The organism is Collinsella sp. LCP19S3_B11 (assembly GCF_052121915.1).
Classification (GTDB): Bacteria; Actinomycetota; Coriobacteriia; order Coriobacteriales; family Coriobacteriaceae; genus Collinsella.
Genome location: NZ_JBQKDI010000006.1, coordinates 1 through 55,492 on the forward strand (window position 1 = coordinate 1; position 55,492 = coordinate 55,492).

Below are 55,492 nucleotides of genomic sequence, written 5' to 3' on the forward strand. Positions count from 1 at the left end.
TCAACTGGGAAAATGCCGCCCCCGGGTCCCGGATAGGACCTCGGGGGCGTTCGGTTGACTGCGGGAGCGTGCCATCAGCTCAATGTGTTCGGCTGAGATCGGAAATCAACCAACAACTATGACCGCGGTGAAGCATTTCCTTCGACTTGTTGAGCGGTCTACATGCGCATTAGCGGAAAATGGGTTGTGCAACGTTCGTCTTTTCGGTGATTGTTTAAGTGCAAGTTGGTATCATGTGCAAGTCAAAGGACTGCGTCGACCTGCTCTTATGTCGGAATAAATTGTAACCGGGGGTATAATGAGGCCAATCGCTTACATACATACCGACCTGCCGCAGAAGTTCGGTATTCCGCGCAACAGCTTTTTGGCGCCCCACCTGCAGGGACGCATCGTCTTTGAGCCGGAATTTGCCTCCAACGCAGCAGTTGAGGGTCTGGACTCCTTCTCTCACCTATGGCTGCTGTGGCGCTTCGAAAACGGAACGCCCGGCGGCACGGCTAAGGATATAGCTGCCGATGCCAAGACGCAGGACAGGTCCGGCACCAACGTCAAGTGGTCGAAGACTGTGCGCCCGCCGCGTCTGGGCGGAGCCGAACGCGTGGGCGTGTTTGCCACGCGGAGTCCGTTTCGCCCCAATCCCATCGGTCTTACCTGCGTCAAGCTCAGCCGCGTTGAGCGCACCGACGACGGCCCCATCATCCATGTACTGGGGGCCGACCTGCGTGACGGCACGCCCATCTACGACATTAAGCCCTACATCCCGTTTGCGGACTGCCACCCGGATGCGACCGGCGGCTGGATTGAGGGTGCTCCGTGGCAAGAGCTCGATGTTAAGTTCCCGCAAGCGCTTCAAGACATGGTCCCGCCCGCAAAGCTCCCCGGTCTGGTCGAGGTTCTTCGCCAAGATCCGCGCCGCGCGGGCAGCAAGCACGAGCCAAACCGCGTTTACCACTTGGCTTACGCCGGACTCGACATATCGTTTACGATTGACGGGGCCAGGTTGACGGTAACCGCCATCAACGACGCGCGAGACTAGTCAGCCATTCGTCCGCATCCGTCAAATTAAGCGCCAAACCCCATGCCAAAATCGCCTACGCTGGTGGACAATAACGCCTACCGAATCATTCCGCTCTGCACGGGGGCTCAGCATGAAATACGACTTCACTTCAATCATCGACCGCCACGGCATGGACTCCATCGCCGTTGACTCTTGGGGTGAGATCCCCGGTATGGCTCCGAACGCACCCGACGAGGGCTTCGACCGCATTCCCATGTGGGTGGCGGACATGAACTTCGCCACGGTGCCTACAGTCCAGGAGCACATCATTCAGCGCGCCCAGCACCCCATGTTTGGTTACTTCAATCCGCGTTCCGAGTACTTCGACCGCATCATCGAATGGCAGAGCCGCCGTAATGGCGTCGAGGGCCTGGCGCCTGAGCATATCGGCTACGAAAACGGCGTGCTGGGCGGTGTCGTGTCGACACTGCGCGCGTATGTCCAGCCGGGCGATGCGGTGTTGGTCCACAGCCCCACCTACATCGGCTTCACCAAGTCCATCGAGGCCGCGGGCTATCGCATTGTCCACAGCCCGCTTCAGCTCGACGACCAGAGCGTGTGGCGCATGGACTTTGAGGACATGGAGCGCAAACTCGCCCAAAACCACATCCATGCCGCAGTGTTCTGCTCGCCGCACAATCCCTGCGGCCGCGTATGGGAGCGCGACGAGATCGAGCGCGCCATGGACATTTATCGCAAGCACGATTGCGTGGTGATCTCGGACGAGATTTGGTCCGATATCATTCTGCCGGGACACAAGCACATCCCGACGCAGTCGGTGAGCGAGGATGCCCGCATGCGCACGGTTGCCCTCTATGCGCCGAGCAAGACGTTTAACCTGGCGGGTCTGGTCGGCAGCTACCACATTGTCTACAACGAGACGCTGCGCGACCGCATGTGCGCTGTGTCTAACAAGACCCATTACAACGAGATGAATGTCCTTTCGATGCATGCGCTTATCGGTGCCTACCAACCGCAGGGCTACGAGTGGGTGGACGAACTCAACCAGGTGCTTGCCGACAATATCGAGTACTTCTGCGATTACGTGGACGAGCATTTTGAGGGCGTGTCCTATTCGCGTCCGCAGGGCACGTACATGGTGTTTCTGGACTGCACCGAGTGGTGCCGCGAGCATGGCCGTGATATTCAGTGGTTGCTCGACGAGGGGGCACGCGTGGGCGTGGGGTATCAGGATGGACGTCCGTTCCATGGCCCCTGCCACATTCGCGTGAATCTGGCGCTGCCGCTTTCGCGCGTAAGGGAAGCGTGCGACCGCCTAGACCGCTACGTTTTTGGGGTATAGGGGTCGCACGATTCGGGTACTGCGGCTTGCGCCCGCGTCGTCAACGTGCGTGGGCGCATAGGGCGCAGAGGGTTGCGAGCGCGTTTTCCACGTTTGCTACTTTTCTTGAATTTGCTTGCCGCAAAGGTGTTCAACCGTAATTTCATACAGCTGGACGCCCCTGATACTTTGCTTGATCTCCTCTTCGACCTCTTCGGCAGAAGGATAGTACTTGAGGGCAAACTGTCGGACTTTGTCTTCGACAAACGCCGGGTCATCGTTCACGAGGCGGCAACGGCCAAAAACCACAGTGCTCTGAACATAGGGTGCCCAGTCGTCGTCTTTGTACCAATCGTTGCCATAGACGGTAAAGCAGACTTTGTCGCTGCGTTTGAGTGCATCGACCTTATGCCCCGCCTTGGCTCCATGAAAGTAAATTTTGTCGTGCTCGGGGTCAAAGTAGTAGTTAACGGGAATGGCGTAAGGATAGCCGTCGTCTCCGTTGACGGCAAAAATGCCGCGTTTGCAATTAACAAGCAGCTCTCGTGCCTCTTGATCGGTGATAGCACGCTTCTTTCTACGAAGAGGTCTAAACATCGTGGGTTTCCTTTCTTTCCGCGTGCTGCGTGCACGGCGGTGGGTGGCATGTCTATATCAAGATACTAGTTCAGGCTGCGAGGCCGACGGGAACATCCTATTTGTCGCAGATTGAAACGCACTTTTTGTTGTGGAAGGATTGTCCCTCACAACTCGTCGTCTAGGGGCATTCTCGATGGCTGGTTCCGTTTGCGGGGGAGGCGTGGGACAATACCGACCAAAAGCGATTGCTTGTCCTGAAAAAGGGGGTCTCGATGAAAAAGCTGAGGACGCTGGCCGATGTGTTGCGTCAAGCCGGTTTCGTGCGCATCACGGGCCTTTTTCTCGTCTTTTATCTTCTGTGTTCAATGGCTGTTTGGCTCTCTGAGCCAACAACTCTTACGTTTGGCGACGGCCTTTGGTTTAGCTTTGAGACCGTATCGACGATCGGCTTTGGCGACATTCCGGCCGAAACGCCGGTCGCCCGTGTCATCACGGTCGTCCTGAGCGTTATCAGCATTTTTTACATTGCCATGCTCACGGGCGTGGCGGTGAGCTACTGCAATATGCTCATCAAGATGCATCAAAAGGACACTATGGCGCGCTTTATGGATGATCTTGAGCATTTGGAAGAGCTCGATCGTGACGAGCTCGCCGATCTGTCGCGCCGCGTGCGCGAATATCGCCGGCGCCAGCGCTAAAACGGGCGCCGCGCGTCACCATGAGGGGGACTGAATTTGAATATCACCGTGTATCTGGGTGCCAGTATCGGCAATGACCCGGCGTTTCTGCCTGCGGTGCAGGAGCTGGGCAACTGGATTGGCGCCAACGGGCACGCGCTCGTGTACGGCGGATCCAAATCGGGCCTGATGGGCGCGCTCGCCGATAGCGTGCTTAATGCCGGCGGGCACGTGACGGGTGTGGAGCCGAGCTTTTTTATCGAGGCCGAGTTTCAACATGACGGTATCGACGACCTCATCGTGACGAGCGATATGGCGGAGCGTAAGGCAAAGATGATCGAGCTCGGCGATGCGTTCATTGCCTTTCCCGGTGGGACGGGCACGCTCGAGGAGATTGCCGAGGTTATGTCCGCGGTGTCGTTGGGGCACCTGAGTGCTCCGTGCATCCTGTATAACCTGGACGGTTACTACAACGACCTCAAGGCGCTGCTCGGACACATGATTGATAAGGGTTTATCAAGCCCACGGCGCCAGCAAGGCATTTACTTTGCCGAGGATCTGTACGAAATCGCATCAATTATCAACGGATAAGCCCCGAGCCTGTCCCGCTGTGGCCCCCGGTGGCTCCGTTTGCAGCGCAGACGGTTGGCTCGTCTGGGCCACACTCGCTCTACAATAAAACGTATCTATGTCGACTTTGACCGCGGGAGGACCCGATGGATAAGCTCGCTAAACCCACAAACCGCGTGCTGTTTTTAGTTAGCGTTGCCGTGACCGGTGCGTTCGCAGGTGCCGCGGTCTGGCTGTTCTTTTTTGTGATGGAGCATGGCATCGACTATCTATGGACCGAGATTCCGCATGCACTGGGCGTCGCTTCGCCCGAGCTCGCCAGCGGCCCGTTTGGCTTTCTGCCGTACCCGTTTTTTGTCTGCCTGCTGGGCGGCCTGTTAATCGGTCTGTACGAAAAGATGACAGACACCAAGACCGATAACCTCAATCAGGTGATGGCTAAGGTCAAGCAAGATGGGCGCTACCCGTACGACAATCTGGGCAAGCTTTCGCTTGCGGCATTGCTGCCGCTGCTGTTTGGCGGAAGTATTGGACCGGAGGCCGGCCTGACCGGCGTTATCGCGGGCCTGTGCAGCTGGGTCGGCGACCGCATGCGTCGCTTTGGCGCCGAGTTTAGGGAGCTCACGCTGCTAGGTGCCCAGGCTGCCCTGACGGCGCTCTTTACCGCGCCTGTCTTTGGCTTTGTGGCGCCGCTCGCCGGTAGCGCCGACGGCCAGGGCGAAGATGCCGACGATGAGTCCGCGTCCGACGAGATCACCATCAAGCTGCCCAAGGCGCAAAAGACCGTGGTCTATGGCATTGCGATTGCCGGCGGTCTGGGCACTTACCTGTTGCTTGGCCAGCTCGTGGGCGGCGGCATGGGCATGCCCAGGTTCGAGTCCGCCGAGGTGGGCAACCTGGAGCTTACCTGGCTCATTCCGCTGGCGTTGCTCGGCACCGTTTGCGGTTGGCTGTACTTTGTCTCCGAGCATGCAAGCGAGGCGCTGTCCCATGCAATAGGGGAGCGTCCTGTCGTCAAGGCCATGTTAGCCGGTCTGGTGCTCGCCATCTGTGGCACGCTCCTGCCCTACACCATGTTTGCCGGCGAGACGCAAGCCGACGTGCTCATGGAAACCTATCTGACCATTCCCGCCGGCATGCTTATCGCGACCGGTCTTGTCAAGGCTATGCTGACCCCCGCCCTCATCAATATGGGCTGGCGTGGCGGTCACTTCTTCCCGGTTATCTTCTCGGGCGTAAGCCTGGGCTATGGCCTTGCCATTCTCACCGGCGCCGATCCGGTCTTTTGCGTCGCCGTCTGCACGGCATCGACGATGGGCGCCGTCATGCGCCAACCCGTTATGGTCGTGGGCCTGCTGCTCATGTGCTTCCCGCTCAAGGGCATCGTCTGCATGATCATCGCCGCAGCCATCGCCGCCGGCATTCCACTGCCCAAGCCGCTGCGCAAGTAGCATATTGCGCTTTGCGTTTGTTCAGAACTCGTTTTGAAGAAGCCGCGCGAGGCCATTTGTTTACGGCCTCGCGCGGCTAATGTTTAGAGCTTCCTCAGCACAATGGCGATGGTGTTGAGGTATTCGAGCGCGCCGGCTTCAACGGCAGCGCGGTCGCCTGCTGCGTACTCGTTGTCGCAGGCGAGCCAGTCTTTCCATGCTTCGTCCGTGCAGAGCATAGGCTGCATCGAGACAATCTCGACGCCAGGGGTCGGCTCGATCATGGCGCGCCACCAGGCTATGTCGTGCATATAGTCGAGCTGCTCGGGTGTCCAGGATTTGAGCAGGCAAACGGGCAGGTTGTCGTGGCAGTCGCGAACCATGCCGGGGATGCTTAAGTAGAGCATCCCGCCTTGCTTTACGTAGGGGAGTAGGCGCTCACCCAGATAGTGTGGGTCACGGCCGTAGTAGTTGTACGAGTCGATACTTACGACCGCATCAAAATAGTCGTGCTCAAACGGCAGCCCCTGCGAGGCGTCTGCCTTAACAGGGTGAATCGTGTCGCGCGAGATACCGAGCGAATCGAAGAACGCACGATTTTCGACGGGGTCGCTCCACAGATCGACAGCGTAGGTGTCAAACCCGTATTCGCGGGCGAGTAGGGCGCTGGTGATACCGGTGCCCGATCCAAGGTCGCAGACGCGGACACCGCAGGGGATATGCACATCGCGAAGCAGCTCTTCGCAGAGCTTGAGGGGATTGGGGCCCATAATCTTAGAGCGTACGAGTGTCGCGCCGAAGCTAGTTGCTTTTGGGAAGGATTGAGATTCCTGGGTTTGCATTGTTCTTTCCTATCAGGTGCAAAAATGGCAGATGACGGAGGCGGAACGGCGCAACAAACCACGGCCGTTGGACGGCCGTTTTCGTGGTTCTATGCGATTGACCGTTCCCTAAAGAACAATGACCAAAAAGACATCCCCTTGGATGATCGAGACTGAGCCGAGGCCCGTGACGTTTATATTGTAAAACGTCACGGGCGTGCCGGGATATGCCGTTTGTCACGGATTTGCGAGCGTCTAGATCTCGCTTGGCATCGGCGCTATTTCCAAATCGCGAGCGCGGCGGTGCCCAGGACGATGAAGGCGAGACCGATGGCGCTGCGCCGTGAGAGTTTTTCGTTGAATGCCAGGCGCGCAAATAGTACCGATACGACAATCGATAGTTTGTCGATCTGCACCACGACGCTCACCTGGCCTGTGGCGATGGCGTAGTAGCACAGCAGCCACGATGCGCCAGTCGCAATGCCCGATGCCGCGAGAAATACGAGTTCGTAGCAGTCTACGTGCACGGCTTGGCCCATCTTGCCTTTAGCTGCCACGATTGCCCATGCCATAACCAGTACCACACAGGTACGGATTGCCGTGGCCAGGTTGGACTCGACGCCTTCGATGCCAACCTTGGCAAGGATGGACGTGAGCGCCGCGAACACGGCGGCGCCGAGGGCGTAAGCGAGCCAGGTCCGGTCTTGCTGCCGCTCGGGTCCGGCAGACTGCTTCTTCTCGATCATTAAAAACGTGCCGAGTGTGATGACAGCGGTTCCCACGAGCTTAACCGCAAGGTTGCCCGTCTCGCCAAAAAGCACGATGGCGATCAGTGCAGCGAGTACGGTGCTCATCTTGTCGACCGGTACGACCTTATTGACGTCTCCGATGCCCAACGCCTTAAAGCAACAGATCCACGAAGCACCGGTAGCGAGTCCCGAGAGGACGAGAAAGAGCCAAGATCTGGGCTCGATGCTGCCGATGGCTCCAATGGATTCAGAAATGCCCGCCATTGCCCAGGCGAAAACGAGCACCACGCAGGTGCGAATGGCCGTCGCGACATCGGAGTCGGTCTGCTTGATGCCGCATTTGGCCAGGACTGATGTGACGCCGGCAAAGAAAGCCGACACAAATGCTGCTGCGACCCACGACACGGGTGAAATGCCTCCCCAAAGAACGACCGCGCCAGATTTACGGCACTCGTCCGATGATACCGTCCCGCCATGAAGCTTTGATATCGCTGTGGTGAGACAGGGGCTATAGTTCGAGAGGGCATTTGGTTAAGGCTCGAATCGAAGGTGAATGGTTTTCCGCGAAGTGAACGAGTAAATCTGGACCCCTGGAACATGCACACTTTTTTCGAACAAAATTGCAGGATTCTTAGACAAAAACCGCAGGAATTGAGTCCTTAAACATGTCGATGCTACAGGGCACTGTTTTTACTCGTTCACTTCTCGGAAAAGTATTCACCTTCGATATGCTGACGGTGTCTTTTTGGTTGCCAAGAACTAGACGGCCTGCTGTGAAGGGCGGTGGTGACGCTATGCTGCCTCGTTTCATTGAAAAAATAAGCGGGGTACCGCCTAAGCTTTTTTAGCCGTCGATTACAGATCGCGTACTCGATAAACCTTGGTGCTGACAGCGCAGCTGATTACACATAGTGCGAGCGCCAGTACTGCAGTTCCTGCGCACAGACAGCCAAGAACGGCGGGATCGGGATTCGCCCCGGCAATCGACATGAGCCAGTTGCTGATGGGGTTGGAGGAGCTCAACGTGGCCATGGCAAGGCATCCGAGCAGGGCAAACAGGCCAACGGATAGGCGCAGCGCCTCCATGTGTCCAAATCGAAAGAACAGCGGCTGCGCCAAAAACACCATCATGAGGGAGATGAGCATCGATGCTGCCGAGGCGATTGCGATTTCAAAGACCGTCTGTCCCGTCGAAGGAATGCCCGCGCTGTTGAAGAGCGGGATGGCGACGATACTCAAAAGCGTGGCGGCGCACGTCATGACGGCCGAGAAGACAACGATGCTCAGGTAGCGTGCGCAGATGATGTCTTTGCGCGAGAGGGGCAGCGTTGCCCGATAACGCTCCCATCCGTTTTGATTGTCGAAGCCTGCCAGCGAGCTCATGACCATGATAGGCGACATGGCGCTGAGCGCGCAGCCGCCGGCACTCATGCCGGAGTCGCCACCTGACGTGTTGGCGAGGGTCAGCACAACGAATATGAACAGGCCGACGCCCGCTATGCTTGGGACAAGCGTGCGAACGATGGCGAGCTCGGACATAAAGGCGCGTTTCATTTCGAAGCCCCTTTCAGCGTGAGGCGTAGATAATCGTCAATGGTTGCCCGATCGCAGGGAATCTCGGGAAAGGCCTCGAGCGTTTCGCGACGGTTGGGCACGAGCACGTCCACGCTATAAGCGTGGTGGGCGGCACGGGCGCCTTCGACGCAAGCCATAAGCTCGGCGGCCTGCGCTTGGGTACAGTGGGCGATGCCGGCGCGGTCGGTAATGTCCTCGCGCGGCAGGTCAAACACAATCGAGCCGTTATCGATGCAAATGATGCGGTCGGCAGCGCGATCGAGGTCGGACGTAATGTGACTCGAGAGCAGCACGCTGCGCTGGCCGTCGGCGACAAAGGCAAGCAGCTCATCGAGCAGCTCCTCGCGTGCCATGGGATCAAGACCCGCGGTGGCTTCGTCCAAAACGAGCAGCTTGGCCTTGTGACTGAGCGCACAGGCAAGCTGCAGCTTCATGCCCATGCCGCGGGAGAGGTCCTTGACCTTCGCCTTGGGATCCAAGCCAAATCGGTCGATGAGGCTGGCGAAGGTGTCGTGGCTCCAGGTGGGGTACGCCGGGCTTACGAGTGCCTCAACTTCGGTCACCTTGAGTGTGGAAGGGAAGGGGCATGTGTCCAGCACGAGGCCGACACGAGTGCGCAGACAACGCTGCGCTTCACCGGGCGCGTCGGCGCCGCAGTGCTGCCCAAACAGGTGCACCTCGCCGGCATCGAGCTTTATAAGCCCGAGCGCGGCGCGAATGGTCGTTGTCTTGCCGGCGCCGTTTGCGCCCACAAAGCCAACAATCTGGCCGGGCTCCACGGCGAGCGTGACATCGCGTAGTGAAAAGCGGTCGCTTACAGCGCGTGAGATGCCTTTGAGTTCAAGCAAGTTTTGCATGGTATAGCCTTTCTTGCAGATGGCTACTGCATGGTTTCGGGGGCTACCAGGTCGAGCATTTCGTGCAGTTTGCCGCGCGTGACGCCCAAGGCTTCGGCTTGGCTTGCCGCTTTCGCAAGCAGCTCTTCGATATGGCAGAGCTGGTTTTCGCGTAAGAGCTCCTGGTTGCCCTCGGCGACAAAACAGCCCTTGCCCTGCACGGTGCAGATAAACCCGAGTTGCTCTAGGTCGGCGTAGGCGCGCTTGGTGGTGATGACGCTCACACCCAGGTCGCTCGCGAGTGCACGGATGCTGGGGAGTTTGGCTCCCGCAGCGAGCGTGCCCGATAAGATCTGAGCTTTGACTTGCGAGGTTATCTGCTCGTAGATGGGCTTGTCGCTCGAATTGGATAGGATGATGTCCACAGCGGCTCCTTAGCTGTTGGGCTACACGTGTATATAACCGGTAAGCACAGTATATATACACTATGCACAGTTATGCAAGAGGCAAATAAGGATTGTCCGCTCGTTCATTCATCTCAATCTGTAACATCTGGAACCGATTTGGACGGCTACCTGTTACAGATTGAGATTTTGCTGGTGGGCCCCACCTGGTTGTCTCAATCTGTAACAACTGGAGAAGTTTTTGGCTGCTAGATGTTACAGATCGAGATCTTTCTGGGACGCCCACCTGTTTGTCTAAATCTGTAACAGGTAGAGGTTCAAAAACCGTCTAGATGTTACAGATCGAGACAAACTGCTGCGGAGTGCCGTCATCGACTGCTACACAGGCCCCAACTGATGAATTTGTCCTGATAGGCGCCCTAGAGTGAGATTTCGCGGCTACAATAGTGCGGTTACAACGACGTAATGCACTCAATGCAAGAAAGGATCCGCATGGCAAGCCTGTCGGATGAAATCTCGTCGCGCCGCACATTCGCGATCATCAGCCACCCGGATGCCGGTAAGACCACGCTTACCGAGAAGCTGCTGCTCTATACCGGCAGCATCCAGACCGCCGGCTCGGTCAAGGGCAAGAGCTCGGCCAAGCATGCCGTCTCGGACTGGATGGACATCGAGAAGGAGCGCGGCATTTCCGTCACCTCCTCGGTGCTGCAGTTCACTTACAACGGCGCCTGCGTCAACATCCTCGATACCCCCGGTCACCAGGACTTTTCGGAGGATACCTACCGTACCCTTATGGCCGCTGACGCCGCAGTCATGGTCATCGACGGCGCCAAGGGCGTCGAGGCCCAGACCAAGAAGCTCTTTAAGGTCTGTACGCTGCGCCACATTCCCATCTTCACCTTTGTGAACAAGCTCGACCACGAGGCTCGCGATCCGTTTGAGCTCATGGAAGAGATCGAGAATGTCCTGGGCATCAATACGTATCCCATGAACTGGCCGATCGGCAGCGGCCGCAATTTCCGCGGCGTGTTCGATCGTCAGACCCGTCGCGTCATTGCCTTTGAGGGCGACGGTCACGCCAACGCCACCAAGAAGGTCGCCGAGGTCGAGGCCGAGCTGGGCGATTCTTCCATGGATGAGCTCATCGGCGAGGAGAACCATAAGAACCTGATGGACGACATCGAGCTGCTCGATGGTGCTGGCGACGAGCTCGACTTGGATGCCGTGGCCTGCGGCAAGCTGAGCCCGGCGTTCTTTGGCTCGGCGCTTACCAACTTTGGCGTGGAACCCTTCCTTAAGGAGTTCCTGCGTCTGGCCCCGACGCCGCGTGCCTATACCGATACGCTTACCAGTGAACCGGTCGACCCCTGCCGCGACGACTTTAGCGGCTTTGTGTTTAAGATCCAGGCCAACATGGACAAGAACCACCGCGACCGCATCGCCTTTGTGCGCATTTGCTCGGGTAAGTTCGAGCGCGGCATGGATGCCTTCCACGTGCAGGGCAACCGCAAGCTTAAGCTTGCCACGGGCACGTCGATGATGGCCGACGACCGCGCCATCGTGGACGAGGCGTACGCGGGCGATATCGTGGGCCTGTTCGACCCGGGTATCTTTAGCGTCGGCGACACCGTGTGCTCCGGCAAGCGCCATGTGCAGTATCCGCAGATTCCGACGTTTGCCCCCGAGATGTTCGCTCGCATTACGCAGGTCGACACGCTCAAGCGCAAGCAGTTCGTCAAGGGCATGGAGGAGCTTGCCCAGGAGGGCGCCATCCAGATCTTCCGCGAGCTTGGTGCCGGCATGGAGAGCGTCATCGTGGGCGTGGTCGGCGTGCTACAGTTTGAGGTACTCGAGCGCCGTCTCAAGGCCGAGTACCGTGTTGAGGTTCGTCGCCAGCCGCTGCCCTATACGGACATTCGCTGGATCCAGAACGACCCCGACACCATCGATATCCCGGGCCTTTCGCTCACGCGCGACACGCTGCGCGTCGAGGACATGCGCGGTGGCAAGCTGTTGCTGTTTACGAGCCCGTGGAACGTGGATTGGGCAACCGACCACAATCCCGACCTTATCCTGTCGGAGTTTGGCAACGTAGTCTTTTAACGCATCGGCGCGGTGGCCCTGCGGGGCTGCCGCGCTGCCTGCTTGCCTGATGCCGCGTAAGCGGCTATCATGCCCACCGTCGCCTCAAGACCGGGGCGTCCGAGCAGTTCGGGTCCGATATCCTGCTCGTTAAACCTAAAACCAAAGGAGTACATAATGATCAAGAAGGTCATGGAGGACTACAAGGTCCTGTTGCGGAGCATTCCCGCGGCAACGGTTTCGCTGTTTTTCGTGAGCGTTATCATGATGAACCTGCTGGCCAACAAAGAGCTCATCAGCCTGCCGTATCTGGCACTCGATTGCGGCTTTGTGGTGAGCTGGGTCTCGTTTTTGTGCCAGGACATGATCTGCAAGCGCTTTGGCGCCAAGGCATCCATCAAAATCTCTATCCTCGCACTGGCGGTCAACCTTGCCGTGAGCCTGTGCTTTTGGGCGTGCTCGCTCACACCCGGTATGTGGGGCGCCTACTACGACACGGGCATGATCGAGGTCAACACCGCCCTTAACGCCACCATCGGCGGCACCTGGTACGTGGTGCTGGGCTCTTCGCTGGCAATGTTCGTTTCTGCCGTGGTTAACTCTACGCTCAACCAGTCGCTCGGCCGTATGCTCAAAAAGAATAACTTTGCGAGCTTCGCCTTCCGCTCCTATGTGTCCACGGGTGTTGGCCAGTTTATCGACAACCTGGTCTTTGCCATTGTGGTGAGCCACACGTTCTTTGGTTGGACCTGGGTGCAGGTCCTTATGTGCTCGCTGACCGGCGCTGTTGCCGAGCTGCTGTGCGAGGTCTTCCTGAGCCCCGTGGGCTACAAGGTCGTGCGCGGCTGGGAGCGTGAGAATGTGGGCGCCGAGTACCTTGAGCGCCATGCAACCGCCTAAGGAGCAAGTATGCGGGTTTTGATCACGGGCGCATCGGGCGGTATCGGAGCCGCGTGCGTGCAGCGCTTTTTGGACGAGGGCCACGAGGTCGTGGGCTTTGATCTGCTGCCGGCGGCGATCGAACACGAGCGCTACCGCCATCTGGTCGTTGATGTACGCGAGCCTGACTCGTTTCCAGGCGATCTTGAACCCCAGGTGATCGTGAACGTTGCGGGTACGCAGGATTCGGTCGACGATATCGCCGCCAACCTGTGTGGCACCATCAACGTGACCGAGCGCTACGCTTTTGTGGGGGAGGGGCTTGCTGCCAAGCCGGCGCCCGCTATCAAATCCGTGGTCAATGTGGGGTCGGCGAGCGGGCATACGGGATCGGAGTTTCCCGCCTATGCTGCCAGCAAGGGCGGCGTTATCGCCTACACCAAGAACCTTGCAAACCGCCTGGCACCGCAGGCCATCGCCAACAGTGTGGACCCGGGTGGCGTTATCACGCCGCTCAACCGTTGCGTGATGGAAGACGAACACCTGTGGAACCAGATTATGGAGCTTACACCGCTTAAACGCTGGGCAACCGCCCAAGAGATCGCCGAGTGGATCTACTTTGTGGGCGTGACCAACCGGTTTATGACCGGGCAGAGCCTGCTCATTGATGGCGGCGAGGCCGGCCGCACGCAATTTATTTGGCCCGAATAGGAAACGCGCCCGATGGAAAGCCGTCGGGCGCATTTTTGATGTATCGATTTTTAGCCGAGACAAGTCCAGTTGACGGGGGTCGAGCCGTGCTGTTCGAGTAGCCGATTGGCTGCCGAGAAGGGTCGCGACCCCATAAAAGCGGGGAGTTCTGCCGTGGCACGGTTGGCCGAAAGCGGCGAGGGGTGCGTGGAGGCAAGGCAGAACTTGCCGGTTGTTTTGCCCGCGTCGATTGCGGCGAGCTTGCCCTCAACCATCTGCTGGGCAAAGCGGCCCCATGCCAAAAAGACTACCGGTTGGGGTAGCTGGCAGCAGCGTTCGATAACGTAGTCGGTGAGCGTACTCCAGCCCAGCTTGGCGTGTGAGTTCGCGGCATGCTCGCGCACGGTAAGCGTAGTGTTGAGGAGCAGGACGCCCTGTTGTGCCCATGGCGTCAGATCTCCCGTGGCGGGAATGGGACAACTCAGATCGGCTTTGAGTTCCTTATAGATGTTGCGCAGGCTTGGCGGCAACTTGGTTTGCGTCGCGGGGACCGAGAACGATAACCCCATGGCCTGGTTGGGCCCGTGATAAGGATCTTGGCCCAAGATGACAACTTTGACCTGGTCGGCCGGCGTGTAGGCGAGGGCATTGAGGATGTCGTCTTGTGCCGGGTAGATGGTCTGCTCGGCACGCAAAAGGGCGATGCGCTCGAGTAGCTGGTTCGTAGTGTCACGTACCGGCTGCGGCGCATCGCCCAACCAAGTTGCTATGTTGCGGTCGCGAGTTGCGGTGTCCATGGAGCTCCTTTATGGCAAATGCTATGTTGGCATCTATTGTAAAGGCGCACCGGTTGCCTTTATGCCGCGGCTGCATGAGGGGCGGGGTCTACGAGGCGCGCTCGGGCACTCCTGCCATACGAGCGCGTCCATGTGCGCGGAGGCGCGGAAGCTCGACGGTTGCCGCCATGACGCCGGTGAGGATGAGAGCTGCACCCAGGAAGGCGATGGGGCTCAGGACCTCGCCGACTAGGAAGAACGAAAAGACGGCGGAGCAGACTGGCTCGAGCGAGAAGGCAAAGCCGGTGGTCTCGGCGGGCACGTGGGGCTGCACGAGCGTCTGGGTGATAAAGCCGTAGGCAGAGCAGATGAGTGCGAGTGCGACGACGACCACGACCTCGCCCGGCGTGCCGGGGAGTGTGAAACCGCCAAAGGTGAATGCGGCGATGCCCGAGAATAAGCCGCCGAAGCCCAGCTGCCAAACGCCCAGAGCAAGCGGATCGACTTCTTCGACAAAGCGCTTGGCCACGATAATGTGGCCGGCATAGACAAAGGCGGAGAGCAGCATGATGAGCGCGCCCGGGTTCAGGCTGGTGAAGTCGGCGCCCGAGAGCAGCAACATACCGCAGGTGACGATGGCGGTGCCGACGAGCACTTTGCGCTCGGGGGCGCGGTGCAGCAGGGCGGCGTTGGCAAACGGCACGATTACGACCGTCAGGCTCTGCAAAAAGCCGGCAGTGGAGGCAGAGGTGAGGCTGGAGCCCAGGCACATGCAGGTGAGCTCGGTTGCCATGATGGCGCCGATGATGGCGGCACGGACCATAAGGTCGCGGTTAATGCGCAACGCGCGCTTGTGGAAGAGCAGCAGGCAGGCCACAAAAGCGATGACGCAGCGTAGCGCGACGATACTCGTGGCGTTCATGCTGTCCATGCCGATCTTCATGAGGGGATACGAAAAGCCCCATGCGACGGGAACGGAAAATGAGAGCGCGATTGCTTTTTTGCGATCCATGGGACTCCTTTTGTTGCAGAACGGTTTCGTAAAAAGGATTCTGCTCCCAGATTTGGATGTAGTAAAGCGAATGTATCTTCAGTATGATTAAGAAATGCTAATGTCATTAGGAAAAGCACTGGCAAAACGTTTTACGGCTGCATTGTTGTGGAGGCACGATGGCGTCGCGGTATCAGATTGTTTGTATGGTGGTCGATTGCGGCAGCCTTAAGGGCGCGGCGGACGAGCTGGGCTATACGCAAAGTGCGGTGAGCCAGGCCGTCAAGGCACTCGAGCGCGAGCTGGGTACCACGCTTATCGAGCGCGGTAAGCAGGGCGTTTCGCTTACGCGCGACGGTAAACAATATCTGCCGTATCTGCGCCAGATTGTGACTGCCGAGGCTGAGCTCGAGGGCAAGCGCCAGGAGCTGCTGGGGCTTTCGTCGTCCGATATTCGCATCGCGACGTTTACCAACGTGAGTCGAACCGTGTTACCGCGCGTGATCCGCGACTTTGGGGCGCTGCACCCGGGCGTACGCTTTACCCTCAAGCAGGGCGACTACACGCGCAACGCCCAATGGGTGCACGACGGCGTAGTGGATTTTTGCTTTACGGCACGTGGGTTTACCGCAGGGCTCGAGAAGCGCGTGGTCTATCACGACGAGTTGGTGGCACTGTTGCCTGTCGCGCATCCGCTGGCGGCAAAGGAAAAAGTGACGCTCGCCGACCTGGCTTCCGAGCCGTTTGTGCTGCTGGATGAGGGCGAACAGAGCCTGGTGCTCGATGCATTCGCGGCGCATGGGCTGTCGCCGCACGTGACGAGCGAGGTGACCGACGACTACACCATCATGGCGATGGTGGAGGAGGGTCTAGGCGTGAGTATGCTCTACCGTCGTACTGTGGAGGGCATGCGGGCCGATATTCGCGTACGTCCCATCGTGCACGCCCCCTCACGCGACGTAGTGGCGGCCTGGCGCAGCTGGGACACCATGCCTATCGCCACGAGGCGCTTTATCGACTATATGAGCTCGCATATTGTCAATTAATGACTGGCGTGGCGTTGAGTGCGGTGTTTAGCAGGCTGTCGCTTTGGCTTGGGTAGCGCGATGGGTGCGTGCCGGGTGGCAGAGTGGTACCGCCACGACCATAAAGAACGCCGTGGTGCCCAGGCTGATGGGGTAGACCATCATGATGTTCGCAAAGGTGCGGAAGTGCGGGAACACGCAGAATACCCAATAGAAGCGGATGCCGCAGACGCAGATCATGGTGATAAGGGCGGGCATGAGCGAGATGCCAAAGCCGCGCAGGTAGCCGGACATGTTCTCGTAGAGCATGATAAAGGCGTATGCAGGGAAGATAGAGCACACGCGGATATAGCCGATTGAGACGATGTTGGGATCGCTGTTGAACAACGACAGGATCTCGCGCCCCAGGCCGACAATAACAATAATCGTGGTGAGCGCGACGACACCGCCTTCGACCAGGCAGACCTTAAGGGTCTTGGTGCAGCGGTCGATCTGACGGGCACCGTGGTTTTGTCCCACAAAGGTGGTGCAAGCCTGGCTAAAGCTGTTGAGCAGGTTGTAGCACACGCACTCCAGGCTCATGGCGGCGCTCGAGGCCGCCATGACCTCGGTGCCCAGGCTGTTGATGGCGGACTGGATGATGATGTTGGCGACGGCAAAGACGGCGCTTTGGATGCCGGCGGGCAGGCCGATCTTGACGATGCGCTTGAGGGCGACGGGGTCGATAGCAAGGTCGCGCGGGGTGACGCGGACGACGGAGTCGGTCTTGAGCAGGCGGATAAAGAGTGTAGCGGCGCTGACGGTGTAGGCGATGGCGGTGGCGATGGCGACACCCGCGACGCCCCAGTGGAGTACGGGGACAAAGATGAGGTCCAGGCCAATGTTGAGGACGGTGGACACGGCAAGCGCTTGCAGCGGCATGCGGGTGATGCCGACGGAGCGGAAGATCGCGGCCTCAAAGTTGTAGAGCAAGATTGAGGGCATGCTGAGCAAAAAGACGCGTAGATAGAGCGAAGCGAGCGGCATGGTCTCGGCGGGAACGTTGAGCGCGGCGAGCATGGGCTCGGCAAAGATCTCGCCCAGAGCGATGACGGCAAAGCCCACGAGCGCCATTAAAATCGAGGTATGGACGGCGCGTTTGACCATATTCTGATCGTTGCGGCCGATAGCGTTGGCGATGACCACGTTGGAGCCAAGCGACATGCCAATAAACAGGTTGAGCATAAGGCTGGTAAGCGGAACATTGGAGCCGACTGCCGCCATGGCGAGGGTCCCCTGGTCGCCCGAGAAGTTACCGATAATGACCGTGGCGATGAGGTTTGACAGCTGCTCCAAGATGCTCGTGGCGGCCACGGGCAAGGCGAACAGGGGGATATTGCGCCACAGCGAGCCGGTGGTCATGTCGATGTGCTTAGATGCGGTATCAGCCATACGCTCTCAATTTCTAACGTGCTATTTCGTGCTTATTTGCGCAGACGATGATACTCCTAATCACCTAGTCATTGGGGGCGTTCTTAAACGACTAGTCATTCAAGAACGTCCCCAATGACTAGGTGGGGAAGGCGTGCGACAATGGTGTACGTTGTGTTGTTCGCGCTAAGGAGTTGCCATGTTGTTGTGTCCCGTTTGCCATGAGCCGTTGGTGGACGACGAGCGCGGTGCTGCATGCGCGGGCGGACACCGGTTTGACCGTGCGCGCGAGGGTTATCTATATCTGCTACGTTCGTCCAAGAGCGGCGACTCCATGGGCGATCCCAAGTCGCAGGCACGCAGCCGTCGTGACTTTTTGAACCGTGGCTACTATGCGCCGCTGCGCGATGCAATGGTCGAGCTGGTGCGCAAACGGGTTTCTGGGCGTGCTGCGTCTACAGGCGGCCCCATGACGCTGCTCGATATTTGCTGCGGCGAGGGTTACTACACCAGCGCCATGGGCGCGGTGCCGGGCGTGGACGCTTATGGCTTTGACCTAGGCAAAGAAATGGTACGCCTGGCCGCCAAGCGCGGCGATGCGACCTATTTTGTGGCCAACATGAAAGACATCCCAGTGGCCGATGGCGCCTTCGATATGGTGACCGAGCTCTTTGCTCCCTTTAACGAGCGCGAGTTTGCCCGCGTGTTGGCGCCGGAGGGTTCGCTCTACACCGTGGTGCCGGGTGCCCGTCATCTCTTTGGGCTCAAGGAGGTGCTCTACGACACGCCGTACCTCAACGACGAAAAGCTTCCGAAGACGATGGAGCTTAAACTGGTCGGCACACAGCGGGTGTCCGCGAATATTACGCTCCAGACCCAGGCCGACATCGAGGCGGTGTTCCAGATGACGCCGTACTACTACCGCACACGCCCTACCGACAAAGAGCGCCTGGCAAACCTGGACACCCTTAAAACCGACATCGACTTCATCATTGCCGAGTACCGCCACAGCTAACCAACCTGCCAAAAAGGGACAGGTTTATTTTGGCAGGTTTTATCTGGTCAAATGTAAAGGGCCGACCGCGTTACTGCGCGATCGGCCCATGTTAGTTGCTTGGCTGCAGGGGTTATGAGAAGCGAGTGCCTACAGGCGGTCCTTGTTCTCGGCCTTAACGGCGTGCGCCTGCTGAACAAAGAACAGGTCGTAGACCACGATGACAAAGGCACCGATATTGACGGCGCTGCCGCCGAGTGCGGGAAGCGTGAGCACGGCCTGCGCAATCGTGGCGATTGCGGCAACGATGCCGAGCTTAAACGCGCTATCCACCTGCGAGGGCTTGTTGGCGCCCTTGATGCCCGCAACACCTGCGGAAAGATCGACAATGCCCTTGACGACAAGCACGACCGCGGCGAGCATGGCGTTCGACCCGTACGTGGAATCGAGGCTGCCCCTGGCGATACCGATGCCGGCGATGATGAGGCTGGCGATGCCCAAAACAAAGTAGATGAGGGCAAGGATTTTGAGAGTCTTGCGAGCGGAGCTCATGGCTGGTCCTTTCGATACGAGTACGCCGATCTGGCGTAGCCCATGTGTTGCACATATGGTGAAGCACATTGTAGTTCAACGCAGCGATGCGTGCGCCTGAAAGCGCTTTGAGCCCGCGCTGCCCAATCCGACCTGTCAAAAAGGAAAGCTGGACGTAAGCCAAATCGATGGCAGCTCATGTGCGGCGCTGCGATGATGAGACCGTAACAAGGAGCTGTTCTTAAGGAGGAGCCATGATGTATGGAGCAGGGCGAGTGCATGAGCCGCGGTCGTTGGGAAGGCGCATGGGCGATTCTGTGATCGCTGCCGTGTGCACGGGATTGATGGCGGTGCTTTGCATTGGGATGCTGTGGGCCATGTCGCATGTGGGACAATAGCGGACGGTTGGGTGCCGGCATAAACGGCGCTCACGTATTCATTTTGCTTGTTAAGGAGTACCCATGGGCGTCGTCGATCCCTTTTCTGTTGCTCGGGCCGCGGGGCTTGAGCTGACCGGGAAGTCCGCGGGCCTCACGCTCACCGACGGCACGATGGAGTTGCGTGCCGATTTTGGCCGCATGCTGCCACGGCTCAAACAGGGCCGTCTGCAGCAAGAGCTGTTGGTAAAGGCTGCGCGCGCAAAAGGCGTCGAGTGCCCATGGGCGATTGATGCCACGGCAGGCTTTGGCGAGGATTCGCTGCTGCTGGCGGCTGCGGGCTTTACCGTCGATCTGTATGAGCAGGATTGCGTGATCGCGGCGCTCCTCAAGGATGCCTTGGATCGCGCGGCAGATGATCCAGCGCTTGCGACTGCCGTGGCCCGCATGCGCTTACATGCGGGCGAGGACAGCATTGCCGGCCTTCACCATATAACTGAGTTGATCGGGCAGGGCGAGCTCACCGCTCCCGACGTGGTGTATTTGGACCCCATGTTTCCCGAGCGCACAAAGAGCGCGGCGGTTAAAAAGAAGTTTCAACTCTTGCATCATCTGGAACAGCCGTGTGCCGATGAGGAGACGCTGGTCGAAGCTGCGCTTGCGGTGCGCCCGCGCAAGGTCGTTATCAAGCGGCCGGTGAAGGGGCCGCTGCTTGCCGGCGTTAAGCCGAGCTATCAACTTGCGGGCAAGGCCGTTCGTTACGATGTTTTGGTGCCGCCGCGCCCGTAGCTTGCGGGCGATGGTTGGCGCTCCGTCAGTGCCGTGCCGATGCGGGGCCTATTTCCAAGGGTGCGACGTCAGGTGCCAGCCGCCGCAGTATTCGCATTTGTAGCAGGCCAAACCACGCCGCCCGCGGCTTTCGCAGTCGGCCATAACGGCCTCGGCCTCGGCGCGTGTGCCGTAACGGTTTTTGCGCTCGCACGACTTGTAGCGCCAGGCTTCATCGCGCTCGGCGTTCAGGGTGTCGCGGCGCTCGTCCTCGCGCGCAAACAGGTCGCTCATAGCGCCACCGGTGGCAGCGCCCAAAAACTCGCTTTTGGCCTTTGACCAGGCGGCTCGCTTTTTGCTTCCCATCTGCTTCTCGCCCCTCTTCAAACGCTGGTATCATTGCTCAATCAAAGTGATACCAATAAACGTGAGGTCGCCGCGTGATGATCAGAAAAACCCTCGATACCGACATTCCCGCCGTCATGGCTATCTATGACGCGGCCCGTGCCTTTATGCGCGCGCATGGCAACGCCACGCAGTGGCCCGAGGGCACGCCTTCTGCCGAGCAGCTGGCTGCCGATATCGCCGCCGGTGGTAGCTATGTGTGCGAAGTCGACGGCCGCGTGGTGGCGACGTTTGCCTTTTTACCGGGCCCGGACGAGTGCTATGACGTAATTGAGGACGGGCAATGGCGTAGCGACACTCCGTACGCCGTGCTGCACCGTGTGGCGTCCGACGGCACCGTGCACGGTATCGCGGCTGCGATGTTCGCCTTTGCCAAAGAGCGTGCCGACCATCTGCGTATCGATACGCATCGGGACAACCTGCCCATGCAGGGCGCGAGTATTAAAGCGGGGTTTGAGCGTGCCGGCGTCGTGTATGTGTCGGACGGCACGCCGCGTGTTGCATTTGGCTGGCTGCGCGAGGCATAAGAGCGGGGGCGCGTATCTACGCTCCGTGTAAGCGAAAATGGCCCCGGGTGGGGCCATTTTGATCGCTGCGCTGTTTTGCAAGGTGGTAGATGCCGCTCGCTGTCGGCTCTAAGGCACCTACGCTCGGGGCAGCTCGCTTCCGCAGTGGCAACACTTGGTCGCGCCTTCGTGCACCTCTTCCAGGCAATACGGACAGACGGGCGCCGGTGCGGCTTCCTCGGCGGTGGCACCGGCGAGCCTGTCGCCGATTTCCTGCGCCTTGTTGAATGCCTTGACGATGGCAAAGACGATTGCCGCCACAATCAAAAAATTGATGCACGAGCCGATAAAGGCGCCAAAGTCGATATTAGTGCCCGGCACCACCAGCCCCGAGATCTCGGTAGCGCTACCGCCGGCAATCACGGAGATAAGCGGGTTGATGATGTTATCGGTAAGTGAGGTCACGATGGCGGTGAATGCGCCGCCGATAATCACGCCGACGGCCATGTCCATCATGTTGCCGCGATTGATGAATTCCTTGAACTCGTTGAGCAATGTCTTCATGGTGACTCCTCGCTGTTGTGGGGTTCGCGTTGTTGCCGCCCTGGATGAGCCCGGGCAGGCAAAAAGGGGAGGTGCCGGCTTTCGCAAGGCGCGAACCTACGAAAATCGCCGCACGGCAACGCGGGGCGATGAGCTCGGTCGGGGGATAGGGCCCGCTTCGCCCGCCGGCCTGTAAATTGTATCATCCAGTGTGGAACGAGAGCGCCCGTTGCCGCGTGCGACGGGCTTGCAATAAGAGGAGAGCCATGTCGAAGCAAGCGGTCGTTGGAATCTTGGCGCATGTCGATGCTGGCAAGACCACGCTGGCCGAGGCCATGCTGTTCGATGCGGGTCGCATTCGTAAGCGCGGCCGCGTGGACGATGGCGATTCGCATCTGGACACTAACGCGATCGAGCGCGAGCGCGGCATTACGATTTTCTCGTCGCAGGCCGTGCTCGACCACGGTGATACCCGCGTCATGCTCGTGGATGCACCGGGGCATGTCGATTTTTCTGCCGAGGCGGAGCGCACGCTGCGCGCACTCGACTACGCGATTTTAGTTGTGGGCGCCAACGACGGCGTGCAGGGGCACACCGAAACCCTGTGGCGCCTGCTTGCACGCTATGACATCCCGACGTTCATCTATATCAACAAAATCGATTTGGAGAATCCCGGCCGCGATGTTTTGCTGGCACAACTTGGGCGGCGTCTTTCCGAAGGCTGCCTGGATGCCAACGAACTGCTGGAGGGCGGCGCCGTTCAGGAGGACGCTGCAGCGTTGGACGAGGCGGCGCTCGAGGAGTTTCTTGAGGCAGGTGAGCTTTCCGTCGCAACGCTGTCGCGCATGGTTGCCGAGCGCAAGCTCTTTCCCTGCTTTGCCGGCTCGGCGCTCAAGGACCAGGGCGTGAGCGAGCTGCTGGATGGCATATGCGTGCTGATGCGCGAACAGATATGGCTTCCGGAGTTTGCCGCGCGCGTCTATCGTGTCAGCCGCGGGGATCGCGGCGAGCGCTTGGCATGGGTTAAAGTGACCGGCGGCACGCTGTGTGCAAAACAGATGATCAGCGGACGTTCCGGTGCCGCGGCATGGGAGCAGAAGGTCGATCAGGTGCGCATCTATAACGGCGAAAAGTATGAGCTTGCCCAAGAAGTTGCTGCTGGCGGTATTTGTGCCGTGACGGGTCTTGCGCACGTTCGCCCAGGGGACGCCTTGGGTGCGGAGCCCGTGTGTGATGCGCCCGTCATCGCTCCGGTCCTCACCTATACGGTGCTTCCGGGTGAACACGATGTCCATGCGGTGTTTAAAGCGCTGACTGAGTTGGCGGACGAAGACCCCATGCTCGGCGTAAGCTGGAATACTCATCTGGAGCAGATTCACCTGCAGTTGATGGGCGCCGTGCAACTCGAGGTCGTGCAGCGGGTGTTGGCCGATCGCTTTGGCCTTTCGATTTCGTTTGAGCCCGGCGGCATTCTCTATAAGGAGACCATTTCGCAGCCGGTCGAGGGCGTGGGCCACTTTGAGCCACTGCGCCACTATGCCGAGGTGCATCTGAGCCTGGAGCCGTTGCCAGCGGGTTCGGGCGTGCAGTTTGGCACCGTGACTTCGACCGACGAGCTCGATCTTAACTGGCAGCGTCTGGCGCTCACCAACGCCATGGAGCGCGATCACCTGGGCGTACTGACCGGCTCGCCCATCACCGATGTGCGCATTACGCTCACGGGCGGCCGCGCGCATGCCAAACACACCGAGGGCGGCGACTTTCGCCAGGCCACTTACCGCGCGATTCGCCAGGGGCTCATGCAGGCGCGTGAGGCCGGCGCGGCGGTGCTGTTGGAGCCGTGGTATCGCTTTGAGCTCGAGGTGCCGGGGGAGTGTGTGGGCAGGGCGTTGTCAGACGCCACGCGCATGGGTGCCGAGTACGAGCCGCCGACGATGGCGGGCGAACGGGCAAAGCTTGTGGGTCGCGTGCCGGCATCTGAGGTGCAGGATTATGCGCTGGAGGTGGCCACTTACACGAGCGGTCGCGGGCATCTGTACCTGGAGTTTGCCGGCTATGCGGCATGCCATGAAGCCGAGCGCGTCATCGAGACTGTCGCCTATGAGCCCGAGGCCGATCTACCCAACACGCCCGACTCGGTCTTTTGCTCTCACGGCGCTGGCTACACGGTCAAGTGGTACGACGTCCCCGAGGCAGCGCACGTAAAGGTCGATCCCGCCACCTTCCGCCCCTGGCGAGCGGCGGACGTCGAGTTTTTCGGCCATAGGTGATAGAGGGTCAGTCTCTTTGTCGCATCCTGTTGGTATAACTCGGTATAAGTTGGTATAACTGTTACCAGGGTTTGCCAATCCGAGGAGGCCGACATGAATCCAAATCCCTTTAAGCCCACGGCTGGCAAGCGGCCTCCGATACTCATCGGCCGCGAGTCGGTCATCGAAGATTTCGAGGAAGGGCTCGATAACGGCGCCGGAGCTCCGGGCAGGCTCATGCTCATTACGGGAAACCGCGGCTGTGGCAAAACAGTTCTCTTGCGGGAGCTGCAGCGTTTAGCTAGCAAGCGCGGATGGGCGGTTGTCTCCGATTCCGCCTCGCTTGGCCTATGCGACCGCTTGGCCGACGCGCTTCGCTCGAATAAACCCGTTGTGACGTCAATGGAGTTTGGTCCGTCGTTTGGCCGAATGTCGGTCGAGGCGGCGCGGGCAAAAGGCGAGACGTTGCGCGGGTTAGTCAACGAACGCCTCAGGAAACTCGGGCCGGGAAAGGGCTTACTGTTTGCGATTGACGAGGCCCAATCGGCATCTATCGAGGAGCTGGCGGCGCTGGCCGTTCTCTATCAGCAGGTGCTCGGAGACCAGGATGCTACGGGCTTGCCCGATAGCGACCAGCGCGGTCTTGCGCTGGTTTTTGCCGGCTTGCCCAGCATGGTCGATGACTTGCTCGAAGAGCCGAGCGTAACGTTTTTGCGCCGCGCCCAGCAGCGTACGCTGGGGGCGATTTCTTTGCCCAAAGTGCGCGATTCATATATCCAGACGGTCAAAGGCACTGGTCTTTGCGTTGATGCGGAGACGGCGGACCTTGCGGCGCGCAAGAGTATGGGGTATCCCTATATGGTTCAGCTGGTGGGATATTACATGTGGAGGTCTGCTGTCCGGCGTGACTCGCGGGTCATTGAAGTGTGCGATGTCGAGGCTGGCTACGCCGATGCCATCTCCGAGTTCTATGAAGCAGTCGACGCCCCTTTGTATTACGGGTTGCGCAGTCCGCAGCGCCTCTTTATCGAGGCCATGGCGGCTGATGGGGGCAAGCCGACGCGCATGGCTGACATCATTGAGCGCTGCGACCGCACCCAAAGCTGGGCGAGTAAATATCGCGCAAGCCTGATTCGCGAGCGCGTCATCGAGGCTGCCGGATACGGCCTCGTCCGGTTTACCGTGCCCATGCTGGGCGAATACATTCGCGACCGCGTTTTATGGCATGAGTAGGGTGATAAAGGTGACGGAACAGAAGATGAGCCCGCAGGCTATAGAGGTACGTGGCGCGCGTGTGCACAACCTCAAGGACATCGATATCGATATTCCGCTGGGAAAGCTCGTGGGTATTGCTGGCGTATCGGGTTCGGGCAAGAGTTCGCTGGCACTGGGCGTTCTTTATGCCGAGGGCTCGCGTCGCTACCTGGAGGCGCTTAGCACCTATACCCGCCGCCGTCTGACGCAGGCCGAACATGCCCAAGTGGACGAGGTGCTGCACGTACCGGCGGCGCTCGCATTGCATCAGCGCCCCAGCGTGCCGGGTGTGCGCTCGACCTTTGGTACCATGACCGAGCTCAACAATAGCCTGCGTCTGCTCTTTAGCCGTTGCGCCCATCACGTGTGTCCGCACTGCGGGGCGCGCGTGGAGCCGAGCCTTAACGTGGCCGCGGGCCTGTCGCTCACGTGCCCCGAGTGCGGCCGTGAGTTCTACGCGCCGGGTGCCGAGGACCTTGCCTTTAACAGCGGCGGCGCGTGTCCCACCTGCGGCGGCACCGGTGTCATGCGCGAGGTGGACGAGGCGAGCCTGGTGCCCGACGAGTCCAAGACCATCAACGAAGGCGCGGTGCTTCCCTGGGGCACGCTCATGTGGGATCTGATGAAGCAGGTGGCAGGCGAGATGGGTGTGCGCACCGACGTGCCGTTTAACCAGCTCACGCCTCAAGAGCGCGACATCGTGTTTCACGGTCCGGCGGTTAAGAAGCACATTCTCTACGTTCCCAAAAACGGCGAGGGCGCCACGCCGCTCGACTTTACCTATTACAACGCCGTCTATACCGTCGAGAATGCGCTCGCCAAGGTTAAGGACGACAAGGGCTTAAAACGCGTGGCGCGCTTTTTGCGCGAGGGGCCATGTCGTGACTGTGGCGGCACGCGCCTCTCCGAGGCTGCGCGCCAGCCCCAGGTGCGCGGTATCAATCTGGCGCAGGCCGCGGCCATGACGCTTGGTGATTCGGTTGAGTGGGTGCACGGGGTGCCCGCATCCTTGCCGCCCGAGATGCGGCCCATGGCGATGGATATCTGCGATTCGTTTTTGAGCGCGGCCCGTCGCCTGGTCGATCTGGGTCTCGACTACCTTTCGCTCGATCGCGCCGGCGCCACGCTCTCCACGGGCGAGCGTCAGCGCGTGCAGCTCGCCCGCGTGGTGCGCAACCGATCGACGGGCGTGCTCTATGTGTTGGACGAGCCTTCGATTGGCTTGCATCCTGCCAATGTTGATGGTCTGGTAGGCGTGATGCGCGATCTGGTTGATGACGGCAACACCGTGGTTGTTGTCGACCACGATACACGTGTGCTGGTGGAAGCCGACTATCTGGTCGAGATGGGCCCCGTTGCCGGAGCAGGCGGCGGTAATGTGATTGCCGCTGGCACGGTGGACGAGGTCGAACAATCGCAGGGCAGCCGCATCGCCCCGTTTTTGCGCGCAGACCCCAAGCGTATGCGTCCGCAGGTGACTGACGAGGAAATGTTCGATCAGGGCCACATCCGCATGGCAACCGATGCCATCCATACCGTCAAACCGCTCGAAGTCGATATACCGCGCGGTCGCCTTGTCGCGGTGACGGGCGTTTCGGGTTCGGGTAAGACGACGTTGGTGCTCGAGACACTCATCCCGGCGCTTAAGGCCCAGGCAGCTGGCGAGCGCCTGCCAAGCCATGTGCGCTGGGTCGACGCCGAGGGCATCGCACGCGCAAACCTGGTTGACGCTACACCTATCGGCGCCAACGTGCGCTCGACGGTAGCGACCTATGCCGACATCCATGATGAGCTGCGTCGCGCTTTCGCCCGTACGCCCGAGGCCAAGGCAGCCGGCTACAAGGCGGGTGCCTTTAGCTACAACACTGGCGCCTTGCGCTGCCCTACATGCGATGGCACGGGCTCGATATCGCTCGACGTGCAATTTTTGCCCGACGTCGAGATCGTCTGCCCAGCATGTCGAGGCTCGCGTTACGCCGAGGCCGCCTCGCATATCCATCGCGAGGGCAAGGACGGGAGCAAGCTTGCGTTGCCGCAGCTCATGGACATGAGTGTGGACGAGGCCATCGACGCCACGGTGGGGCTCAAGAAGGTTCAGGCGCACTTGCTGACCTTGCACGACCTGGGCTTGGGCTATCTTACACTCGGTGAGCCCACGCCGGCGCTTTCGGGCGGCGAGGCGCAGCGTTTAAAGCTTGCGAGCGAGATGGGCCGCGTGCAGGACGATGCCGTATTCGTATTCGACGAGCCCACGATCGGCCTGCATCCGCTCGATGTTCAGGTGCTGCTGAACGTGTTTGACGGCCTCGTCGCCAAGGGCGCCACGGTTATCGTGATCGAGCACGATCTCGACCTTATCCGCAATGCCGATTATGTGATCGACATGGGGCCGGGCGGTGGCGATGCGGGCGGGCAAGTCGTCTGCGCCGGCACGCCGGCGGATATCGCTGCTTGCTCCAAGAGCATTACTGGCCGCTACCTATAGACAATGAGGCAAAGGGACAGTCCCTTTGCCTCATTGATGCCTATTTCACGCATTGAGCGGCGAGATAGTCGCGGAAGAATGGCAATTCAAAAGCGACGATTCCGCGCCCGCGTTCTCCAATGATGCCGGCATCTATCATGCGGCGTCGGTAGCGGGAGACCTGCTGCGGCGAACGCTTAAGGCGCTCGACAAGGTCAGCGGTGGTGGATTCTTCCTCGTCATCGAGCATGGCGATGAGGAATCGCTTGTCCTCTGCCGTGAGTTCCCGATAGGTTGCCGCGAGGATTCGGTCGTCCATCTCGTCGTGTGCGATTTTGATTCCCATGTCAAAGTCGCGTGACGAGATTTCCTTCGAATCGCTTGTGAGATTCCAGGCACGGCAGCCTACGAGTTGCAATAGGAAGGGAAAACCAGAGATCGAGCGAACGGCTCTATCGATTCCCTCAGCATCCTTTCACACCGCCGTTTAACTTCATTTTACTTTAGTTAATTCTGATTAAAAGTAAGGGCTCTTTATCAAGAGCGTCAATTAGGCGTGTGTGCCATCGGCGTGGCGCTTGAATGTGACAAAGGGGCAGTTCCTTTGTCACATTCCCGGAAAGCCTGTCTGGCGCAGGGCTTCGTAGAGGACGATGGCGGCGCTGTTGGAGAGGTTGAGTGCGCTGATGCGGTAGTCGTCCGGATTGACGAAGTTGCCGCAGATATCCTGCCGAAGGATGGCCTCATGGCCGTCCTCGGTATGTCCGAGCGATTCCTCGTGGGCTTCCCAGGCCTCGGCGTTGTCGAGTGAGTCACAATCGCGCAGCATGGGGATGCGCTCGCAGCGCTCGGGCGCTGCGGCGAGCAGCCCTTCGGGAATCCCCGAGCTTTCGCTGCCAAAGACCAAATAGTCGCCGTCACGGTAAGTGCTTTGCGCATAGGTTCGGCGTGCCTTTTTGGTCAGCAGATGCAAGCGGTCGTCGGCGGGGGAAAGGTCATTGCGCGCAAGGAAATCCTCCCAGCTGGCATAGGTCGTCACGTCCAAGTTTTGCCAGTAGCCCAGGCCGGCGCGACGCACCGTTTTGTCGTCGAGCGAAAAGCCCAGTGGCTCCACCAGATGCAGGCGGGCGCCGGTGACCACGCAGGTACGGCCGATATTACCCGTATTGGCCGGAATCTCGGGCGCATACAGCACGATATTGAACATGAATCTCCTTGGCATAGAACGAAAAACCACCACGAAGGGTACCTTCGTGGTGGTTTGATGGTTACGTGGGCGGAAAACGCCCACTTGGATAACCTAAGCGCGGTGCCAGTCGGTCAGGCAGGCATCAAGGGCGGCGATGAGCGCATCCTTGTCCATGTGACGGCCGATGATGCACAGGCTCGTCATGCGGTCGCCCGTCTCGTCGTCCCAAATCTGCATGATCTCGGGGTTCTCGTCGATGATCTTCTGCTTCTCGCCCTCGGGCGCCGAGTCAACGAACAAGCCGTTCTCCATCAGGCGCATCTGGCGGCCGGCCTGCTCGAACATGTAGCACATGTCCGGATCGCCGGTCTGCCACAGCGGACCCTTGACGCGAATGACCTCGTCGGGCCACTCCTGCTCAACAAAATCGGTGAACTTCTGCAGGTCAAACGGCTTACGGCGCGAGTACACAAAGGTCTCGATGTCGTACTCGAGCACCTCGGGGTCGTCGTGCTCCTCGGGATGCTCCATGGCCTCGATCCAGGCGGCGGAGTTGTAGGCGCGTATAAAGTCGAAGCGATCGGTATCGAGCAGCTCCTCCATGGGGACCTCGCCGTTTTGAGCCTCGACAATCACGGCGTCCTTCTGCAGGCTGCGCACGATGGCCTTGAGCTCGGCGATCTGCTCAGGGCTCACGGTATCGGTCTTGTTGAGGATCAGCGTGGAGCAAAACTCTATCTGCTGGATGAGCAGGCTCTCGATGTCGTCCTCGTCGATATCCTCGGCCAGCAGGTCGCGACCGCCGTTGAACTCGTCGTACATGCGGGCGCAGTCGACCACGGCAACGATGTTGTCGAGCGCGAGCTTGGGTTCGCCGCCCACTTTGGCCTCGTCGCAGAAGCTCGAGATGGTGTAGGCGATGGGGATAGGCTCGCAAATACCGGAGGCCTCGATGATGATGTAGTCGAAATTGCCCGAATCGGCAATGCCCTGCAGCTGGTTGGCCAGGTCGTCCGAAAGCGTGCAGCAGATGCAGCCGTTGGTGAGCGGGATGAGGTCGTCGGTCTCGGAAAGGCCACCGTCGGCGATAAGGCTGGCGTCGACGTTGATCTCGCCGATATCGTTGACGATCACGGCGGCGCGGATGCCGCCGTCGTTGGCGAGGATATGGTTGAGCAGCGTGGTCTTGCCGGCACCGAGGTATCCGGTAAGCATGATGATCTTCACGGGCTTGTTGGGCATGTGCCCTCCTTTGTTAGATATGGCTTACAGCTGAATCTTATGCCAAACGCCTGCTCTTATACCCACGCGCCGGCAAATAACACAGGCTACTCCCAGGCTCCCCATACATCGGGGCAATAACCGACGGTGGCCTTTTTGCCGTTGCGCACGATGGGCTCGGCCAGTACCTGCTGATTCTCGAGCAGCTTATCAAAGCGCTGGCTGGGAGTGAGGTGCTGGATAAGTGCGAGTGTCTCCTCGTCCTTGGCTTTGGGGTTGAGCAGCTTGTCGATGCCGCCGACCGCCTGCATCACGCTCGTGAGCTCGCCTTTGCTCATCTCCTTTTCCTTAAGGTCAATAAACTGCACCTTAATGCGGCGCTCCTTAAAATAGCGCTGGGCCTTCTTGGTATCGAAGGACTTTTTGGTGCCGAAGATTTGCACGTTCATGTATCTGTTCCGCCGTTCTAACGAACGGCGGTCACCTCGACGCTGCAAAGCCATCTGATGGGCAATCTGCCTTTCAATCGTCGGGCGCGGGCAACAGCCCAGCGCCCTCCTCTTTCAAGGCACCTTGCCTCATCAGCTGGCTTTTCGCTGACATTGATAGAACATCGAGGTGACCACCGCTGGACTTATCGAATGAAGTTGGTACGCTCGCGATCGGCTTCGGGCGCGCTGATGCCGGCGGCCTGTCCTGCTTCGATACATTGCAGGAGCCAGGCCATGTTCTTGCCGATGTTGCGCATGGTGGCAAGGCCCTCGGCATCCCCATCGGCGTCGCCGGGCACGCGACCAAAGACGTTGTTCCAGTACGTGGAGGCGACCACGGGCATCTGGTTGATGGTGAAGTACTTGTTGAGCACATCGAAGGTGGTCGACGTGCCACCGCGACGGGCGACAGCGACCGCGGCGCCGGGTTTGTGCGCAAAGGCGTGCCCGCCCGCATAGAAGGCGCGGTCGAGGGCCGAAAGGATGCGTCCGCTGGGGTGCGCATAGTAGACGGGTGAGCCAAAGACAAAGCCGTCTGCCTGCTCAGCGGCAGCGATGAGCTCGTTCACCACGTCGTCGTCAAAGGTGCAGCGACCCCCAAGCTTGCCACACTGGCCGCAACCGATACAATCACGAATGGGCTTGGCGCCCAGCTGAAACACCTCGGTATCAATGCCTTCGGCATTGAGCTGCTCGGCGACTTCGGCGAGTGCGCGGGCGGTATTGCCGTTTGCCTTGGGACTGCCATTGACCAAAAGAACCTTCATCACAAACTCCCTCTGCTGTCGGTGACTTCTGCTGAGAATTATCTCACGTTGCGTGCGATGACGTTGGCATGGTGCGGGCGATGTTTATCCCGCAACGTTCTTAAGGGCGTTCATGCCTAAGGCCATCTAGGGGCATTACGGTACGGCATGGGGAATGCATTGGGAAACGTTCGATAAATGCTTATAAACACGTTTTTGACGGCATACGTTGACAGATATACTTGTTGAGTTCAAAAGCATGGGAACGGAGATGGTTGCATGGCACAGCCGGAGACATCACACACAGTGGGGCTTGCGCTCGAGGGAGGCGGCTACCGCGGTATGTATACGGCGGGCGTGCTCGACGTTTGGATGGAGCACGGTTTGACCTGCGATCATATGGTGGGTGTCTCGGCGGGCGCGGCGTTTGGCTACAACTTTAAATCGCGCCAGATCGGCCGCGCCATTCGCTACAACAAAGCCTATTGTGCCGACAAGCGCTATGCGAGCGTGACAAGCTGGTTGCGAACCGGTGACATGTTCAATGCCGATTTTGCCTATCATGAGGTGCCGCTTGAGCGCGATCCTATCGACTTAGAGGCGTATCGCGCCTGCCCCATGCGATTTACGTGCGTGTGTACCGATATCGAGACGGGCAAGGCCGTCTATCACGATCTGCCGTATGGCGACGAGCGCGATATCGAGTGGATTCGGGCATCGTCGGCGATTCCCGTGGCGACCAAGCCCGTCTGGATTGATGGACATCGATATCTGGATGGCGGTGTGGCCGATTCTATTCCCAGCGCATGGCTGTTTGCGCAGGGGTATGACCGTAACATCGTGGTGCTGACGCAGCCGGCGGGCTTTGTGAAACAACCCAATAGCTTGATGCCTATGCTGCGCCGCGTGTTTCGCCGCTATCCAGAGTTTGTCGCGGCGCTTGAGCACCGGCACGAGGTTTATAACGCCACGCTCGATGACCTGACGCGTCGCGAGGCCGGCGACGAGGTTTTTGTGGTGCGTCCGAGCGAATCGGTGAAGGTGCCATCGCTGTGTCGTGAGCCAGAGGAGCTCGAACGTATCTACCAGGTCGGTCGGCGTGATGCGGAGGCCACGTTGCCCGCACTAGAGGTGTATCTGGCAGGGTAGAGCCACGGTCGCTGACTCGGCGGAAAGTGCATCTCAGAATGAGCCTTCGAAATGGGGCATAGTTTCCCATGGAGACCGCTCGGGAAAGCGTGCCCCACTTTTCGGCCGTAGTTTGGGACACAGTTTCCCGTTGGGCGGATTTCGGAAAGCATGTCCCAGAATTTGCGCCCAGAACGGGATACAGTTTCCCAGACGGCGGATTCCGGAAAGTGCATCCCGGAATCTACGTCTAGACTGGGACACAGTTTCCCGCTGACTCTCTATATGGAAAACGCATCCCAGAATGGAGGTCCAAACTGGGATGCGCTTTGCGCTATTGAAGATATGAGGCTGCGAATCAGCTGCTCGGCCTATGCCTATGCCTGTTGCCAGGCATCGACAAGCTCCGTGGCTGCGACACGGGGGTCGTCAGCGCTGCAGACGGCGCTCACCACAAAGAAGCCGTCGACGCCGGTGGCCTTGAGCTGCGGCAGATCGGCTTTTTTGACGCCGCCGCCGACCACGATGGGAACGGGGCTTGCCTCATGGAGCGCGGCCAGGTCCTCAAAGCTCTTGGTGATGATGGAGCCATCTGCCGCGCGTCCACAGTCGCGCTTGGTCTCGGTCTCGTGGAGCGGGCCGATGCCCAGGTAGTCGACTAGGCTCATGTCGGCGGTCTTGACGTACTCGAGCATTTCCTCGCAACGGGCCGAAAGGCCCACGATGGCATCGGGGCCCAGAAGCTTGCGGCAGACCTCGACGGGAATATCGCTCTGGCCCACATGCACGCCGTCGACGGCGATACCCTGTTCGCGTGCGGCGAGTACGCAGTCCAGACGGTCGTCGATAAGCAGGGCGACCTTGCCGGTCTTGCCGGCGCGAGCGATAGCCTGCGCGGCGTCGCCCGTCAGCGCGATGATCTCGCGGGCACTTGCCACCTTGGAGCGCACCTGGATGCAGGTAAAGCCGGCATCGAGCGCCTGCGCTACCACATCGCCCACGGGACGTCCCAGCGTGTTTTCGGGGCCGAGTACCAGATAGGCCGAGATATCAAGGTTGTCGCGGATGCTCATCGTGCTTCCTCCTGCTTTTTGATCTGCGCTTCCATGCGCTCGAGTTTGCCGGTCATGGTGTCGGTAAAACCGGGTCGAATATCGGCTTTGAGAACGACTTCGGTGCGGATGCCCTTGCTTGCCAACACAAAGGTTGCGTCGCGTACGACCTGCATGACCTCGTCCCAGTCGCCCTCGATCTCGGTGAACATCGAGGTGGTGCGGTTGGGAAGGCCGCTCTCGCGAATGACGCGCACGACCTCGGCGACCTCGGCGGACAGCTCGTCGCCTGTGCCGCACGGGGCGATGGCTACGGCGACGAGTGTGTTCATGTCGGCAGCGGTTGCGGGTTCGGACATGACTTATGCCTCCTCGAGCTCGAGGTGGTTATTCGCAATATCCTGAGCGGTCGCGCGGTAGAGTTCGTCGATAAAGGCGACCTTAAAGCTTGCCGGGGCATCAGCGACAGCGGCGGCACGCGTGCCGGCAACGTTGTAGACAGCGGTACCGCAGATGGCTGCCGTAAACGGATCGGCGGCGCAAGCGTACACGGCCAGGACGCCGCCCTGCGAGCAGCCACAGCCGGTAATCTTGGACATGAGCGGGCTGCCGCCGTGGGACTTGGCCACGGTCGTGCCGTCGGTAATCAGGTCGACTTCGCCCGAGACCACTACGGCGCCGCCGGTGTAGCGGGCGAGTGCCACGGCAGCGCCGCGGGCGGCGTCGACCGTATCGGTGGTATCGACACCGCGCACGCGGCTCAGGTCAGCCGCCTCGCCTTCAAGACCCCACAGGCCGGCGAGCGCGATGATCTCGGAGGCGTTGCCGCGCACGATGGCGGGCTTGTACTGCTTGAGCTCGTTTACCAGCTGGGTGCGCAGGCTACCGATGCCCAGGCCCACCGGATCGAGCACCCAAGGTTTGCCGGCGTCGTGTGCCGCTTTGGCCGCACGGGGAATCGTCTGCTCGTAGATGGGGAAGAGCGTGCCCATGTTGAGATAGATGGAGCCGCCGCCTGCAACGAGCGCCTCGCCCTCGTCGGGCAGATAGACCATGGCGGCCGAACCGCCTACGGCGAGCTGCGCGTTGGCGACAAAGTCGATCGTCACCGTGTTGGTGATGGAGCCGGCCATCGGGTTGGTGGCGCGAATCTCCTCCACGGCCTTGACCACATTTTGTTTAAGCTGTTTCGAATCAATCACTGCACATGCCTCCTTGGCATAGAAAAGGGGCGCTGTGCATAGACAGCGCCCCTGTAAAGGCGGCATGCTCCCTACGCCAGCATTAACTGACAGGTTCAAAGGATTGAGCCCCATGCCCTCTCAGCCTTGTGGTTTGCACCGCCGGCACTCCCGCATCGAATCTGTTGTTCCCTATACTAGCGCACCTGCCAAAAAGGGACAGGTTTATTTTGGCAGGTGGCAACTGGGTCGTTGCATTTTCCCAGATAAAACCTGCCAAAATAAACCTGTCCCTTTTTGGCAGGTCGCTACAATGGATACGGTGAAAATGACTGGGGGACTCTATGATCAAACTTGTGCTGACCGATATGGACGATACGCTGATTCCAGCCGGGCATGACGGCGCCAGCGACTACGCCATCGAGGGCATTCATGCCATGCAGGCGGCGGGCCTGCACTTTGGCCCGGTTTCGGGCCGTCAGCCGTCCGCGATGGGCTGGATGTTTCGTAATCGCTCCGAGTGCTTCTCGACCGGTGCGTTCTGCAACGGCCAGGTCATGTTTGTCGACGGCGAGGTGGTAGCCTCGCATGCGACCGACAACACCGCCCTTATTCGCTTGGCTGACTACTTGGAGCAAGAGACCGACGATACCTATCTGAAGGTCTACAGCCTGGGTGATGACTTTTGGGACAATGACGCCTATTGCGTGACGAGCGATCCTGGGCGCGTGCGTCGCGCTATGGAGTCGGGCGGCAACGCGTGGCTCAAAGGCGAAGAGGCCCCGTGCCGTCCCGTTGTCGGTGACGCGCCGGTGTTCAAGGCGAATATCTGGAGTGCCCGTTCGCGTGAGGGGCTCGCGGAGCTACGCGAGCGCGTTGCCGCCGAGGTGCCGGAACTTTCGCTCGTGTTTCCCAACAACCGAGTGCGCCTGTTTGACATCCTTCCGGCTGGTTGGGACAAGGGCTGTGCCACGCTGGAGCTGGCGCGTGCTTTGGGCCTGACGCCCGACGAGGTGGCGGTGTTCGGCGATTCCGATAACGATCTGCCCATGATTAATGCCGTTTCCAACTCCGTTGCAGTCGCCAATGCCAATGAGGCCGTCACGGCTGCCGCGCGTTGGCATATCGGCGCTGCGGCAGACGATGCGGTTGCCGGGGCTCTGCATCAGATTGCCGCCTGCGCCGCGACGGGGGCGATGCCGTTGTTTATGCGCCAGATGGACGCGACGGGTCATGGCGTCACGAACGTCTAGGGAGAAAGTCATGAAGCTTCAGCAGCTCAGGTATGTTGTTAAGGTTGCCGAATGCGGCAGCATTACCGAGGCCTCGCGCCGGCTCTTTGTGTCGCAGCCTTCGATTACCGCGTCGATTCGCGATCTCGAAAACGAGATGGGTGTGCACATCTTTGAGCGCACCAACAAGGGCGTCATTGTGTCCGAGGAAGGCGAGACATTCTTGGGCTACGCGCGCCAGGTACTCGATCAGGCCGACCTGCTCGAGGGCAAGTACAAGGGCGCATCCGAGCAAGTGCCGCACTTTAGTGTGAGCTGTCAGCATTATTCCTTTGCCGTTAATGCGTTTGTCGACGTGATCCGTGAGTTCGATGCCGCGCGCTACGACTTTACCCTGCGCGAGGAACAGACTCACGAGATCATCGAAGATGTCGCGCACATGAAGAGTGAACTGGGCATTCTGTACTTATCCGAACATAACCGCGAGGTTATCGAGCGCATGCTGGTGGCCAACGAGCTCGTATTCGAAGGACTCTTCTGCGCCACGCCGCACGTCTTTGTATGCGCCGACCATCCACTGGCGGACCACGCCAGCGTGACGCTCGAGGACTTGGAAGACTATCCGTTCCTATCCTATGAACAGGGCAGCTACAACTCGTTTTACTATTCCGAGGAACTGACCTCGACGTTTGAGCGCCGCAAGAATATCCGCGTGCGCGACCGTGCGACCTTGTTCAACCTAGCCATGGGTCTCAACGGCTACACGGTGTGTTCGGGCGTGATTAGCCACGAGCTTAATGGCCCCGGTATTATCTCGATTCCGCTCGATGTGGATGAATACATGGAGATTGGCATTATCACGCGCAAGAATACGACGCTCACGCGCTATGGACAGGCTTATGTCGAGGCCATCCGGAGGCATATCTAACCGGTAGCGTTTGATGTTGCTGTCTTGGGCTGTCGAAATGGCTATAGGAAAACTATATGGCAAACATATATAAACGCATATTTTACGATAACCAGGAGTGCGCTCATACTCTTTCTCGCCAAAGCATTCCATGCAAAAGGAGATTCCTATGAGCAATTCCACCCAGCTCAAAGCGCCGTTTCGCGCCGATATCGTCGGCAGTTTTCTTCGTCCGCAGGCCGTAAAGGACGCCCGCGCTGCCTATGCGGCAGGCGCGCTTGATGCCGAGGGACTTAAGGCAGTCGAGGACGAGGCCATTCGCGATTTGGTGGCAAAGCAAAAGGCCGCCGGCCTACAGGTCATCACCGATGGCGAGTTCCGCCGCAGCTACTGGCACCTCGATTTTATGTGGGGTCTCAACGGCATCGAGCGCCGCACCTCGCGTACGGGCTATATGTTCCACGATGAGGAGACTACCGCCGACACCGCCGTGGTGACCGGACCTATTAGCGGCGAGAACCATCCGTTCGTCGAGCACTTCAAGTTTGTCAAGGCGCTTGAGGGCAAGGGCCAGGTCGCGCGGCAAACCATTCCGGCGCCGATCCAGACGTTCTCCGAAGTCACGCTCGACCGCTGCGATGGCCAGCAGGAGAGCCTGCACGCCGTCTACAAGACCGACGAAGAGCTCGCCGATGCCATCGCCGCGGCATACCGCACCGTGATTGCCGATCTGTATGCCGCGGGTTGCCGCAACATCCAATTTGATGACTGCACCTGGGGCATCTATTGCGATACTGACTTTGTGTCCAAGACCGGCATGAGCCCGGTTGACCTGCAAAAGGTGAGCGAGCTGGGCGTGGCGCTCAACAATGCCGCCATCGCGGGCAAGCCTGACGACTTGGTGATCAATACGCATGTATGCCGTGGCAACTACCACTCTACTTATGCCTTTGAGGGCGGCTATGATCCCATCGCCCCGTACCTGTTTGCGCATGAGGACGTCGACGCGTTCTATCTGGAGTTCGACACTCCGCGTGCCGGTGGCTTTGAGCCGCTCAGGTATGTTGCGCCCGGTAAGAAGGTCGTGTTGGGCCTGGTGACCACCAAGGCAGCCGAGCTCGAGGACGAGGACGCGACCGTCGAGCGTATTCATGAGGCAGCAAAGTACGTGCCGCTTGAGAATCTGTATCTGTCTCCGCAGTGTGGCTTTGCCAGCTGCGAGATTGGCAACAAGCTGACCGAAGGTGAGCAGTGGGCAAAGATCGCGCTGGTCAAGCGTATTGCCGAGCGTGTTTGGAAATAGCGGTACCGCTTGCAAGCGACGGCGCGTGCGAGACATGGCGTATCGCGTACAATGGTTCGGACCGTATCGTTCGGGCAGGTTATCCGCTATTCCCGAGCGCCCTTCCATTCGAAAGGACATCCATGTCCCAGTCCTCGACGCCCGCCGTCACCGATGCCATCTACGACGCTTCGTCGCTCGGCCGCCCGCGCATGTTCCTGCTCGGTCTGCAGCACCTGTTTGCCATGTTTGGTGCCACGGTGCTGGTGCCCGTGCTCACCGGCCTTTCGGTATCGGCAACGCTTTTGTTTGCCGGCTTGGGCACGCTGCTATTCCACTTCCTGTCACGCGGTAAGGTCCCCGCATTTTTGGGCTCATCGTTTGCCTTTATTGCCGGTTATGCCGCAATCGCGCCCAACGGCGAGGCCGAGCTATTGCCCTACGCTTGTCTGGGCGTTGCCTGCGCTGGTTTGCTCTACCCGGTGCTTGCGGCGCTCTTCCGCGCGTTTGGCGCCAAGCGCGTCATGCGCTTCTTCCCGCCGGTGGTGACTGGCCCCATTGTCATTTCGGTCGGTCTGATCCTGGCGAGTTCCGCTATTGCCAACTGCCAGACTAACTGGCTCGTTGCCGTGGTTGCCGTCGCCGTAATCGTCATCTGCAATATTTGGGGTCGCGGCATGGTCAAGATCGTGCCGATTTTACTGGGCGTCGTGGTGAGCTATTCCGTTGCGGCTGCGCTGGGCGAGGTCGATTTCTCCGGCGTCGCAGCCGCTCCCTGGCTTGGCTTGCCCGTCGTGTGGGACAACACGGTGTTTGCACTCTTTGGGCCGCAGTTCGATAGCGGCCTTGCCACGACGGCCATCATCACCATCATGCCGCTGGCCTTTGCAACCATGATTGAGCATATCGGCGATATATCCGCTATTGGCTCCACCTGCGAGCGCAACTACATCGCCGATCCCGGCCTGCATCGCACGCTGCTCGGTGATGGTCTCGCCACGATTCTGGCTTCGCTCTTTGGCGCTCCGGCCAACACCACGTATGGCGAGAACACCGGCGTGCTCGCCCTGACGCGCGTGTTTGACCCGCGCGTGATTCGCATTGCCGCGTGCTGCGCCATCGTGCTTTCGTTCTGCCCCAAGTTCGCTGCCGTGATCGCCGCCATGCCGGCATGCGTTATCGGCGGCGTGTCGCTCGTGCTCTATGGCATGATCAGCGCCGTGGGCGTCCGTAACCTCATCGAGAACCAGGTCGATTTCCAGAACAACCGCAACGTGCTGGTGGCCGCTCTGGTGCTCGTGCTTTCACTCGGCATTGCCTACAGCGCCGCCGGTGCCATCGTGCTGAAGCTGTTCGGCGTGACGATTTCGCTTTCGGGCCTTGCCGTGGGCTCGCTGGTGGGCATCGTGCTCAACGCGATTCTGCCTGGCAACGACTTTGAGTTCGCCGTTTCTGAACTCGAGGAGACTGTCGAGTAGTAGTTGTGTTCAGCTAAATCAAAAAAATGGCGCCCGTGCGTACGCGTGGGCGCCATTTTTAATGCGTCAGTATCCAGTGTATGCCGCAGGCCATGCGCAGACCGGTTTGGGCAAAGTGGTTACCGGGGTTGAGCTCGAAGGTCGCGGGGATGCCTCGGTCGCCGAGTAGTTTTTCCATTGCGCGCGTGTCGTCGAGTACGTGCCGCATCATGCGGTTGGGCGTCTTGGTCTCCTTTTTGCCGAGTGATAGATAGACGGCGTTGGGCGCGGCTGGCATCGTGTGCCCGTGTGCGTAATCGAGAAATCCGGGAAACCATAGGGACCCCGATGCGCTTGCGGCGCGGTCAAAGGCATCGGTCTGCCAGAGGGACCAAAGCGAAAAGAGGCCCGCCAATGAGTAACCGGCAATGCCGCGCCAGGTAGGCGGGCAGGGAAGTGATGGCTCGACCTCTGGGATTATCCGATTCAGCAGTTCATCGAGAAACTCGAACGCCTGTCCACCAAAGGGCTCGGCATCGCGCACGGTTCCGTCGCATTCCCAAGGGCTCAGCTCGCGATTCCAATCGAGCCCGCCAATGGCGACCAGGGTGAATGGCGGGCAATCAAGCTCAAGACAACGGCTATAGACCTCGGTGCCGTCACCCATGACCGCGGGAAGGTAAATGACGGGCGCGCTTTCGACATGCTTTGAATGAATGGTTATCTGCTTTTGACGCGCTTCCATGACAAGCTTCTCTCTGCATTTCGACATCTACAAATACGATTGTCGCACGTCGGCGTAGGGACCGTCGCTAAAAGAAAGGCGCAGAGCCGCTTGAAGCGACTCTGCGCCTTGAGGTTTTGCTTTGGCAGCTTTGCCCTTACGCTACAAAGAAGTAGACGAGGAAGGCGAGTGCTGCGATCCACATGAGCGGCTTGATCTTGGAGGCCTCGCCCTTAAAGAGCGCGACAACCACGAAGGCGATAAAGCCCAGACCGATGCCGGCAGAGATGGAGTAGGTGAAGGGCACGCCGGCGACAATCATGAACGCCGGGAAACCCTGCGACACGTCGGACCAGTCGATCTCGGAGGCCTCACTCATCATGAGGTAGCCGACGTAGACCAGAGCACCGCAGGTGGCGGCGCTGGAAACGATGGTGACGATGGGGGAGAAGAACGCGGCGAGAATGAACAGCACGCCGGTGGTGACGGAGGTGAGGCCCGTGCGGCCACCGTCGGCAGCACCAGAGGTGGACTCGACGAAGGTGGTGATGGAGGAGACGCCCATAAAACCGCCCACAGCAGCGGCGGCGGAGTCGACGATCAGGATCTCCTTGATATTCTCGACGTTGCCGTCGTCGGTGAGGAACTCGCCCTGCTTGGCCACGGCCATCGCGGTGCCCATGGTGTCGAAGAAGTCACTCATGAGCAGCGAGAACGAGATGACGAGGAGCGTGGGGTCGGTAAGGACCTTGACGATGGCGGGCACGCCGCCGGCGTCGGCGATGGGGCCACCGATGCTCGAGAAGTCGAGCGGGGCGATAATACCGGTCGGAGCATGGGTCACACCTAGGGGGATACCGGCGATAACGGCGACGATGATGCCGATGAGCAGCGAGCCCGGCACGTTGCGGGAAGCAAGGGCAACCGTCACGACGATGGAGATGATGCCGACGATAAAGGTGGGGGAAGTGATGTCGCCCAGGCCGACGAGCGTACCGGCGCCAGCGGTGATGATGCCGGCGTCGCACAGGCCGATCATGGCGATAAACAGGCCCAGACCCACCGAGATGGCGTGGCGCAGGACAACCGGGATGGCATCCATGATGGCCTCGCGCAGGCCACAAAGCACGAGCAGCAAGATGACGACGCCCTCAAGGAAGATGACGCTCATGGCCACGTGCCAGTCACCGCCGCAGACGGTGGTGGTGATTCCAGCGATCATCGCGTTGACGCCTAAGCCCGACGCACAGGCGAGCGGGCGGTTGGCGAAGATGCCCATGCAGATGGTCATGATGCCGGCGCCCAGACAGGTGGCGCAGGCGAGCGCTCCCGCATCGATGCCAGCGCCCGAGAGCACCGCAGGGTTGACGGCGATGATGTAGGCCATCGCCAGGAATGTTGTCAGTCCAGCGCGAAGTTCGGTCCCGATTGTGGATTTGCGCTCGCTGACGTGAAAAAGTTCGTCCATGCATACCCTTTCCTTGTTCGGCCCCGAGTTTAGGCCGATTGACACGAACTTACCTACTATATCGCCTTTGGAAGGTCGATGCTTCTCGCATGTTGAAGTTCGGCGCTTTGTAACAGGCGGACGGTATTTTTCGCATGAAAATGTGTAGGTACCGTATACTTAAGCAGTTACATTGAACTCTTTGGAGGAACGTATGATTAAAGAGCTCTGCCGCGACGAGGCTATCCTGTCCCAGCGTTGCGAGGTTGCGACTGTCGAGGACGAGTCGGTCGCACAGGACCTGATCGATACCATCAAGTCGCTCGAGGACGCCGGCTGCCTTGCCGCCAACCAGATTGGCGTCACCAAGAAGGTCTGCGTCTATCTGGACGACGCCGGCGAGCCCCACGTGCTCTACAACCCCCGTCTGGTGTTTGGCCTGGGCGCCAGCAAGATGGAGGAGAGCTGCCTGACGCACGACGAAATCACCAAGTCCACGCGCTATATCAAGTGCAAGGTTGCCTTTGACCAGATCGTCGACGGCAAGATGAAGGAGTGCCGCCGCGACTACACGGGCTTTGAGGCGCAAATGATCCAGCATATGATTGATCACTGTCTTGGAAAATTGGTCTAAGGGGACCAAAGCGCCGCACCTTGCCGCTCAATCGTCGCTCGCGTACCTTACGTACGCTTCGCTCCTCTTTCGTGGCAATCTGCGGTATTTTGACTCCTTAGACGACCTGCGAGGTTGACTTGGTTGAGTTTATCTTGCTTGTGTGGTCCGGGCGTGACGTTATTGTCATGTCCGGGCTTTTGTGTTTAGCGCCTATTTGTTTGGTAACAATGAGCTTAACAAGGACGTATGGCTAGGAGGCGCCATGTGCACGAGCATTCGATTTACCGATAATTCCGGCAACATGTATCTGGGTCGCAACCTCGACTGGAGCTTTAGCTACGGCCAACAGGTTCGCGTGATGCCCCGCGGGTTCCATATCCCGTATTCGTTTGTCGACGATGCGTCGGCGGCACACGCGGTAATCGGCATGTGCATCGATTACAAGAATTATCCTATGTTTTTCGACTGTGGTAACGATGCGGGTCTGGCTGTGGCAGGGCTCAACTTTCCCGGTTATGCCGAGTATGCCGAGGACCCGGTTGATGGCAAGACCAATATCGCGGCCTATGAGTTTCCCCTGTGGGTGGCAGCGACGTTCTCGACGGTCGACGAGGTCGAGGCTGCGCTGCGCGACACGGTGATTGTTGCCAAATCTGCCGGAGAGGGGCTGGGTGTGTCGCTGCTCCATTGGATTATCGGCGACAGCCGGCGCAGCATCGTGGTCGAGATGATGGCTGACGGTCTGCATGTATACGACGATCCGGTCGACACCCTTGCCAATCAGCCGACCTTCCCGTGGCACATGGAAAACCTGCGCACCTATATCACCGCCACAAGCGATTTTCCTCAGACGGCGACATGGCGTGGCGCCGAGCTCAAGCCCTATGGCGCGGGTGCCGGCATGCGCGGTATTCCGGGTGACTGCTATTCGCCGAGCCGTTTTGTAAAGGCGGCATACCTCAATGCCAATTACCCGCAAAAAGACAGCGAGGCCGAGAACGTCATTCGCATGTTCCGCTCGCTCGAGGGGGTGGCGATGATCGAGGGTGCGTCCAAGATGGGTGACGGCAAGTTCGAGAAGACTATCTACACCGGATGCTTTAGCGCGCGCACGGGCAATTACTATTACTCAACGTATGAGGATCCGTCGATTCGCTACGTGAGCCTGATGGATGCCGAGGGCGCGAGCCCCGATAGGCTCGTGGTTCCCGAGCCGCGTCGTTCGTAGCCGGCGGTTTTACTGCAATGCAAAGCGGCCCTGCGCCTCCTGTGAGGCGCAGGGCCGCTGTCGTCGACGCGCGACGTCGTTAGAAGTTGGCGTCGTTGAGTTGTTCGCTCTCGAGGCCGTCGAGCTGTTGCTGTTCGGGCGTATCGGCGACGCTCCCGAGCAGCTCGGTGGGGTCGAAGTTCATGTCCCTACCGGCTTCGTTGATGTTGACAAGGTCGTTCGAGAAGATATCGACATCCATTTCCTCGGCTTCCTCGATCTGAACTTCGAGCTGGAGTTATTGGCGAGCAGCGCCGCGCCGCCGATCATGGCAGGTAGGATCAGCCACGGCGCCACTTTGCGCACCAGGCTAAACAGGGCGAAGATGCCGCCCTCGTTGTAGTTGTCGGCCTTCATGGCGATTACCACGTACTTGACCGTGCTGGTCTTGGAGGTTTGCCTCCAGTTTGGCGTGCGCCACGTGGACTCCCTTGGACATCCGGTTATCTGTCTTGGACAGATAACTTTTATGCCGTCTTTATACATACAAGAGCTGTTTGGCACATCGGGTAATTTCAGACAATAATCCCCATCTGGGGATTATTTATGTACGCAGGTAGCATTTCAAAACAGGGGCGCATCCGCTGTATGGCTTTGCTGCAATGTAATAACTGCGGACGCGCTCCTGCTTTGAAACTGAAGAGGGAACTTTTAGACGCGTGCTGCCTGAGCGATACCGGTCTTGGCGCCTGAGCGTTTACCGGCGAGTTCGCAAAAGATCGCGCCGCCGATGATAAGCACGGCGCCCATCAGGCGGACTGGTGTTATGACTTCGCCCAAAAGGGCGGACGAGAACACGACGGCCGAAAGCGGCTCGAGGTAGCCGACGACAGCGACGGTCTGCACGGGCAGTTTGGCGACGGCGCTAAAGTAGAGCAGACAACCGATGCCGGTGTTGACGACGCCGAGCATAGCGACGGCGCGCCAATCGATGGTTGCGGCGATGCTGGCGGACAGGAATGAGGGGGTGCCTTGGGTGACGAGTGTAAGGACCAGCGCGGTCACAAAGGCGGCGCTCACCTGGAGCGCGGAGTTCTCGAGGCCTTCGATGTGCGGCGCGCCCTTGCTGGCGATGACCATCAATGCATAACAGAAGGCCGAGGCGATTCCGCAGACGATGCCCGCAATGGGCATATTGCCGCCTAGACCTTGCGCTGCAATGAGAAAAGCGCCGCAGGCGACTGCGATAAACCCGGCGATTTTGCCACCGGTTAGTTTTTCGCCAAAGATAAACGGCGAGAGGGCCATGACGATGATGGGGCCGCAGTAGTACAGCAGCGAAGAAACGCCGACGCCGATCGTCTGATAAGCGCGGAACAGAATAATCCAGCTGGCGCCCAGCGCGGCTCCCGAGAGGAGGAGGGCTGCGGCTTCGCGGGGGCGAGAAGGCGCCTGCAGCTTATGGCGTTGGGTAATGGCGAGGATGGCGACAAGCGAAAGGGCTCCCAGAAAAGTGCGTAGCAGCACGATATCGGAGCTCGGGAGTGCGATGGCCGCAGCGATGATGCCGTTGGAGCCAAACAACAACAATGCTGCTAAATACGTAATCAATCCGTTGTTCATGCGCTGCCGTCCCCTCTATATCCGTGCATGTTCACTATGGTTGAACTGGCTTTAGAAGAAAAGCGAATATAATGCATGGAAAACATGACAAAAACTCATGCAAAGGTGGAGGTATGTCGTGGAAACGAATATTCAAAAGATGCAGGTGCTGCTGGAGACCGTGCGCGCTGGAAGCTTTACGCGTGCTGCCGAGCGCCTGAGCTACTCGCAATCGGGCGTGAGCCGCATGGTGGCCGATCTTGAGGCCGATTGGGGCTTTAAGGTACTCGACCGCAGTCGTGAAGGTGTTGCTCTTTCTGCTGACGGGCGGCAGGTCATGCCGGCTGTCGAGGCGCTCTGCGAGGAATTCGTTCGCTTGCAGCGACGGGTGGATGAGATGCGCGGGCTCATGCGCGGCAAAGTCTGCATCGGTACGTTTTCGAGCGTGGCGACCCACGTGCTGCCGCCGGTGATTGCGCGTTTTCGTGCTGATCATCCAGACGTCGATTACGAGTTGCTGATGGGCGACTATTCAGAGATTGAACAATGGGTGGCAGAGGGTCGCTGCGATCTGGGCTTTATCCCGCGTGAGCCCCGAGAAAACGGCATGACATCGCTGCCTTTGGTGCGTGACGAGTTAATGGCGGTAGTGCCGTCAGGCTCGTTGTTTGCTACGGCGGAGGTTGTCTCTCTTGCCGACTTGGCCAACGAGCAGTTTATTCTGCTAGAACGCGGCACCGATGACGAGATTACGCCGCTGTTTCGTCGGGCGGGACTGGCAGTGCACTCAAAACTGTCGACCTGGGATGACTATGCGATTATGGCTATGGTCGAGGACGGCCTGGGTGTGAGCATTCTTCCCGCGCTCATCATGCGCCGCTGTCAGTTCGATGTTGCCGTGCGTCCGCTCGAAGGGCATCCCCATCGGCAGATCAATGCTATATATCGAACGGCCGATGTTTCGCTTGCCGCCGCCCGTTTTCTCGAATACCTCTAAATGGGCGCACGTCGTTATCGCCTTGGGATAAATCTTGAGGTTTAGGTCATGTTATTTTTGAAATTGAACTTTTAGAAATAGCACGGCGCTATACTGCTTGCTAAATTGAACCTTGGTTCAATTCGTGTTCTATAAATTGAACTTTGCCAGCAAGGAGGTTCCTGTGACCCAAGAGACGTTTAGCGATCGTCTGCGACAGGCTATGTCCGATCGCGACGTTCGCCAGTCGGACGTAATCCGCGCATCGGAGATGCTCGGCAAAAAACTCGGCAAGAGTCAGATGAGCCAATATGTGAGCGGCAAGACGATTCCGCGGCGCGATGTGGCAGAGCTACTCGCCCGCATTTTGGAGGTCGATGTTACCTGGCTGCTCGCCGGTGACGCCGATCAAGGCGAGACATCATCGACCCACAACGTTTCCAAGCCCGAACCCCATCCCTCAGATCAAATTGCAAGGAGCACCACCATGCGTACTTTTTCTAAATCCACCAAACTCGAGAACGTTCTGTATGACGTGCGCGGCCCCGTTGTCGACGAGGCAGCCCGTATGGAGGACGAAGGCGAGTGCATCCTCAAGCTCAACATCGGTAATCCGGCGCCCTTTGGTTTCCGCACGCCCGATGAGGTCATTAAGGACATGCGCCAGCAGCTGCCCGACTGCGAAGGCTATTCCAACTCGCGCGGTCTGTTCTCTGCGCGCAAGGCGATCATGCAGTATTCGCAGATCAAGGGCCTGCCCAACGTTCAGATGGAACATATCTACACGGGCAACGGCGTGTCCGAGCTCATTCAGCTTTCGATGAACGCGCTGCTCGACAATGGCGACGAGATTCTGATTCCCAGCCCCGATTATCCGCTGTGGACGGCGTGCGCAACTCTTGCCGGTGGACATCCCGTGCACTATCTGTGTGATGAGCAGGCCGATTGGTATCCCGATCTGCAGGATATGGAGTCCAAGATCACGAGCGCGACCAAGGCCCTCGTCATCATCAACCCCAACAACCCCACGGGCTCGGTCTATCCGCGCGAGGTGCTCGAGGGCATCGTTGAGATCGCGCGCAGGCACCAGCTCATGATTTTTGCCGACGAGATCTATGACCGCCTGTGCATGGACGGCTACGAGCACGTCTCCATTGCATCGCTCGCCCCCGACCTGCCCTGCATTACGTTTAGCGGCCTGTCCAAGTCGCATATGATCGCGGGCTATCGCATTGGCTGGATGGTGCTTTCGGGCAACCAGCGCTGCATGAGCGACTTCATCATGGGCATCAACATGCTCTCCAACATGCGCCTGTGCTCCAATGTGCCGGCCCAGTCGATCGTCCAGACGGCGCTTGGCGGCCATCAGTCGGTCAACGACTACATCCGCCCCGGCGGTCGTGTCTACGAGCAGCGCAACTTTGTGTATGAGGCGCTCAGCAAGATCGACGGCATCTCGGTGGTCAAGCCGCGCGCGGCATTTTATATCTTCCCCAAGATGGATGTTAAAAAGTTCAACATCACCGATGACGAGCAGTTTGCCCTCGACCTGCTGCACGAGAAGAAGATCCTCATCACGCGTGGCGGCGGCTTCAACTGGGCTGAGCCCGATCACTTCCGCATCGTGTACCTGCCGCGCATGGAAGTGCTCAAAGAGTCGCTCGAAGACCTCGCCGATTTCTTTGATCACTACCGCCAGTCCTAATTGGTTCCGCCGTTCTACCGAACGGCGGACCGCTTGACGCTACGCGAGCCGCATTCACGCCAATCTGACGTTCAATTTCGAGGGCGCGACCAGAAGGTCAGCGCCCTCTCATTTCACGTCACCTTGGCGCAAATGCGGCTCGCTCGCTGTCGTGTGCTCAGCTTGCGTCGTTACCATGATCCAAAGGGGACGGAGGAAAACAGATCATTTTCCTTGACTCGCGGAACTATATAACGACGCCGTTGCAGTGGTCGATTTCGTGCTGGATGATCTCGGCGGTGTAGCCCGAGAAGTTTTTGATGCGGTGGACGAAGTTCTCGTCCAAATACTCCACCTTAATGCGACGATAGCGGGTGCAGGGACGCTCGCCGATCAGCGAGAGGCATCCTTCGCTGGTCTGATAGGCATTGACCTGCTCAAGAATTTGAGGGTTGTACATCAGGAGCGTCCTGTTGCCGTCCTTTACGCAGATGATGCGTTTGCGCACGCCGATCATGTTGGCGGCGAGCCCCACGCACTCGTGCTCATGCTCGTGGAACGTATCCAGGAGGTCCTGCCCGATCACGGCATCGTCGGGCCCTGCGTCTTTGGAAGGCAGGCGCAAAAAGAACTCGGATTTCATGATGGGCTTAATCATGGCGGGCTCCTTAAGGTGGACACGTTTGGTTCAGGCCATGATACCGCGACATGTCGCATTAATGTGTGCATATAGATTCTGCAGCTAGATTGGATGGCGACACCATAAACTAATGGACGTTTTGCCGAGAGGCATGAATGTTTAAAGCGCAAAGAGTGCGCGACGGGCCCCGCGAATGGGGCGATGATGCCCGAGAGGGCCAAGAAGGAGTCTCATGTCCGAGAACGAAAAGATCATGAACGAGACCGAGAACGAGACCATGGCTGCCGAGGTCGAGGCAGTCGAGACCGTGGAGACCGAAGCTACCGAGGTTGAGGCTGCTGACGAGGTTTCCGCCGAGGAGGAGGCCGAGGTTGTCGAGGCCGCCGTTGATTACGATGACGAAGAGCTGATGGACAAGATGCAGAAGGCCGCCCGCCTGCTGCGTAGCCGTCGCTTTGCTATTTCCAAGGAGGAGGAGGCCAAGGCCGAGCGTATGGCGAACATCGAGCGCGCCATCAAGCTCCTTGACCTCAAGCCCAAGATGGAGCAGAAGGAAATGTCCGACCTGCTGGGCATGCGCCTTCGTGAGCTCGATGGCCTGATGGCCGAGGCCGAGGCTGCCGATCTGGTCGGCCGCATCGACAACGCCGAGGGCGATATGCGCAAGATCGTCGTCTTCGCTGCCGAGGATGCCGCTGAGGGCCTGGTCGAGCTTGCCAACAAGAAGGAGAAGCTCCTGCCCGAGCTTTCTTACGTGGAGGCCACCGAGCTGATGGCTGCGCTCGATAAGGTTATCGCTCCGCTCGTCGCCATGGGTCTGGACGAGGATCGCGGTCCTCGCGGCGGCCGTGACGACCGTGGTGGCCGTGGCGGCGACCGTGGCGGTCGCGGCGGCTTTGGCGACCGCGGTGGCCGTGGCGGCGACCGTGGTGGTCGCGGTGGCCGTGGCGGCTTTGGTGACCGTGGCGGCGATCGTGGCGGTCGCGGCGGCTTTGGCGGCAACCGTGGTGGCTATGGCGACCGCGGTGGCAACCGCGGCGGCTTCGGCGGCAACCGTGGCGGCGACCGCGGCGGTCGAGGCGGCGACCGTGGCGGCCGCAACGGCGGTGGCTTCCGCGGCAACCGTTTTTAGTTACGGCGTTTTACCAAACGCCGTAACGGGCCGACGCTGCAAGCCCGCCAGAGCGGCAATCTGCCTTTCAACTTCGGCGGCATGACCAAAAGGTCAATGCCGCCTTGTTTCAAGGCGCCCTGCTCGGTCTAGCGGGTTTTTGCTGTCGTTGCCAAAACATCGGCGTTGCCTTGATCCAAACCTGCCAAAAAGGGACAGGTTTATTTTGGTCGGTATTATCTGGGCAAACGTGGCCGTCTCTCGCAATGTAGTCGTTGAGAACGTCCCCAACGACTACATAGTATGAGAGTGGATAATCTCCCGGTTTGAGCCTGCATCCAAGCTCAAAGTGGGAGATTTCCACTCTCATTTGCTATGCGTCCGAAAATCCACGTTCGTTTGTTTTCTGCCTACATTTGGAGGAAGAGCTCGTGGAGGCGGGTGTCGTCGTCGAGCTCGGGGTGGAAGGTGACGCCGAGCTGATTGTCTTGACGGGCGGCGACGATGCGGCCATCGACTTCGGCTAGGGCCTTGGTATTGCCGTGCACCTCGACGATGCGGGGTGCGCGGATAAACGTTAACGGCACTTCACCGTCGATACCGTCTACCTGCCTCTTGGTGCGAAAACTGCCGAGCTGCCTGCCATAGGCATTGCGCTCAACGAGTATATCCATGGTTGCCAAGCGCGGTGTTCCCTTGTCATCGTGGGCGGCAAGGTCGCGCGCCAACAGAATCAGACCGGCACAAGTTCCCAGTACAGGCATGCCTTCAACAATGCGGGTACGAAGATCTTCGAGCATATCGAGTTCGGCAAGTAGCTTGCCCTGAACGGTGGACTCGCCGCCGGGAAGTACCAGACGGTCAAAGTTCTGCTGCAAATCGGCCGCCTGCCTCAGCTCAATACAGTGTGCGCCCAGCTCGGATAGTCTTGCTTCGTGCTCGGCAAAAGCGCCTTGGACCGCCAGCACGGCGACCGTTTGGTCTGCATAATCGCTCATGGGCGATCCTTTCTGCTGGACTAGCGCCCGCGCTCTTCCATGATAATCTCGATCTCGTCGGCGTTGATGCCCACCATGGCCTCGCCCAGGTCCTCCGAAAGCTCGGCGATGAGTTTGGCATCGGTGAAGTTTGCCACGGCCTTGACGATGGCGGCGGCGCGCTTGGCCGGGTTGCCGCTCTTAAAGATGCCCGATCCCACAAAGACGCCCTCGGCGCCCAGCTGCATCATCAGCGCGGCGTCGGCGGGGGTCGCTACGCCGCCGGCGGCAAAGTTCACGACGGGAAGCTTGCCCGTGGCGTGGACCTCGCGCACCAGCTCGACCGGAACTTGCAGTTGCTTGGCTGCCTCAAAGAGCTCGTCATCGCGCAGGGCAACAACGTCGCGGATCTGCTTTTGGATCTTGCGCATGTGACGCACGGCCTGGACGACATCGCCCGTACCCGGCTCACCCTTGGTGCGAATCATCGTGGCGCCCTCGGCAACACGGCGCAGCGCCTCGCCCAGATCGCGGGCGCCGCAGACAAACGGCACGTCAAACTGGGTCTTGTCGATGTGATAGACGTCGTCGGCAGGGGAGAGAACCTCGGACTCGTCGATGTAATCGATCTCGATGGCCTGCAGGACCTGCGCCTCGACAATGTGGCCGATGCGGCACTTGGCCATAACGGGGATGGAGACGGCCTCTTGGATACCCTTGATCATCTTGGGGTCGCTCATGCGTGAGACGCCGCCTGCGGCACGGATGTCGGCCGGGATGCGCTCGAGTGCCATGACGGCGCAGGCGCCCGCCTCTTCGGCGATGCGTGCCTGCTCGGGCGTGGTGACGTCCATGATGACGCCGCCCTTGAGCATCTGCGCGAGCTCGCGATTGAGTTTGACGCGATCTGCCTTGCTGGTCTGTTCTGCCATGGTTGCTCCCTTGGTTGGCATGTGCATTGCTTGACGGAACATCCTATCGGGGAGCTGGGTATGGCGAAATACTCAGTTTTAGAGATAATAATAAGGCCAGACTAATACCAGATTGAATGACTCAATAAGGTCAGGTGATAAACTCATGCTTGACTACAATTTGGAAAAACGCGGCGAAGCATCGCTCTATGAGTATATTTACCAGCAAATTCGAGATGATATCGTTGCTGGACGCATTGCGGCGGGGGAGCATCTTCCGTCTAAGCGCGCCTTTGCCAATCATCTGGGAATCAGTGTCATTACCATCGAGAATGCATATAGCCAGTTACTTGCCGAGGGCTATATTTGCTCAATGCCGCGTCGTGGCTACTACGCTTGCGAGCTTCCGGATGCACCGGTTTTGGCTTCGGCTGCAGAGGGCATCGACCGGGATGCCGTCTCTGCGGGTTCCGGCGCGCATGATGTCAACGGACAGGTCGAGCGATTCGATGCACTTTCTCCTTCTGCTTTGGAGGCGGCGCGGCTTTGGCAAAGCGCGCTGCGGGCGACACTGGCATCCGAAGACGAGCGCGAAATCTTTTCGACCGCGCCGGCACAGGGCACCACTCGGCTACGACGCGCAATTGCCCACCATCTGCGCGGGACAAGGGGCATGAATGTCGACCCCAACAACGTTGTTATCGGTGCGGGCGCCCAGCTGCTCGATACCATGTTGGTTCAGTTGCTTGGCGCCGACAAGGTGTATGCCGTTGAGGACCCGGGCTATTTGCGCCTGACGCGCATCTATCAGGCTATGGGTTGCAAAGTTCGACATATCCCGTTGGATGATGAGGGCGTAGACTTGAGCGCTCTGCAGAAAACGGGGACCGATGTCCTTCACCTGATGCCGTCCCATCAGTATCCGACCGGCCTTGTGACGAGCATTGCGCGTCGCTATGCGCTGCTGAGCTGGGCCGCCGAGCGACCAGGTCGATATCTCATCGAAGATGACTTTGATTGCGAGTTTCGTCTGGCCGGCAAGCCGATTCCCGCGCTTGCTTCGATCGATGCCGCTCAATCGGTCATCTACACCAACACGTTTTCGAAGAGCCTTTCATCGGCGTTGCGTCTAGCGTACATGGTGTTGCCCGATGAGCTGATGGAGCGGTTTAGGTGCAACCTTGGTTTCTACGCCTCGTCGGTGAGCTCTGTCGACCAAGTCGCTTTGGCTCGTTTGCTGGAATCGGGTGATTACGAGCGACATGTGAACCGCGTGCGCGTTCGTGCTCGTGAGGCGCGTGATGGCCTGGTGGCGCTTGTACGGAATGCGTTTCCAGCAGGAGAGGTTTCGATCGAGCATGCAGACGCAGGTCTTTACTGCACCGTGGTTGCGGAGCGGGGAACGGGCGGAAGCTCTTTTGCGCAGGCCCTCACGCGCTCGAGCATCCCTTTTATCGATATCAGTAACTGTTATTGGTGTGCCGATGGCGCATCTGTCCCTGAAAACTCAACTCAAATTCTTGTCCAGTATGACGACCTGAGTCCGGAGGTGCTTAATACCCTGGAATCGCAGCTAATGGGGCACTCTGTAACCTAAGTGAGTAGACTTTTGGCACTTTGGCGACCAGACAGTTTTGTAACAAGCTATCTACCTGTGGTTTTGAGAAGTGGGATCATCGGTCTGCTCGGGATGTTCCAAAAAGTCTACTCACTTGCCGCGCAAAGCTTCCGCATGAGAAAAAAAGGGGGTTTTCAACAGGGCTTCGTCCAGTTCTCGGTAAGCTTTTGGCCAGTTGGGGAGGGCTGTTGAAAACTTTGCAGTTCGTTCGGCGCCATTTTTGGTGCGTTCGCGCCAATGAGAGACCGACTGGGTTGAAATTCGTGCTTTCCTGTGCCTATGAAGGATCTACTTTGTGACATATCGGCTTTTAGGTACTGGCGTTTGCCCCCTCAAGTCCGCGCTTTGTGTCCTCCGCTTCCGCGGCCGGATGAAGACCGGCAGCGATATGACCTCGTCCGCAACCCGACGGCTGCGGTCGCGCTCGGTTTTCCGTTGTATACATTGGTTCGGACGAGAAACAAACGGACTTGCCCTGCCAACATTAGGCAGCGGCTGTTTCTTGGTGAACTCCCCAGGGAATCCGTGCTGGAAACGGAGCATGGATTTTTGGTCACGTCTCCTCTACTAACGGCATTTATCATGTCGCGACATCTGACGGATCTCCAACTTCTTCTGGTATTGGCGGAGATGTGCGGCTTGTTTGCGGTATGCGCCCTGCCGGCGCCACTTGAGGTGGAGCTTTCGCATGCAATTGATTCGGGTGCGATTTCGACAACGTTGGGTTGGGTGCGCTGCCCGTCCGAGGGCGGCACCGCCTCAAATTTATGGCGTCGCGACGCTTTGGTTTTGGATGGGGACCTTGACCGTTTTTGTTCAGATGTTTGCGGGATGCGTTACGGCAATCGATTTATGGCGGTATCGCATCTCGTTCCATTGGGTGCCGCTTCGCCTTTTGAGGTCGAGGCGTATTTGTTGCTTGGACTGCCGCGAGCCCTGGGAGGTGAAGGGTTTTGCGGCATAGAGCTCAATGTCAAAGTGATGCTAAGCACAAGTGCTCGAGCGATTGTAGGAAAGACCCGCGTATATATCGACCTACTTCTTTCCTCGCCGGACGGGAGGCGGCAGGTGGCCATTGAATGCCAGGGAAAGGCCTCGCACGGGCGCGCGGGGGATGGCTTGCGTGACGCTGACCGCATGACGGCACTTCAAGCCATGGACTACGATGTGCTTCTCCTGACACACGGACAGATATCCGATGAGGATAGATTCCGTGCGATCGTTAAGGCCGTATGCAGGATGCTCGATGTTGAATATCGTGATAAAAGCTTGGATGAGCAAAGGGCTGAGGCATTACTCCGGTCTGAACTATTCGTTGACTGGACAAAATTGGGAGTAATCGACGGAAAGATGTCCATTGGACACAAAACAGCTCGATCGTGGACAGCGCGGATCTAAGTGAGTAGACTTTTGGCGTGATGGCGACCGGGCCGTTTTGCAACAAGTCATTTACCTGCGGCTTTATAGAGCAATATGGATGGTCTGCTCGGCAAGTTCCAAAAAGTCTACTCACTTAGTTTTTGACGAGAAGTCGATGCCGAAGGTGGCCCTATTTCAGGGCGTTAACGAGTTTATGAGACACGAAAAAAGGCCCGAACCATGCGGTCCGGGCCCTTTAAAGTTAGAGATTATCTCTCAGGCGGTTGGCTTAGCCAAAGTAGCGCTTGAGCAGGCCGGCGAAAGCCTTGCCGTGGCGGGCCTCGTCGCGAGCCATCTCGTGCACGGTATCGTGGATGGCATCGAGGCCAGCGGCCTTGGCACGCTTGGCAAGATCGGTCTTGCCGGCGGTGGCGCCGTTCTCGGCCTCAACGCGCATCTCGAGGTTCTTCTTGGTGGAGTCGGTCACGACCTCGCCCAGGAGCTCGGCGAACTTGGCGGCGTGCTCGGCCTCCTCGTGGGCAGCCTTCTCCCAGTATAGGCCGATCTCGGGATAGCCCTCGCGATGGGCGACGCGAGCCATGGCCAGGTACATACCGACCTCAGAGCACTCGCCCTCAAAGTTGGCGCGCAGGTCGGCAACGATGTCCTCGGAGACGCCCTCCATCTTGGCGACGCCCACGACGTGCTCGGCAGCCCACTCGAGCTTGCCCTCCTCCTGCTTCAGGAAACGAGAACCGGGAACGCCGCACTGGGGGCACTTAAAATCCTCGGGCAGCTGGTCGCCGT

The 55,492-nt window shown here is 59.1% G+C and carries 55 protein-coding genes and 1 pseudogene (1 of these 56 cut by a window edge); 27 read left to right on the top strand and 29 right to left on the bottom strand.

The window, feature by feature from the left end; genetic code table 11:
• Positions 1-298 precede the first annotated feature (298 nt).
• Positions 299-1,036 carry a tRNA (N6-threonylcarbamoyladenosine(37)-N6)-methyltransferase TrmO gene (gene tsaA, locus ACTQV4_RS04620; RefSeq protein ID WP_441541019.1) on the top strand — a complete coding sequence of 246 codons (738 nt, stop codon included), beginning with the start codon at positions 299-301 and terminating at the stop codon, positions 1,034-1,036.
• 112 nt (positions 1,037-1,148) lie between these two features.
• Positions 1,149-2,360: a MalY/PatB family protein gene (locus ACTQV4_RS04625; RefSeq protein WP_427728362.1), complete on the top strand. Its 1,212-nt coding sequence runs from the start codon at positions 1,149-1,151 to the stop codon at positions 2,358-2,360.
• 96 nt (positions 2,361-2,456) lie between these two features.
• Here the strand turns inward: ACTQV4_RS04625 and ACTQV4_RS04630 are convergent, their stop codons facing one another.
• Entirely contained in the window at positions 2,457-2,936 is a 480-nt protein-coding gene (locus ACTQV4_RS04630) for a pyridoxamine 5'-phosphate oxidase family protein (RefSeq protein WP_154516961.1), read from the bottom strand.
• Between the two features lie 254 nt (positions 2,937-3,190).
• Here ACTQV4_RS04630 and ACTQV4_RS04635 point away from each other — a divergent pair, with 254 nt between their 5' ends.
• From ACTQV4_RS04635 to ACTQV4_RS04645, 3 genes are all read left to right on the top strand, one after another.
• Entirely contained in the window at positions 3,191-3,616 is a 426-nt protein-coding gene (locus tag ACTQV4_RS04635) for a potassium channel family protein (protein ID WP_154516963.1), read from the top strand.
• A 36-nt stretch (positions 3,617-3,652) separates the two neighbouring features.
• Entirely contained in the window at positions 3,653-4,186 is a 534-nt protein-coding gene (locus tag ACTQV4_RS04640; protein ID WP_427719368.1) for a TIGR00730 family Rossman fold protein, read from the top strand.
• Positions 4,187-4,311: 125 nt separating this feature from the next.
• A complete protein-coding gene (locus ACTQV4_RS04645) occupies positions 4,312-5,616 on the top strand; it encodes a chloride channel protein (RefSeq protein ID WP_441569390.1) in 1,305 nt (434 codons plus the stop codon).
• Between the two features lie 83 nt (positions 5,617-5,699).
• On the opposite strand, the gene ACTQV4_RS04650 is transcribed toward ACTQV4_RS04645, so the two are convergent.
• The 5 genes from ACTQV4_RS04650 to ACTQV4_RS04670 form a co-directional block, all read right to left on the bottom strand.
• The gene (locus tag ACTQV4_RS04650) at positions 5,700-6,365 is read right to left on the bottom strand and encodes an SAM-dependent methyltransferase (protein WP_441016506.1); all 666 of its coding nucleotides are present in this window, start codon (positions 6,363-6,365) and stop codon (positions 5,700-5,702) included.
• Positions 6,366-6,694: 329 nt separating this feature from the next.
• On the bottom strand, positions 6,695-7,570 hold the full coding sequence (locus ACTQV4_RS04655; protein WP_441569391.1) for an EamA family transporter: 876 nt from the start codon (positions 7,568-7,570) through the stop codon (positions 6,695-6,697).
• A gap of 450 nt (positions 7,571-8,020) precedes the next feature.
• Positions 8,021-8,719 (bottom strand): ABC-2 transporter permease, encoded by a 699-nt coding sequence (locus ACTQV4_RS04660; protein WP_441569392.1) that lies wholly within the window; start codon positions 8,717-8,719, stop codon positions 8,021-8,023.
• On the bottom strand, positions 8,716-9,597 hold the full coding sequence (locus tag ACTQV4_RS04665; RefSeq protein WP_441569393.1) for an ABC transporter ATP-binding protein: 882 nt from the start codon (positions 9,595-9,597) through the stop codon (positions 8,716-8,718). The genes ACTQV4_RS04660 and ACTQV4_RS04665 overlap by 4 nt, the downstream gene beginning before the upstream one ends.
• A 23-nt stretch (positions 9,598-9,620) precedes the next feature.
• Positions 9,621-10,001 (bottom strand): GntR family transcriptional regulator, encoded by a 381-nt coding sequence (locus tag ACTQV4_RS04670; RefSeq protein ID WP_441569394.1) that lies wholly within the window; start codon positions 9,999-10,001, stop codon positions 9,621-9,623.
• 471 nt (positions 10,002-10,472) lie between these two features.
• Here ACTQV4_RS04670 and ACTQV4_RS04675 point away from each other — a divergent pair, with 471 nt between their 5' ends.
• The 3 genes from ACTQV4_RS04675 to ACTQV4_RS04685 all read left to right on the top strand — a co-directional run bounded on the left by ACTQV4_RS04675 (position 10,473) and on the right by ACTQV4_RS04685 (position 13,655).
• Complete coding sequence (locus ACTQV4_RS04675) at positions 10,473-12,086, top strand: peptide chain release factor 3 (RefSeq protein WP_427719358.1); 1,614 nt, start codon at positions 10,473-10,475, stop codon at positions 12,084-12,086.
• Positions 12,087-12,242: 156 nt separating this feature from the next.
• Positions 12,243-12,965, top strand: a complete 723-nt coding sequence (locus ACTQV4_RS04680) for a VUT family protein (RefSeq protein ID WP_427728338.1) — start codon at positions 12,243-12,245, stop codon at positions 12,963-12,965.
• Between the two features lie 9 nt (positions 12,966-12,974).
• Entirely contained in the window at positions 12,975-13,655 is a 681-nt protein-coding gene (locus tag ACTQV4_RS04685; protein ID WP_441569395.1) for an SDR family NAD(P)-dependent oxidoreductase, read from the top strand.
• 50 nt (positions 13,656-13,705) lie between these two features.
• Here ACTQV4_RS04685 and ACTQV4_RS04690 read toward each other — a convergent pair whose 3' ends face one another.
• Together ACTQV4_RS04690 and ACTQV4_RS04695 are read right to left on the bottom strand one after the other, a co-directional pair.
• Positions 13,706-14,431, bottom strand: a complete 726-nt coding sequence (locus ACTQV4_RS04690; RefSeq protein WP_441559463.1) for a uracil-DNA glycosylase — start codon at positions 14,429-14,431, stop codon at positions 13,706-13,708.
• An 88-nt stretch (positions 14,432-14,519) separates the two neighbouring features.
• Positions 14,520-15,422: a DMT family transporter gene (locus tag ACTQV4_RS04695; protein ID WP_441569396.1), complete on the bottom strand. Its 903-nt coding sequence runs from the start codon at positions 15,420-15,422 to the stop codon at positions 14,520-14,522.
• Between the two features lie 158 nt (positions 15,423-15,580).
• Here ACTQV4_RS04695 and ACTQV4_RS04700 point away from each other — a divergent pair, with 158 nt between their 5' ends.
• A complete protein-coding gene (locus ACTQV4_RS04700) occupies positions 15,581-16,447 on the top strand; it encodes a LysR family transcriptional regulator (protein WP_441063995.1) in 867 nt (288 codons plus the stop codon).
• A 27-nt stretch (positions 16,448-16,474) separates the two neighbouring features.
• On the opposite strand, the gene ACTQV4_RS04705 is transcribed toward ACTQV4_RS04700, so the two are convergent.
• A complete protein-coding gene (locus tag ACTQV4_RS04705) occupies positions 16,475-17,857 on the bottom strand; it encodes an MATE family efflux transporter (protein ID WP_441569397.1) in 1,383 nt (460 codons plus the stop codon).
• Positions 17,858-18,035: 178 nt separating this feature from the next.
• On the opposite strand from ACTQV4_RS04705, the gene ACTQV4_RS04710 reads away from it, so the two are divergent.
• Positions 18,036-18,851 carry a putative RNA methyltransferase gene (locus tag ACTQV4_RS04710; protein ID WP_154516992.1) on the top strand — a complete coding sequence of 272 codons (816 nt, stop codon included), beginning with the start codon at positions 18,036-18,038 and terminating at the stop codon, positions 18,849-18,851.
• A 129-nt stretch (positions 18,852-18,980) separates the two neighbouring features.
• Here ACTQV4_RS04710 and ACTQV4_RS04715 read toward each other — a convergent pair whose 3' ends face one another.
• Positions 18,981-19,382, bottom strand: a complete 402-nt coding sequence (locus ACTQV4_RS04715; RefSeq protein WP_441569398.1) for a hypothetical protein — start codon at positions 19,380-19,382, stop codon at positions 18,981-18,983.
• Positions 19,383-19,822: 440 nt separating this feature from the next.
• Between ACTQV4_RS04715 and ACTQV4_RS04720 the strand changes: the two genes are divergently transcribed.
• Positions 19,823-20,527: a class I SAM-dependent methyltransferase gene (locus ACTQV4_RS04720; RefSeq protein WP_441569399.1), complete on the top strand. Its 705-nt coding sequence runs from the start codon at positions 19,823-19,825 to the stop codon at positions 20,525-20,527.
• 48 nt (positions 20,528-20,575) lie between these two features.
• Here the strand turns inward: ACTQV4_RS04720 and ACTQV4_RS04725 are convergent, their stop codons facing one another.
• The gene (locus tag ACTQV4_RS04725) at positions 20,576-20,872 is read right to left on the bottom strand and encodes a hypothetical protein (protein WP_427794960.1); all 297 of its coding nucleotides are present in this window, start codon (positions 20,870-20,872) and stop codon (positions 20,576-20,578) included.
• Between the two features lie 77 nt (positions 20,873-20,949).
• Between ACTQV4_RS04725 and ACTQV4_RS04730 the strand changes: the two genes are divergently transcribed.
• Positions 20,950-21,438, top strand: a complete 489-nt coding sequence (locus tag ACTQV4_RS04730; RefSeq protein ID WP_441569400.1) for an N-acetyltransferase — start codon at positions 20,950-20,952, stop codon at positions 21,436-21,438.
• 117 nt (positions 21,439-21,555) lie between these two features.
• Here the strand turns inward: ACTQV4_RS04730 and mscL are convergent, their stop codons facing one another.
• Positions 21,556-21,981, bottom strand: coding sequence for a large conductance mechanosensitive channel protein MscL (gene mscL / locus ACTQV4_RS04735; protein WP_441569401.1), 426 nt, complete (start codon positions 21,979-21,981; stop codon positions 21,556-21,558).
• Between the two features lie 245 nt (positions 21,982-22,226).
• Here mscL and ACTQV4_RS04740 point away from each other — a divergent pair, with 245 nt between their 5' ends.
• The 3 genes from ACTQV4_RS04740 (at position 22,227) to ACTQV4_RS04750 (ending at position 27,948) form a co-directional block, all read left to right on the top strand.
• Positions 22,227-24,230 (top strand): GTP-binding protein, encoded by a 2,004-nt coding sequence (locus ACTQV4_RS04740; RefSeq protein WP_441569402.1) that lies wholly within the window; start codon positions 22,227-22,229, stop codon positions 24,228-24,230.
• A 93-nt stretch (positions 24,231-24,323) separates the two neighbouring features.
• Complete coding sequence (locus ACTQV4_RS04745; protein ID WP_441541046.1) at positions 24,324-25,442, top strand: AAA family ATPase; 1,119 nt, start codon at positions 24,324-24,326, stop codon at positions 25,440-25,442.
• Positions 25,435-27,948, top strand: coding sequence for an excinuclease ABC subunit UvrA (locus ACTQV4_RS04750; protein WP_441541048.1), 2,514 nt, complete (start codon positions 25,435-25,437; stop codon positions 27,946-27,948). Before ACTQV4_RS04745 ends, ACTQV4_RS04750 begins: the two co-directional genes overlap by 8 nt.
• A 40-nt stretch (positions 27,949-27,988) precedes the next feature.
• Here ACTQV4_RS04750 and ACTQV4_RS04755 read toward each other — a convergent pair whose 3' ends face one another.
• The 5 genes from ACTQV4_RS04755 to ACTQV4_RS04775 all read right to left on the bottom strand — a co-directional run bounded on the left by ACTQV4_RS04755 (position 27,989) and on the right by ACTQV4_RS04775 (position 31,595).
• A complete protein-coding gene (locus ACTQV4_RS04755; protein WP_441541050.1) occupies positions 27,989-28,273 on the bottom strand; it encodes a winged helix-turn-helix transcriptional regulator in 285 nt (94 codons plus the stop codon).
• Between the two features lie 261 nt (positions 28,274-28,534).
• A complete protein-coding gene (locus ACTQV4_RS04760; protein ID WP_441068575.1) occupies positions 28,535-29,134 on the bottom strand; it encodes a tRNA (cytidine(34)-2'-O)-methyltransferase in 600 nt (199 codons plus the stop codon).
• 93 nt (positions 29,135-29,227) lie between these two features.
• Positions 29,228-30,358 (bottom strand): GTP-binding protein, encoded by a 1,131-nt coding sequence (locus ACTQV4_RS04765; RefSeq protein WP_441569403.1) that lies wholly within the window; start codon positions 30,356-30,358, stop codon positions 29,228-29,230.
• Between the two features lie 86 nt (positions 30,359-30,444).
• On the bottom strand, positions 30,445-30,786 hold the full coding sequence (locus tag ACTQV4_RS04770; protein WP_055252194.1) for an arsenate reductase family protein: 342 nt from the start codon (positions 30,784-30,786) through the stop codon (positions 30,445-30,447).
• Between the two features lie 185 nt (positions 30,787-30,971).
• Positions 30,972-31,595 carry a flavodoxin family protein gene (locus tag ACTQV4_RS04775; protein WP_427728306.1) on the bottom strand — a complete coding sequence of 208 codons (624 nt, stop codon included), beginning with the start codon at positions 31,593-31,595 and terminating at the stop codon, positions 30,972-30,974.
• A gap of 258 nt (positions 31,596-31,853) precedes the next feature.
• Here ACTQV4_RS04775 and ACTQV4_RS04780 point away from each other — a divergent pair, with 258 nt between their 5' ends.
• Positions 31,854-32,723: a patatin-like phospholipase family protein gene (locus ACTQV4_RS04780; protein ID WP_441033706.1), complete on the top strand. Its 870-nt coding sequence runs from the start codon at positions 31,854-31,856 to the stop codon at positions 32,721-32,723.
• Positions 32,724-33,079: 356 nt separating this feature from the next.
• On the opposite strand, the gene ACTQV4_RS04785 is transcribed toward ACTQV4_RS04780, so the two are convergent.
• Genes ACTQV4_RS04785 through thiM form a run of 3 tightly spaced genes read right to left on the bottom strand, consistent with a single transcriptional unit; the run spans position 33,080 to position 34,956 of the window.
• A complete protein-coding gene (locus ACTQV4_RS04785; protein WP_441033709.1) occupies positions 33,080-33,775 on the bottom strand; it encodes a thiamine phosphate synthase in 696 nt (231 codons plus the stop codon).
• Positions 33,772-34,113, bottom strand: a complete 342-nt coding sequence (locus ACTQV4_RS04790; RefSeq protein ID WP_427719764.1) for a thiamine-binding protein — start codon at positions 34,111-34,113, stop codon at positions 33,772-33,774. Before ACTQV4_RS04790 ends, ACTQV4_RS04785 begins: the two co-directional genes overlap by 4 nt.
• 3 nt (positions 34,114-34,116) lie before the next feature.
• A complete protein-coding gene (gene thiM / locus ACTQV4_RS04795; protein ID WP_441033713.1) occupies positions 34,117-34,956 on the bottom strand; it encodes a hydroxyethylthiazole kinase in 840 nt (279 codons plus the stop codon).
• A gap of 323 nt (positions 34,957-35,279) precedes the next feature.
• On the opposite strand from thiM, the gene ACTQV4_RS04800 reads away from it, so the two are divergent.
• The 4 genes from ACTQV4_RS04800 (at position 35,280) to ACTQV4_RS04815 (ending at position 39,834) form a co-directional block, all read left to right on the top strand.
• Complete coding sequence (locus ACTQV4_RS04800; protein ID WP_441033509.1) at positions 35,280-36,188, top strand: HAD-IIB family hydrolase; 909 nt, start codon at positions 35,280-35,282, stop codon at positions 36,186-36,188.
• Between the two features lie 10 nt (positions 36,189-36,198).
• The gene (locus ACTQV4_RS04805) at positions 36,199-37,095 is read left to right on the top strand and encodes a LysR family transcriptional regulator (protein ID WP_441033512.1); all 897 of its coding nucleotides are present in this window, start codon (positions 36,199-36,201) and stop codon (positions 37,093-37,095) included.
• Between the two features lie 148 nt (positions 37,096-37,243).
• Complete coding sequence (locus ACTQV4_RS04810; RefSeq protein WP_441033515.1) at positions 37,244-38,377, top strand: 5-methyltetrahydropteroyltriglutamate--homocysteine S-methyltransferase; 1,134 nt, start codon at positions 37,244-37,246, stop codon at positions 38,375-38,377.
• A 122-nt stretch (positions 38,378-38,499) separates the two neighbouring features.
• Positions 38,500-39,834 carry a uracil-xanthine permease family protein gene (locus tag ACTQV4_RS04815; RefSeq protein WP_441033518.1) on the top strand — a complete coding sequence of 445 codons (1,335 nt, stop codon included), beginning with the start codon at positions 38,500-38,502 and terminating at the stop codon, positions 39,832-39,834.
• Positions 39,835-39,892: 58 nt separating this feature from the next.
• On the opposite strand, the gene ACTQV4_RS04820 is transcribed toward ACTQV4_RS04815, so the two are convergent.
• Together ACTQV4_RS04820 and ACTQV4_RS04825 are read right to left on the bottom strand one after the other, a co-directional pair.
• Positions 39,893-40,558: an alpha/beta hydrolase gene (locus tag ACTQV4_RS04820; RefSeq protein ID WP_441033521.1), complete on the bottom strand. Its 666-nt coding sequence runs from the start codon at positions 40,556-40,558 to the stop codon at positions 39,893-39,895.
• A gap of 136 nt (positions 40,559-40,694) precedes the next feature.
• Positions 40,695-42,005 (bottom strand): NCS2 family permease, encoded by a 1,311-nt coding sequence (locus tag ACTQV4_RS04825; protein ID WP_441033524.1) that lies wholly within the window; start codon positions 42,003-42,005, stop codon positions 40,695-40,697.
• 193 nt (positions 42,006-42,198) lie between these two features.
• On the opposite strand from ACTQV4_RS04825, the gene ACTQV4_RS04830 reads away from it, so the two are divergent.
• Both ACTQV4_RS04830 and bsh read left to right on the top strand, forming a co-directional pair.
• Positions 42,199-42,618 carry a peptide deformylase gene (locus tag ACTQV4_RS04830; protein WP_154517060.1) on the top strand — a complete coding sequence of 140 codons (420 nt, stop codon included), beginning with the start codon at positions 42,199-42,201 and terminating at the stop codon, positions 42,616-42,618.
• A gap of 244 nt (positions 42,619-42,862) precedes the next feature.
• Positions 42,863-43,828 carry a choloylglycine hydrolase gene (gene bsh / locus ACTQV4_RS04835; protein ID WP_441569404.1) on the top strand — a complete coding sequence of 322 codons (966 nt, stop codon included), beginning with the start codon at positions 42,863-42,865 and terminating at the stop codon, positions 43,826-43,828.
• A 79-nt stretch (positions 43,829-43,907) separates the two neighbouring features.
• On the opposite strand, the gene ACTQV4_RS04840 is transcribed toward bsh, so the two are convergent.
• From ACTQV4_RS04840 to ACTQV4_RS04850, 3 genes and pseudogenes are all read right to left on the bottom strand, one after another.
• Complete coding sequence (locus ACTQV4_RS04840) at positions 43,908-44,069, bottom strand: hypothetical protein (RefSeq protein ID WP_441540969.1); 162 nt, start codon at positions 44,067-44,069, stop codon at positions 43,908-43,910.
• 38 nt (positions 44,070-44,107) lie between these two features.
• Positions 44,108-44,251 (bottom strand): annotated as a pseudogene (locus tag ACTQV4_RS04845) (KUP/HAK/KT family potassium transporter); the annotation flags it as partial.
• Between the two features lie 267 nt (positions 44,252-44,518).
• The gene (locus tag ACTQV4_RS04850) at positions 44,519-45,430 is read right to left on the bottom strand and encodes a DMT family transporter (RefSeq protein ID WP_441540905.1); all 912 of its coding nucleotides are present in this window, start codon (positions 45,428-45,430) and stop codon (positions 44,519-44,521) included.
• Between the two features lie 118 nt (positions 45,431-45,548).
• On the opposite strand from ACTQV4_RS04850, the gene ACTQV4_RS04855 reads away from it, so the two are divergent.
• Both ACTQV4_RS04855 and ACTQV4_RS04860 read left to right on the top strand, forming a co-directional pair.
• Positions 45,549-46,406, top strand: coding sequence for a LysR family transcriptional regulator (locus ACTQV4_RS04855; protein WP_441537314.1), 858 nt, complete (start codon positions 45,549-45,551; stop codon positions 46,404-46,406).
• Between the two features lie 202 nt (positions 46,407-46,608).
• Positions 46,609-48,090: an aminotransferase class I/II-fold pyridoxal phosphate-dependent enzyme gene (locus ACTQV4_RS04860; RefSeq protein ID WP_427747912.1), complete on the top strand. Its 1,482-nt coding sequence runs from the start codon at positions 46,609-46,611 to the stop codon at positions 48,088-48,090.
• 226 nt (positions 48,091-48,316) lie between these two features.
• Here ACTQV4_RS04860 and ACTQV4_RS04865 read toward each other — a convergent pair whose 3' ends face one another.
• Positions 48,317-48,727, bottom strand: a complete 411-nt coding sequence (locus tag ACTQV4_RS04865; protein WP_441540907.1) for a peptide deformylase — start codon at positions 48,725-48,727, stop codon at positions 48,317-48,319.
• A gap of 214 nt (positions 48,728-48,941) precedes the next feature.
• Here ACTQV4_RS04865 and ACTQV4_RS04870 point away from each other — a divergent pair, with 214 nt between their 5' ends.
• Positions 48,942-49,841 carry a hypothetical protein gene (locus ACTQV4_RS04870; protein WP_441540909.1) on the top strand — a complete coding sequence of 300 codons (900 nt, stop codon included), beginning with the start codon at positions 48,942-48,944 and terminating at the stop codon, positions 49,839-49,841.
• Positions 49,842-50,230: 389 nt separating this feature from the next.
• Here the strand turns inward: ACTQV4_RS04870 and pdxT are convergent, their stop codons facing one another.
• Complete coding sequence (gene pdxT / locus ACTQV4_RS04875; RefSeq protein WP_441540911.1) at positions 50,231-50,818, bottom strand: pyridoxal 5'-phosphate synthase glutaminase subunit PdxT; 588 nt, start codon at positions 50,816-50,818, stop codon at positions 50,231-50,233.
• Positions 50,819-50,838: 20 nt separating this feature from the next.
• Entirely contained in the window at positions 50,839-51,729 is an 891-nt protein-coding gene (gene pdxS / locus ACTQV4_RS04880) for a pyridoxal 5'-phosphate synthase lyase subunit PdxS (protein ID WP_154517081.1), read from the bottom strand.
• 145 nt (positions 51,730-51,874) lie between these two features.
• Between pdxS and pdxR the strand changes: the two genes are divergently transcribed.
• On the top strand, positions 51,875-53,305 hold the full coding sequence (gene pdxR, locus ACTQV4_RS04885; RefSeq protein WP_441540913.1) for a MocR-like pyridoxine biosynthesis transcription factor PdxR: 1,431 nt from the start codon (positions 51,875-51,877) through the stop codon (positions 53,303-53,305).
• 546 nt (positions 53,306-53,851) lie between these two features.
• Positions 53,852-54,724 (top strand): hypothetical protein, encoded by an 873-nt coding sequence (locus ACTQV4_RS04890; protein WP_441540915.1) that lies wholly within the window; start codon positions 53,852-53,854, stop codon positions 54,722-54,724.
• A gap of 250 nt (positions 54,725-54,974) precedes the next feature.
• On the opposite strand, the gene ACTQV4_RS04895 is transcribed toward ACTQV4_RS04890, so the two are convergent.
• A protein-coding gene (locus tag ACTQV4_RS04895; RefSeq protein WP_154517090.1) for a ferritin family protein crosses the window boundary here: on the bottom strand, positions 54,975-55,492 show its 3' portion. 43 nt of this gene lie beyond the right edge of the window; only the last 518 of its 561 coding nucleotides appear in the window; its start codon lies off the right edge, out of view — the gene reads right to left on this strand; its stop codon occupies positions 54,975-54,977.

Bases quoted from the DNA above. Each gene is read 5' to 3' on its own strand.
- tsaA (WP_441541019.1), top strand. From the start codon at position 299: ATGAGGCCAATCGCTTACATACATACCGACCTGCCGCAGAAGTTCGGT.
- ACTQV4_RS04625 (WP_427728362.1), top strand. From the start codon at position 1,149: ATGAAATACGACTTCACTTCAATCATCGACCGCCACGGCATGGACTCC.
- ACTQV4_RS04630 (WP_154516961.1), bottom strand. From the start codon at position 2,936: ATGTTTAGACCTCTTCGTAGAAAGAAGCGTGCTATCACCGATCAAGAG.
- ACTQV4_RS04635 (WP_154516963.1), top strand. From the start codon at position 3,191: ATGAAAAAGCTGAGGACGCTGGCCGATGTGTTGCGTCAAGCCGGTTTC.
- ACTQV4_RS04645 (WP_441569390.1), top strand. From the start codon at position 4,312: ATGGATAAGCTCGCTAAACCCACAAACCGCGTGCTGTTTTTAGTTAGC.
- ACTQV4_RS04650 (WP_441016506.1), bottom strand. From the start codon at position 6,365: ATGGGCCCCAATCCCCTCAAGCTCTGCGAAGAGCTGCTTCGCGATGTG.
- ACTQV4_RS04660 (WP_441569392.1), bottom strand. From the start codon at position 8,719: ATGAAACGCGCCTTTATGTCCGAGCTCGCCATCGTTCGCACGCTTGTC.
- ACTQV4_RS04665 (WP_441569393.1), bottom strand. From the start codon at position 9,597: ATGCAAAACTTGCTTGAACTCAAAGGCATCTCACGCGCTGTAAGCGAC.
- ACTQV4_RS04675 (WP_427719358.1), top strand. From the start codon at position 10,473: ATGGCAAGCCTGTCGGATGAAATCTCGTCGCGCCGCACATTCGCGATC.
- ACTQV4_RS04680 (WP_427728338.1), top strand. From the start codon at position 12,243: ATGATCAAGAAGGTCATGGAGGACTACAAGGTCCTGTTGCGGAGCATT.
- ACTQV4_RS04685 (WP_441569395.1), top strand. From the start codon at position 12,975: ATGCGGGTTTTGATCACGGGCGCATCGGGCGGTATCGGAGCCGCGTGC.
- ACTQV4_RS04690 (WP_441559463.1), bottom strand. From the start codon at position 14,431: ATGGACACCGCAACTCGCGACCGCAACATAGCAACTTGGTTGGGCGAT.
- ACTQV4_RS04695 (WP_441569396.1), bottom strand. From the start codon at position 15,422: ATGGATCGCAAAAAAGCAATCGCGCTCTCATTTTCCGTTCCCGTCGCA.
- ACTQV4_RS04700 (WP_441063995.1), top strand. From the start codon at position 15,581: ATGGCGTCGCGGTATCAGATTGTTTGTATGGTGGTCGATTGCGGCAGC.
- ACTQV4_RS04705 (WP_441569397.1), bottom strand. From the start codon at position 17,857: ATGGCTGATACCGCATCTAAGCACATCGACATGACCACCGGCTCGCTG.
- ACTQV4_RS04710 (WP_154516992.1), top strand. From the start codon at position 18,036: ATGTTGTTGTGTCCCGTTTGCCATGAGCCGTTGGTGGACGACGAGCGC.
- ACTQV4_RS04715 (WP_441569398.1), bottom strand. From the start codon at position 19,382: ATGAGCTCCGCTCGCAAGACTCTCAAAATCCTTGCCCTCATCTACTTT.
- ACTQV4_RS04720 (WP_441569399.1), top strand. From the start codon at position 19,823: ATGGGCGTCGTCGATCCCTTTTCTGTTGCTCGGGCCGCGGGGCTTGAG.
- ACTQV4_RS04725 (WP_427794960.1), bottom strand. From the start codon at position 20,872: ATGGGAAGCAAAAAGCGAGCCGCCTGGTCAAAGGCCAAAAGCGAGTTT.
- ACTQV4_RS04730 (WP_441569400.1), top strand. From the start codon at position 20,950: ATGATCAGAAAAACCCTCGATACCGACATTCCCGCCGTCATGGCTATC.
- mscL (WP_441569401.1), bottom strand. From the start codon at position 21,981: ATGAAGACATTGCTCAACGAGTTCAAGGAATTCATCAATCGCGGCAAC.
- ACTQV4_RS04740 (WP_441569402.1), top strand. From the start codon at position 22,227: ATGTCGAAGCAAGCGGTCGTTGGAATCTTGGCGCATGTCGATGCTGGC.
- ACTQV4_RS04745 (WP_441541046.1), top strand. From the start codon at position 24,324: ATGAATCCAAATCCCTTTAAGCCCACGGCTGGCAAGCGGCCTCCGATA.
- ACTQV4_RS04750 (WP_441541048.1), top strand. From the start codon at position 25,435: ATGAGTAGGGTGATAAAGGTGACGGAACAGAAGATGAGCCCGCAGGCT.
- ACTQV4_RS04755 (WP_441541050.1), bottom strand. From the start codon at position 28,273: ATGGGAATCAAAATCGCACACGACGAGATGGACGACCGAATCCTCGCG.
- ACTQV4_RS04760 (WP_441068575.1), bottom strand. From the start codon at position 29,134: ATGTTCAATATCGTGCTGTATGCGCCCGAGATTCCGGCCAATACGGGT.
- ACTQV4_RS04765 (WP_441569403.1), bottom strand. From the start codon at position 30,358: ATGCCCAACAAGCCCGTGAAGATCATCATGCTTACCGGATACCTCGGT.
- ACTQV4_RS04770 (WP_055252194.1), bottom strand. From the start codon at position 30,786: ATGAACGTGCAAATCTTCGGCACCAAAAAGTCCTTCGATACCAAGAAG.
- ACTQV4_RS04775 (WP_427728306.1), bottom strand. From the start codon at position 31,595: ATGAAGGTTCTTTTGGTCAATGGCAGTCCCAAGGCAAACGGCAATACC.
- ACTQV4_RS04780 (WP_441033706.1), top strand. From the start codon at position 31,854: ATGGCACAGCCGGAGACATCACACACAGTGGGGCTTGCGCTCGAGGGA.
- ACTQV4_RS04785 (WP_441033709.1), bottom strand. From the start codon at position 33,775: ATGAGCATCCGCGACAACCTTGATATCTCGGCCTATCTGGTACTCGGC.
- ACTQV4_RS04790 (WP_427719764.1), bottom strand. From the start codon at position 34,113: ATGTCCGAACCCGCAACCGCTGCCGACATGAACACACTCGTCGCCGTA.
- ACTQV4_RS04800 (WP_441033509.1), top strand. From the start codon at position 35,280: ATGATCAAACTTGTGCTGACCGATATGGACGATACGCTGATTCCAGCC.
- ACTQV4_RS04805 (WP_441033512.1), top strand. From the start codon at position 36,199: ATGAAGCTTCAGCAGCTCAGGTATGTTGTTAAGGTTGCCGAATGCGGC.
- ACTQV4_RS04810 (WP_441033515.1), top strand. From the start codon at position 37,244: ATGAGCAATTCCACCCAGCTCAAAGCGCCGTTTCGCGCCGATATCGTC.
- ACTQV4_RS04815 (WP_441033518.1), top strand. From the start codon at position 38,500: ATGTCCCAGTCCTCGACGCCCGCCGTCACCGATGCCATCTACGACGCT.
- ACTQV4_RS04820 (WP_441033521.1), bottom strand. From the start codon at position 40,558: ATGGAAGCGCGTCAAAAGCAGATAACCATTCATTCAAAGCATGTCGAA.
- ACTQV4_RS04825 (WP_441033524.1), bottom strand. From the start codon at position 42,005: ATGGACGAACTTTTTCACGTCAGCGAGCGCAAATCCACAATCGGGACC.
- ACTQV4_RS04830 (WP_154517060.1), top strand. From the start codon at position 42,199: ATGATTAAAGAGCTCTGCCGCGACGAGGCTATCCTGTCCCAGCGTTGC.
- bsh (WP_441569404.1), top strand. From the start codon at position 42,863: ATGTGCACGAGCATTCGATTTACCGATAATTCCGGCAACATGTATCTG.
- ACTQV4_RS04840 (WP_441540969.1), bottom strand. From the start codon at position 44,069: ATGGATGTCGATATCTTCTCGAACGACCTTGTCAACATCAACGAAGCC.
- ACTQV4_RS04850 (WP_441540905.1), bottom strand. From the start codon at position 45,430: ATGAACAACGGATTGATTACGTATTTAGCAGCATTGTTGTTGTTTGGC.
- ACTQV4_RS04860 (WP_427747912.1), top strand. From the start codon at position 46,609: ATGTCCGATCGCGACGTTCGCCAGTCGGACGTAATCCGCGCATCGGAG.
- ACTQV4_RS04865 (WP_441540907.1), bottom strand. From the start codon at position 48,727: ATGATTAAGCCCATCATGAAATCCGAGTTCTTTTTGCGCCTGCCTTCC.
- ACTQV4_RS04870 (WP_441540909.1), top strand. From the start codon at position 48,942: ATGTCCGAGAACGAAAAGATCATGAACGAGACCGAGAACGAGACCATG.
- pdxT (WP_441540911.1), bottom strand. From the start codon at position 50,818: ATGAGCGATTATGCAGACCAAACGGTCGCCGTGCTGGCGGTCCAAGGC.
- pdxS (WP_154517081.1), bottom strand. From the start codon at position 51,729: ATGGCAGAACAGACCAGCAAGGCAGATCGCGTCAAACTCAATCGCGAG.
- pdxR (WP_441540913.1), top strand. From the start codon at position 51,875: ATGCTTGACTACAATTTGGAAAAACGCGGCGAAGCATCGCTCTATGAG.